We start from the raw sequence: 49,216 nt of genomic DNA, 5'->3' as shown, positions 1-49,216 counted from the left end.
CTCCCGCGGGGGGCGGGGCTCAAACGCACCGGACAGAACGGGCAACTGGGCTGATAAGCCGCAGCGCCTCAACCTTTGTAGCCGCCGGCTCCCCACCCGCACAAGACCCCCCTGCTACGACCACCGGCCGTAGCAGGGGCACCGGGAATACCGCCCCCACCCGCCTGACCACACCCCGGCCGCGCCCCGCGCCCACACCCCCGGGGCCTCCCGCTGACCGGCCCGGGCCAGCGTTCTCCTACTCCACCTCGTAGGGCACCGCACCCCGGTGACGTTCCTCACGGTGACCACTCGAAAAACCCTCAGGGGCATCGACACGGGACCTCCCGCCACCACTCGACGACCCGCCACCGAACCCACACAGCACACACCCCCCGCATCCGAACGGATGCGGGGGGTGTGCGGACGCTCGGGGGCGTCGAGCCCTGGGGAACAGGGAGCGGCGCGGGCTGTCAGAGCTTCCTGGTGTCCCGGGGCTCGGCGTACGGCTCCTCACCCGGTGGGTGGCCGCCCTGGATGGCGCGGCCGCGCTCCAGCTCCGCGTTGAACTCCAGGCCGAGCAGGATGGCGAGGTTGGAGATCCACAACCAGACCAGGAAGATGATGATCCCGGCGAGGCTGCCGTAGGTCTTGTTGTAGTTGCCGAAGAACGCCACGTACAGCGCGAAGGCCACGGACGCGACGATCCAGATGAGGACGGCGAGGAGGCCGCCCGGGGAGACCCAGCGGAACCCGCGTTTGACGTTCGGGGACGCCCAGTACAGCAGTGAGATCACGAAGCTGAACAGGATGACCATCACCGGCCACTTGGCGTAGTTCCACACCATGACCGCGGTGTCACCCACGCCGAGCACGTCGCCGGCCTTGCGGGCGAGGCTGCCGGTGAACACCACTCCGATCGCCATCAGGGCCAGCAGTACGACCACCACCGCGGTGATGCCGAGACGGGTGGGCAGCGTCTTCCACGCGGGCCGGCCCTCGCGGATGTCGTAGACGGCGTTCGAGGCGCGCATGAACGCCGCGACGTAGCCGGAGGCCGACCACAGGGCCAGCACGATGCCGACGACCAGCCCGGCGCTCGCGGGCCCCTGCTTGTTCTTCAACTGCTCGAGCGCGCTGGTGAGGATGTCGCGGGCGGCGCCCGGAGCCAGACTGCTGACGTTGTCGATCAGGGAGTCGATGTCGGAGGCGCCCAGCAGCCCCACGATCGACGTCAGGGCCAGCAGGGCGGGGAAGATCGACAGGATTCCGTAGTAGGTCAGGGCGGCGGCCCAGTCGGACAGGTTGTCCTCCCTGTACTCCTTCACCGTGCGCTTGAGTACGGCGACCCAGGACTCCCGGGGCATGTCCGTCGGCGCCCCGGGCGGCGTCGGCGGGCCCTGTGCGGGGCGGCCTCCCTGGTCACCGCTGTTACTACCAGCCACGGTGTGACACCACCTCTCGCCGTCGCTGTTCGGTGGGGACCGCGACCGCGGTGCCCAGTGGTGCGGTGGTCACCGGGCAACGGGTAGCTCTGCCCGTGTCGCGCCGGCGACCACCAGGGCTCGGGTAGCCAATGAGTTGATGGGTCAAACGGGGAGCGCGAAGGCATCACGGGGCGGCCACCGGATGCGGGCGCGCGCTCGCCCTGAGTGATCGGGCCGTGGGTGGGCGAGACGCCCGAGAGGTACGCGGCGGCGGGGCGCCCCGTCCACCGGTGGGCTGGTCACCCCGATCCGTCCGGTCAGAGCTGGTTACGGCCACCTGGCCGGAGTGATGCTCTTTTCGGCGTCGAGGGTTCCCCCTCACCCTGCCACCAGGAGCGGTACGGCAACGCGGCAGGACGGAGGGGAAGCCGCGATGGTGGAGCCGATCTACGTACCTGTCCTGCCGACGACGTCGTCCGCCTGCTCCGCGTTCCGGGACCTGGACCCGTGGATCGGTCGGCGGATCGCTCCGCTGTGGACCGTGGTCCCGCGCGTCGGGCCCCAGCGCGTCCGCGGGGTGTGCCCGCCGGACGACCCCGAGACCAGTGAGAAAGCGTTGCAGGAGTGGCTCACCAAGCGCGTGGACGGCGTCGTCAGGGCCATGGGGGGTCGCGGCGGCTGGCTGGACGCCACCCACGTCGAGCGGGTCGAGCGGGGGGCCGCCACCAGCCTGTGGAGGGTGGCGACGCGCAGCGGACTCCGCCTGGTGACCGGCCCGGAACGGGACCCTCGGCACCAGCGCCACATCGCCGACCTCGCCCTCGCCGGCCAGCGCGGCCTCGGCATCCGCGTCCTGCTGGACCAGGCGCCCGACGAGGCCCGTGCGGCGGAGCTCGACGACATGGTCCGGCGGCTGTGCCTCGTCGGGTCCCAGACCGACCTCCTCCTGGACCTGGGCCCCGTCACGGACCCGCAGGAGGCGCAGAAAACGGCGCTGACCGCCCTCGACCTGCTCGGCACCCTGTTCCCCTGGCGGAGAGTGGTCCTCACCTCCGGGGCGTTCCCCCTGACCTGGGGTGGCCGCGACGCCTGGCCCGTCCGGCTGACCCCGCGACTGGACTGGTCGCTGCACCAGGCGGTGGCCGCGGCACGCCCCCTGTACCCGAGGAGGGTGGTGTACGGCGACTACTCGGTGGAGCACGCGCTGAGGGCCAACACCGCCGACACCGGCAGGTCCTCCCGGGTCCTGGTCCGGTACACCACGCCGGACGACTTCGCCACGGCCTGGGCACCCCTGGACGGGGTGGCCCGCGCGGAACGCGCCCGTCGCGGCAGGGCCACGGTCCGCTCGGTGGTGGACGCCGCGTTCTTCCGCGGCGGCGGCGACCACGGGGACAGTGAGGCGGAGCGCTGGATGTACCGGTGCGCGCACGGCGAGGGCCCGCAGGGCTCGGGCAACGCCCACGGGCGGGTGTGGGCGGGCCACGTCCAGCACCTGACGTTCGTGGTGAACCAGCTCACCGGGCGGCGGTGACCCGAGCCCCGGGACCCCCGACCCCCGTGCCCCGACCCCCGACCCCCGTGCCCCGACCCCCGAGCTCCGGGACTCCCGACCCCCGACCCCCGTGCCCACCGTCGGGCCGCACGTGCTCCGGACCGACCCGTACATATCGAGCCCCGTTCGGGGAACCCAGGTGACCGGCGACACAGCGCCCGCTGGTCGCCGGCCCGCAAGCAGGAGGACCGGACAACGACAGGCGCGACGCCTGGCCCACGGGAGCCGACGCATGGACACCAACCCCGGCGGTGCGGACGACCGCGAATCGCTCCTCGATTCCCCGGCCGTCCTGGTGGTGGACGCCAGGGGCGTGGTCACCGGCTGGTCCGCCGGAGCCGTCCGGCTCCTGGCGGGCACCGTCGAAGAGGCTGGGGGACGCCCCTTCTCGGAGCTCGTCCAGGGGACGCCCTCCGAGCGGCCGGAAGGCGTCCCGGCGTCGGGTCGGGTGCGCCTGCGCCGCGGAGCGGGCGACACCATCGACGTCGAGCTGCACGTGGTGCCCATCGGAGCCACAGGAACCCACCTGGTGCTGATCGCCCCCGCCGACAGCGCGGAGGAACAGGCGCAGGGCGTTTCGCTGATGAGAGCCCTCTTCGCCCAGAGGCACCTGGCGCTGGCCATCTTCGACACGGACCTCAGGCTGCTCCGGATCAACATCACCGAGGAGACGTTCGGTCTCAGACCCCCGCCGGTCGGCAGCAGGATCAGCGACGTCATGTACGCGCGGGACGCGGAGGCCATCGAGGGCGTGCTGCGCCGGGTGCTGGACACCGGGGTGTCGATCACCGAGAGCCTGCATCCGGTGCGCAGTCCGAGGTTCCCGGGGCGGACCTGGGTCTTCTCCCTGTCCGCGTTCCCGCTCCAGGACGGACGCGGGAGACCGAGCGGGGTGGCTGTGGTCTTCGACGACGTCACCGAACGGGAGAAGGTCCGCCGTCACCGGGACATCCTCCAGCACGCCGCCGCACGGATCGGGTTCTCCCTCGACATCACCGAGACCGCGCAGGCCCTGGCCGACGTCGTCGCACCCGACCTGGCCGACCTGGCGTCGGTGGACCTCGCAGAACCCGTCCTGGAGGGCGACGAACCCCTGCCGCCGCACGGCCGGGGGGTGAGGGACCTGGCCCGGGTGGCCACGGCGTCGGCTTCGGGAGAGTGGCCAGCAGGGATGCTCCAGGCGGGAGAGACGTACCCCCAGCCCCTGCCGGAGGAGCACGTCGTGCAGAACATGGAGTCAGGGCGGGCCGTCATCACCGACCGGGCAGCCGCCGTCAGGGAACTCGGTGGTGCGGAGTCCCTGGTCGATCTCTTCCTGCCCGATGGGGCGCATTCCTTTCTTGCCGCACCGCTGTACGCGCGCGGTCTCCTCCTGGGCACCGTCACGGCCTACCGGACCGAGCAGTCCGACGTCTTCGAGCAGGACGACGCCGACCTGCTCAGTGAGATCGCCTCCCGGGCGGCGCTCGGCATCGACAGCGCCCGCCGCTTCGTCAGCGCCCAGCGGGCGGCGGTCGCCCTGCAGGAGCGGCTGCTGCCCTCCGCCGTGACGAGCACGTCGGGGGCGGAGACCGCCGCGGTGTACCGACCCGCCGCGGGCCCGGCGGGTATCGGCGGTGACTGGTACGACGTGATTCCCCTGCCGTCCATGCGTCTGGCGTTCGTGATCGGTGATGTCATCGGCCGGGGCCTTCCGGCGACCGCGGCCATGGGGCGTCTGCGTACGGCGATCCAGGCGTACGTGGATCTGGAGTTGCCGCCCGAAGAAGTGCTCACCCACGTCGAGGACCTGGTGCAGCGCCTCGCCGCGGAGGCGCCCGAGGAACACCGCGACACCATGGGCGCGACCTGCCTGTGCGCCGTGTACGACCCGACGACCGGCCGGTGCACCTTCGCCAGTGCGGGCCAGCCGCCGCCCGTCCTCGTGGGTCCGGACGGCACGACCTGCCTCGTTGACGTCTCCCCCGGCCCGCCCCTGGGCGTCGGCGGCGTGCCGTTCGAGCCGGTCACCGTGGACCTGGAGCCGGGCAGTGTGCTCGCCCTCTACACCGACGGCGTGAGTCGGGCGGTGGACGGCGACATCGATCACGGGATACGCCACCTCCAGGAAGGGCTCGCGGAGGCGGTGCGGTCCGGTGCGCCCCTGCAGGAGGTCCCCCACAGGGTCCTGGTGACTCCCCGCCCCTCCCTGCCGCAGGACGACATGGCGTTGCTGTTGGTGCGCACGAAGGTCGTGAGCGCCCAGGACGTGGCCTGCTGGCAGTTCGCCGCGGAGCCGGACTCCGTCGCCGGGGCCAGAGCCATGGTGGCCGAGCAACTCGGAGCCTGGGACCTGGAGCAGCTCACGTACACCACCGAACTCGTGGTCAGCGAGCTGATGACCAACGCGATCCGGTACGCCGGCGGCCCCGTGACGCTCCGGCTGCTCCGCGAGCGGGTGCTCATCTGCGAGGTCAGCGATCCGAGCAACACCCAACCCCGCCTGCTCAGGGCCAGGGAAACCGACGAGGGAGGGCGTGGGCTGTTCATCGTCGCGCAGTGCACCACCCGGTGGGGGAGCCGCTACGGCCACAAGGGCAAGACGATCTGGACCGAGCAGCCCCTCAACGGAATGGCCGAGCAGTTCGCCACGGCCCTCCCCGGGACGTGGTGAGCACGGCCGGTGTCCCGGCGCGTCAGGCGGTGGCCGTCTGCCTGGGGCCGCAGCGCAGGGCGTTGCGGAACTCCACGCAGGCCCGGAACGAGAAGGTCCTGCCCTCGCGGTAGTTCCTCCTGACCACGGCCTGGGTCCCGGAGCCACCCCGGTGGTACTTGGTCCAGCCGAAGCTGGTCTTGACGGCCACCGCGTGGCCGTCCGCACACCGGTCCTTGACGTACCAGGAGTCACCGTCGGACGCGAAGCCGACACTGGCCCGGATGCCCGTCCGGCAACCGTCGCTCTGGTAGTGCGCCCAGTACCACCGCTGTTTGGCCGTGCTCGTCTGGGGCGGCACAGCCAGTACCGTCGCTGCGGCCAGGCCGACCGCCAGGATTCCTCGTGCAGACCGCAACCCGCGCAACGTCTTGCTCCGTCCTCCCCCTTCGGCCCCCGTCCTTGCGGACGCCGCCGGACCGACGGTGGGTTGGTCCAACCAGGATGTGAGACCGGTCACTCCGATGTTCGCGGTCTCGGGACCGCGTGGCCGTTCGGGCCGCGCGCCGGGACGCGGGCGCCTGATCCGGGTGGAAACGTCCGCGCCGTCCGAGAGGTATGACGTCCACGGTCCCGTTCCGGATCCACGCGGCGGGCCAGGTCGTCCCGCCGCGCGGGCGTCGTTCAGCGCCGCAGGTCCACCTGGAGCAGACGTTCGGACACGGCGAATCCCCGTCGGCGGTACGTCGGCACCGCGACGAGGCAGCGGTGAGAGGGTGCGTTCTCCCGCGCCCACTCCACGAGGTGCCGCACGAACTCGTCGCGGGGCGTTCCGGGTTCCCCGTGCACCTCCCCCCCACCGCCGGCGCAACTCGGCGACGGCGGGGAGGTCATCGGGACGGGCGGTGCGGATCGTGATGGGAGGCACGCGGAACATGGTGACGACGGAGCACGCCCCGCGGACCGCTACTCGCCGCCGTCCTCGAAGCAGGCGTCCAGGACGGTGTCGAGTTCCCTCTCCCACTCCTTGAGGAGCTTCCTCGCGGGCGCCTCGACGTCGTTCTCGTACCAGCGACGGTTGGTGGTGTAGACGGTGACGGAGAACCGGCGGCCGAACCGCGGGGTGTCGATCTCCACCGCGCCGACCTCGTCCCAGGAGAACTCGGCCTCCTCGCCGTCGAGCCGGAGCCTGATGCCGCGGCGGTCGGCCGTGATCGAGGCGCGGCGGTCGGAGACCTTGAAGACCGGGCCCTCCACCGCCTCGTCCGACGGCTTCTCCTCCGGCTCCGGGCCCTGGTCAGAGCCCGACGCGGACGCGTCCTCGCCCTGCTCCTCCGGCTCGTCCCGGTCGTCGTCCTCGACGGCCGCATCGTCCGGTCGGTCCGCCGACTGGTCCGCGGTCGCCTCCTCCGGTTCGCCGGGCGGTGGGGGAGTGATGCCCGGGACATGGGCCGGGTCAACGCCGGCCGCGGGTATGGGTCGGATGACGGGATCTGTGCGCTGCTCCACGGCGCGCAGTATCGCTCATCAACGAGCCAGGGCAAACAGGCAGTTCTGTTCCGCCACTGTTGATCAAGGGTTCCCGCGGCGAACGGGCAGCGAACGGTGGCCCGTTGGCCCGGGGTGCCCTTGCGCCGGCCGCGGGGGTGCTGTTCAGATGATCATTCGCCCGTCGAGGGGGCGGCGCGCAGGGGAACGGTGTCGGAGGTGGAGGATGAGTGGCTTACGGGTCACCGCCTGGAAGCGGTACGGGCACGACCGGTTGTACGTGAACCTGCCCGACGGGAGCAAGGTCGCCTGGCTGGACCGGGCGTCCGGGGAACTGCACCTGCTCGCAGAGGAGCACCGGGGCGCGGTGCTCGACGTGCTCGCCCCCCACCTGCCCCACCTGCCCGACCTGACCGAGCCCCGGACCGACCCGGTGCCGCCTCCGGCCGTCCCGGCCGGAACCCCGGTTCCCGCTGGAACCCCGGTTCCCGGGCCGCCCGCCGGGCCGCCGCCGCGGGCGGAGGACGACCTCGCGGCGAACCGGCCGGGTGAGGCGCTGCGGGCGAAGGTGGACGAGGTCACGCCCGGTTTCTGGCGCGCGCTGCTGGCGAGGCTGCTCCGCCGGCGGACGGAGGCGGACAGTTGGCGCAGGGGGCTGGCCGGGGAACGGAAGGTCGGCGCCGAGCTCGAGCGCCTGACCTCGCGCGGCTGGCGGGTGCTGCACTCGGTTCCGCTGCCGCGCAAAGTGGACATCGACCACCTGCTGATCGGCCCCGGCGGGGTCTTCTGCGTCAACACCAAGTGCCACCCCGGGGCACGGGTGTGGGTCGGCGACGAGGCGGTGAAGATCGGCGGGCAGGCGTACCCGTACGTGCGCAAGAGCCGCGCCGAGGCGGAACGGGCGTCGAGGGCACTGACCCGGGGGTGCGGGTTCCCGGTGCCGGTGACGCCGGTGCTGGCGTTCGTCGGTGTGGACGGGTTGACCACGGTGCCGTCCCTGCACGACGTGCGGGTGTTCCGGGAGCGGGAGGTGGCCGCGCTCGGACCCCTCGCCGGGGTGTGGGCGCCCGGCGAGGTCGAGGCGATCCACCGGGTGGCGCGCGACGCCAGGACCTGGGCGGACGCCTGACAACTACTCCCTGGGCGAGCGGGCTGACGTGTGGGCGGGTGGCTGGGCGGCCGGTGGTCCGGTCCGGGGTCGTCGGACCTCGGGACCGCCGGCAGCCCACGGGTGGGACCGCCGGCGGGGGAACGGGGTTCGCCGAGGGCAGAACCCCACCCCCTTCCCGCCGGGGACGACGCTTCTACCCTGAAGGGGTGAGTAGCCGCGCACCCCACCAGAGCCGTGTCGTTCCGCTGCGTCCGGGTGTCGTGCCACCGGGGCGGGGAGCCAGGGAGCCGCTGTTGCGGGACGTCATCGGTGACGTGCTGCGTCGTCGGCGTCTCGGCCAGGAGCGCACCCTCCGGGAGGTCGCCGAGGCCGCGCGGATCTCGATGCCCTACCTGTCCGAGTTGGAACGCGGCCGCAAGGAGGGCTCGTCGGAGGTGCTCGCGGCCGTCGCCCGCGCGCTGGGTCTTGGGCTGGCCGACCTGCTCGCCCTCGCCCAGCGGGAGCTCGCCCGCACCGCCCCGGCCCGGCGCCGTCCCGCCCCGGTCGCGCCTCCCGCGCAGGCCCCGATCGCCCCGGACACCCCGCGGCGTGACGCCCCCACCGAGCGCCCGGTCGCCGTTGGGCAGGACGCCGCCGCCGAGCAGGCCGTGGTGGAGACGGTCGCCGTCACCTCGGTCACCGCCCTGAGCACCCGGTACGGCGGGGCCCTGGCGGCCGGTCGCCAGGGCGAGGTCCGGCTCGCCGCCTGACCGGTGCGGGTCCGGTGCCCTGTCGGACCCGGGCCCGGTCCTGACCGGAACCCGCACCGACCCCCGGCGGGGTTCCCGGCCCGGGGGTCCGGCGCGTCACCCGAGCCGGAACGGAGGCCGGGCGGAACGGAGGCCGGGCGGAACGGCTCAGACCGGCAGGGCCCTTCGACTGAGCACCCCGTCGGCGAGCCCGTAGGCCACCGCCTCCTCCGCGGTGAAGACCTTGTCGCGGTCCATGTCCGCGCGGAGCGTGGCGATGTCGTGGTGGGTGTGCAGGGACAGCACCTCCTCGACCTGGGAGCGGATGCGGAGGATCTCGTGGGCCTGGACGCTGAGGTCGGAGACGGTCCCGCGTTGCCCTCCGCTCACCGGCTGCCCGAGCAACACCCGCGCGTGCTTCAGCACGAACCGCCGTCCGGGGTCACCGCCCGCCAGCAGCACCGCGGCGGTGGACGCCGCCTGCCCGACGCAGAACGTCGAGATGGGGGCGTTGACGAAGGTCATGGTGTCGTAGATGGCCATCAAGGAGGTGAAGGAGCCACCCGGGGAGTTGATGTAGAGGGAGATCTCGGTCTCCGGGCTCGACGACTCCAGGTGCAGCAACTGGGCGATGACCACGTTGGCGACACCGTCGTCGATCTCGGTGCCGAGGAAGATCACGCGCTCGGACAGCAGCCGGCTGTAGATGTCGAACGCCCGCTCGCCGTTGGGGGTGCGCTCGATGACCGTGGGGATCGTGTACTGGCCCATGTCAGAGTCCGATCCTGCGTCGGGGCCCGGCCGGGCGGACGTCCTCGAGCGACTCCACGACGTGGTCAACCATGCCGTACTCCTTCGCCTGCTCCGCGGTGAACCAGCGGTCGCGGCTCCCGTCGCGGGAGATGGTCTCCTCGCTCTGGCCGGTGTGCTCCGCGGTGATCTGCTCGATGGCCTTCTTGATGAACTCCAGGTTCTCCGCCTGGATCGCGATGTCGGCGGCGGTGCCACCGATGCCCCCCGACGGCTGGTGCATCATGATCCGCGCGTTGGGCAGCGCGTAGCGCTTCCCGGGCGTGCCGACGGTGAGCAGGAACTGGCCCATGCTCGCGGCGAACCCCATGACGAGCGTGGAGACGTCGTTGGGGATCAGCCGCATGGTGTCGTAGATGGCCAGTCCGGCCGTCACCGACCCACCCGGGCTGTTGATGTACAGGCCGATGTCCGTGCGCGGGTCCTCCGCCGACAGCAGCAGCAACTGGGCGCACACGCGGTTCGCCGAGACCTCGTCAACCTGGGTGCCGAGGAAGATGATGCGCTGGTTGAGGAGTTGCGCGGCGAGGTGGTCGTCGAAGCGTGAGGGGGGTGTGTCCCCTTCTTCGGCTCGTGGGGCCGGGGCCCGGCCGGTGGGGCGTGTCGCCATGGGGTCCTCCCGTCGTGCCGCGGCGGCTGTCACCGCGGTTCTCCCACTGTGGGCGCGCGGCCAGGGCTGCGGCGGGGATGTCGGCCCGTGGCAGATTCGCTGAGGGCAGAGCCGGACGGGGAGGAGCCGTTGACGAGGGGAGGGCGGCCCGGCCGGTGACCGGTCGGGCCGCGGGGCGGGGTTCGGGTGAGGTAGCGGCCAGCGTTCCCCTGACGGTTCCGCGGGTGGTCGGCGTCGTGCCTCCTGGCCGCCGCTCCCCGGTTTGGGCGGCGGCCAGAGGGCACGCTGTCGTTCCCCGACGGTGCGCCCGCTCACCTACTGTTCGGTGCGCGGGCGAGGTGCGGTTGTCACGGACGTGAGTACTCCGTTGAGCTACTCGCGTAGATTGGGGCGAAATGCTGCGGTCTTCGATTTCTGTGCTGTTGCTCCCTGTTGCGTAGTTCCAGATCGTTGGCGAACTGCAGCCACTGTTCCGCGCAGACCCTGGCGGCCTGCACGACGTCGGCGGCACGGTGTGCCGGGACTCCGTCGAGGAGACTCTTGCGCTGTTCCGGTGTCAGCAGGTGGACGCCGAGCAGGTGCAGGAGGGTCCTGCCCATCTGGGTCATGCGCAGGGAGGGGTCCCTGCGCATGCTCGACAGCACGCGTTCGGGGATGACCGGCGAGGGCGTCGGCACCGACGACGTGGCGTCGAGGGGGGCGGAGGTGTCCACGGGCGTGACGGAGTCGGTGGGTGGTCGGGGGTCGAGGGACTGGCTCACCCGGGCGGGCTGGTGCGTCTTCGCCGGACACGTCCCCCGGTTCCTCTCGGCCAGCCGCAGCTTCGGCGGCACGGGGTCCTGGCCGAGACGCATCCGCTCGCGCACGTCGCGCGCGGTGGCGAGGGCGATCCCGGCCCTGCTCGCGATCTCCCGGAGGGAGGCGTTCGGGGCCTCGGCTATCACCCTGCTCGCCGCGATGCGACCGGCCGCGCCGTTCACCGGGCGGCTCCGACCGTCCCGGCCCGTGCGCGGCCCCAGCCCGGTGACGTCGTCGGACGCGCTGGTGCGCAGGGACGCCACGGTGCCCGGGGAGAGCCCGGTGATCGCGGCGATCCTGCGGTCGGACCAGTGCGGGTGGCTCCCGACGATGCGCAGCGTCGCGGCGACCCGGTCCTTGCGCGACAAGGGCATGCCGTGTTCCGCATTGAGCTTGACCGCGAGGACGAAAGCGTCGTCCGGGCTGCCGTCGACGAATCGCACGGCGACGTGCGTCTCGCCCCGCAGTACGGCTGCGTGCAACCGGTGCATTCCGTCGACGATTCGCATCGTGGGACGGTGCACGACGATGGGCGGCAATGGGGCCTGGGACTCGGCCAGTGTTCTGATGTGCTCTTCGATCTCTCCTGCTAATCTTGGGGAGTCGGAAGGCAACAACGAGCTGATGGCGGTCAGCTCGGTCTGGTAAGCTGCGAGTTGCACGTCAAGGTGGAACTGTGACTCATCACCAACTCGTGAATCGGACACGGGGCCTTCCTCTGTGACTCTTCACTGGGTGTCGTCGGCCTGGTCGTTCCCGGCGATCTGGGCAGCAGGTTCTCTCGGCTCCGCTCCATGTCCCCGCGGGGTGGGGCTCATGGAAGAGCCGATGTGCGATTGGTCATAATCCTGTTTGTGTAACGAACAGAATCACTAGCGAACAAACCAAGTCAACCGCTGCTCGTTAAAGCTCTGGCTAACTGCTTGTGAATCGTTCGGTTGTGTGCGAGTTGTGCGATGCTGTCGATCCGGGCCGGATTCGCGGTACTGTGGTGCTCCGACAACTGCTCAAGGTGAACGGCGGCACGGTTGGTGGGCCGGCCGGTCGTGGGTGACGAGGGGTGACGAGGGGTGGCGGGTCACAAAGGTGTCTTCCAGATTGACTGTCCATGGTTCGCAGCTCCCTCGGGTATGAAGTCGGCATGAATCGGCATGTCGCCGAGTGATGGGTGCGTCGGCGCCGTTGCCGCTCTTCGATGTAGATCCCAAGTTGTCGGTCTTGCGTTCGGGGTGCTGAGAGCGCGTGCCTCCGGCATCCTCGTCGCTGCACGATATCAGCCACCCCTCAGGGCATCTAGGGTCGTGCGCAATAGAAGCGAAGAGGCGTTCGCCGGTGCTTCGGCAGTTCTCAACAAGACCGATGCGGACAAACCTGTCGAGCCGACTCGCGGCATATGACGAAAAGCAGGCAGTGGCTGACCGGCAAGTGACTAATTCTTGCCGTTCACTGAAAGCCTGTTCGATTAGGAGCTAAACGTTCCTCGACTCATTCTCCGTCGATACGCGACCGTCGCTCCGATGTGCGGTCTGGACCACTGACACCTTAGCGTTCAGATACCGGAACAAGTGGACAGCACTGCTTCCCGGACATCTATTCGTCGCAGTACGTTCGGTTTCCCCGGAGTGAGAGGAGTTCATCAGATGGCCGACCCCTTCTCGGACCCGAACGCCGACTATCTCGTGCTCGTCAACGCGGAGGGGCAGCACTCGCTGTGGCCCGCCTCCGCGCAGGTGCCGGCGGGGTGGGAGGTGACCCACGGACCGACCGGCCGCCAGGACTGCCTGGAGTTCGTGGAGGGTTCCTGGCGCGACATGCGCCCCGCGACGCTGATCGCCTCCGCGGGGGAGGGCTGACCCGGCCGGAACCCCGGCCGGGTGCTCGATGTCGGTCACACCACGCTGCGGGGACCGGTGCGGAACCGGTTGATCGACGCCTCGTGCCTGGCGCGCAGCTCGGTGTTCCGCACCCCCAGGCCCTCCCGTGGAGCGAGACACAGCACGCCGACCTTGCCCTGGTGCCGGTTGTGGTGCACGTCGTACACCGCCTGGCCGGTCTCCTCCAGCGGACGCACCTCGGAGAGCGTGGGATGGATCCGCCCCATCTCGATCAGGCGGTTGGCCTCCCACGCCTCCCGGTAGTTCGCGAAGTGCGTTCCCACGATGCGCTTCAGACTCATCCACAGGTAGCGGTTGTCATAGGTGTGCGCGTAGCCGGTGGTGGAGGCGCAACTGACGATGACGCCGCCGCGCCGCGCGACGAAGACGCTGGCCCCGAAGGTCTCCCGGCCCGGGTGCTCGAAGACGATGTCGGGGTCCCGGCCGCCGGTCAGCTCCCGTATCCGGGAGCCGAACCGCTTCCACTCCCGGGGGTCCTGGGTGTGCTCGTCCTTCCAGAAGCGGTAGCCCTCCGCGGCCCGGTCGATGACCAGCTCCGCCCCCATGCGGCGGCACGCCTCCACCTTGTCCGGGCTGGACACCACGCAGACCGGCACCGCCCCGCCGTTCAGGGCGAGCTGGGTGGCGTACGAGCCGAGCCCGCCGGACGCGCCCCAGATCAGGACGACGTCGCCCTGCTTGAGGTTGGCGCCGTTGGTCGTGACGAGCTGCCGGTACGCGGTGGAGTTGACCAGGCCGGAGGCGGCGGCCTCCTCCCAGGTGAGGTGGTCGGGCTTGGGCATCAACTGGTTGGCCTTGACCAGTGCCAGCTCGGCGAGGCCGCCGAAGTTGGTCTCGAAGCCCCAGATGCGCTGTTCCGGGTCGAGCATCGTGTCACTGTGGCCGTCCGGGTGGTGCAGCTCCACCGAGAGGCAGTGCGCGACGACCTCGTCCCCCGGTCGCCAGGGCACCACGCCCTCGCCGGTGCGCAGCACCACGCCGGCCAGGTCGGAGCCGAGCACGTGGTAGGGCAGGTCGTGCCGCGCGGCCTGCGGCGAGGTCTTGCCGTACCGGGACAGGAAGCTGAAGGTCGGCAGCGGCTCGAAGATCGAGGACCAGACGGTGTTGTGGTTGATCCCGCTGGCCATCACCGCGACCAGCACCTCACCGGGGCCGGGTTGGGGCGTGGGCACCTCGTCGAGGTGGAGCGACGCCCGCGGGTCCTTCTCCCTGCCGGACAGCCCCTCGAACATCATGACCTCGTCGGCGTGCAGCGTGACGCCCCGGTACGAGTCGGGGACGGGGATGCTTCCGAGGGCGTTCAGCTCGTCCGCAAGGATCGCGTCGAGGATCTTGTCCATGTCATCGGGCCCTTTCCAGCCTTGTCTGGGGCCGCCCGTGCCGTGTGGTGGCAGGGCGAAGCGGAGCGGTGGTCCGCCGGGTCGGGGCGCGCTGTGGATGCCGACGAGTGTCCGGCGGTCTCCTCGGCGACGGCCGATCCGGTCGCGGCCGGGACGAGGACACCGTGTGCCGCGCGGCGACGCGCCGGCGGCCGGTGGCCAGCCGACGTGCGGCGTGCGCGGTGGATCGAGTGGGGGCTGCACGGTGTCGCCGGTCGGGCGGGCCGTACCGCGTCGCCTTCGCCCACGGTGCAGAGGTAGTGGGCCGCCTCATCGTGACACCGGGTGAACGCGGCCGTCCAGCGAACGCCGACCGGTCCCGAGCCCACCCCGGTGTTCAACTGTCCGCGCCGGACAGTTGAACACCCTTCCGGTGGTGCGCGCCGTGCCTCGGCGGGGCTGATCGGCATCGACGGGTGGTGCGTTCGCAGGGAAAGGGCTATCCCTGATAACTGTTTGACGGTCGGACGGGGGGTTCCACAGCAGCCGCGGGAAAAGGCCGCTGCGGGGTCATGTGGCGTGCCTGCGACCCGTGCCGCGTTATGCCTCGCATGCCGGGGCGGTAAGTGCCCGGGTTCATCGGTGATCGCGCCGCTCCAGATGGTCCCGAATGCGCTGTGACTTACTCTCGGAAGGGGCCAGCATGATCAGTTCTGTGGTAATCGTCGGCGGTGGAACCGCTGGCTGGATGACCGCGACCTACCTGAAAGCGGCTTTCGGGGACCGAATTCAGGTGACTCTCGTGGAGTCGGAACAGGTCACACGGATCGGTGTGGGCGAGGCGACCTTCAGTACCGTCCGGCACTTCTTCGACTTCCTCGGTCTCGACGAGGCCGACTGGCTCCCGAAGTGCGCCGGCGGGTACAAGCTCGGGATTCGTTTCCAGAACTGGAGCAAGCCGGGCGAGCACTTCTACCACCCGTTCGAACGACTCCGGGTCGTGGACGGCTTCAGCCTCGCTGACTGGTGGCTCGAGCTCGGGGACCGCAGCCAGCCGTTCGACCGGCAGTGCTTCATCACCACGGCGCTGTGCGACGCCAAGCGCTCGCCGCGGATGCTGGGCGGCTCGCTGTTCGCCAGCGGCCTCGACGGCTCCCTGGGCAGGTCCACCCTCCAGGAGCAGCGCGACCAGTTCCCGTACGCCTACCACTTCGACGCCGACGCCGTGGCGCAGTACCTGGCCGAGTACGGCGTCAAGCGCGGGGTGCGGCACGTGGTGGACGACGTGCTCGCGGTGGAGCAGGACGAACGCGGCTGGATCGACCACGTGCGGACCCGCGGCCACGGTGACCTCAGGGGCGACCTGTTCATCGACTGCACGGGCTTCCGCGGCATGCTGATCAACCAGACCCTGGGCGTGGAGTTCGAGTCCTTCGCCGACGTGCTGCCGAACAACCGGGCGGTGGCGCTGCGGGTGCCCCGCGAGGAAGCCACCGAGATGGACCCGTACACCAGCGCCACGGCGATGAGTTCGGGATGGATGTGGACGATCCCGCTGTTCCGTCGCAACGGCACCGGCTACGTCTACTCCGACGAGTACATCAGCGCCGACGAGGCGGAGGCCGAGCTGCGTGCCGCCGTGGGGCCGGGCGCGGAGGACGCCGAGGCCAACCACATCCGGATGCGCATCGGCCGCAACAAGCAGGGCTGGTCAGGCAACTGCGTCGCCATCGGCCTCGCCTACGCCTTCGTCGAGCCGCTGGAGTCCACCGGGATCTTCTTCATCCAGTACGCGATCGAGCAGTTGGTCCGGCACTTCCCCGACGAGAACTGGGACCCCCAGCTCCGGCTGGACTACAACGAGCGCATGCACCGGGTGGTCGAGGGGGTCCGGGAGTTCCTGGTCCTGCACTACAAGGCGGCCCGCCGGGAGGACACGCCGTACTGGAAGGAGGCCAAGGCCCGCAAGGCGCCCGACTCCCTGCTCCAGCGGCTGGAGATGGCGTCGTCGCACCTGCTCGACGACGAGACGATCTTCCCCTTCTACCACGGCTTCGAGAACTACTCGTGGAACGCGATGAACCTCGGACTCGGCATCATCCCGCCGACGTCCAGGCCGGCGATCAGGCACATCGCGCCGGACAACGCCAAGCGGGAGTTCGCCAGGCTCAAGGCGGAGGCGGACGAGCTGGTGGCCGCCCTGCCCAGTTGCTACGAGTACCTGGCCAGCATCAACGACTGAGCGCCCGGCGCCCCGGGGCCCGGCCGGCCGGGCCCCGGAGCCGCCCCGTCCCGTCCCATGTGAGCGATTACTCCAAGGTGAATAGCGGAAAGCCGTCGCGGGGTGGTGCCACGCGAACTTGTCGAGCCTTGACGGGGCCTACCGGCTCGTAGATGCTGACTCCTGTGCAGGGCGCGCTGTGCGGAAATCTTGAATGTGAACGGATCTCCTGACGTTTCGTCCGCCGGTACGGAGAAGCGTTCACATCCATTCGGTCACCGGATTCGGTGCCGTCTTCCAGAGTGCTCGGCGAGGCTTTCAAGGAAAACGCTGAACTTCTCGCGAAGACTCTTTCGTTAGCCTCTAGCAGGGGAGGGCGACCTGATGTCGGGCCGCGAATCCGGAACGCTTGTCGATCATTTCCGTTCAGTATTCGGCGAGCAGCCTGAGAAACAGTTGTACCGGTTTCTCGACGATGGCGAGGGCGAGCCGATCGGCATGTCCAACGCCGAACTCGACCTACGCGCCCGCGCCATAGCGGTGCTGCTGAGGGAACGTTTCCCGGCTGGCTCGCGGGCCTTGATCCTGTGCCAGGTCGGTCTCGACTACGTCGCGTCGTTCTACGCCTGCCTCTACGCGGGTGTGCTCGCCGTGCCGGTGTACCCGCCGGACCCCGTCAACCTGCACCGCACCCTGCCCCGGCTGATCGGCGTGATCGAGGACGCCGAGCCGGTGGTGATCCTGGCGCCGCGCGCCACGGTCGCCATGGCCGACCAGCTCGCCGAGCGCGCCCCCGCCCTGCGGGACATCACCTGGCTGGCCGTGGACGACGTCGACCTGGGCGCGGCCGGTGACTGGCGCCACCCCGGCACCTCCCCGGAGGACATCGCCTTCCTCCAGTACACCTCGGGCTCCACCAGCCGGCCCAAGGGCGTGATGGTCGGCCACGACAACCTGCTGCACAACATGTGGGCCATGCACCGAAAGGTCATGCGCGAGGAGCCTGACCACCACATGGTCAACTGGATGCCCCCGTTCCACGACTTCGGGCTCATCTACGGGCTGCTGACCCCGGTGTACGCGGCGTTCCCGGTGACGTTCATGTCGCCGTTCTCCTTCCTCAAGCGCCCGTTCCGCTGGCTCAAGGCGATATCGGACCACCGCGCCACGGTCAGCGGCGCGCCCAACTTCGCGTTCGAGCTGTGCGTCCGGAAGATCTCCGCGGAGGAGCGGGACACGCTCGACCTCAGTACCTGGCAGACGGTGCTCAACGGCGCCGAACCGATCCGCCGGGTCACCCTGGAGAGCTTCGCCGAGAAGTTCGGCCCCTGCGGCTTCCGGAACGCCACCTCCCGGCCGGCGTACGGGCTGGCCGAGGGGACGTTGCTGGTCTCCGCGGAGGAGCGGGGTACCGAGCCGGTGGTGCGGGAGCTGCGGGCGTCGGCGCTCGCCGCGGACGAGGCGGTGGACGCGGAGCCCGGCGAGGACGCCAGGTCACTCGTCGGGTGCGGCTCGCCGATCAGCGACGAGTACGTGGCCATCGTCGACCCGCAGACACTCACCCGCCTCCCCGACGGCCGCGTCGGCGAGGTGTGGGTGTCGGGGCCGAGCGTCACCAAGGGCTACTGGCGGCGGCCCCAGGAGACCGAGGAAACGTTCCACGCGTACCTCGCCGACACCGGTGAGGGGCCCTTCCTGCGCACCGGCGACCTCGGGTTCGCCGACGGCACCCAGCTCTACATCACCGGCCGGAGCAAGGACCTGATCATCATCGCGGGGAAGAACCACTACCCGCAGGACATCGAGCGCACCGCCGAGAGCGTCGATCCCACCCTGCGCCGCGGGTGCGGGGTGGCCGGCTCCAGGGACGTCGACGACGAGGAACGGCTGATCGTCATCCAGGAGGTCTCCGACCACGGAACCCCGGCCGACCACCAGCGGATCTTCACCGCGATCCGGGCCAGGGTGGCCGAGGAACACGGACTCGAGGTCCACGGGATGGCCCTGGTGCCGCGCGGCACCGTGCCGAAGACCTCCAGCGGCAAGCTCCAGCGGGCCGCCTGCCTCAACGCCTTCATGGACGACACCCTCACCAGCGTGGCCGTGTGGCGCCAGGGCCGGGACCCGCTGCCGGTCGCCCCCGCGAGCGCCCCCGTGCCGTCGGCCCCCGCCCCGCGGCAGCCCGCGGTGGACCGGGCCGAGATCGAGCGCTGGCTGCGGCAGGCGCTCGCCACGATGACCCGCACCCAGCCGGAGGCGATCGACCCGGCGTTGCCCTTCGCCGGGTACGGGCTGCGCTCGGTGGAGCTGGTCACCATGGTCGGTGACCTGGAACGCCTGCTCGGACGCTCGCTGTCGGCGACCGTGGTCTGGGAGTACCCGACCGCGGAGAAGCTGGCCGACTTCCTGAGCGCCGGGGCCCGGGGAACGACGACGTCGGCCGGGCCCGCCGCCGAGCCGGCCGCACCGGTCGCCGGCCAGCCGGAGCCCGTCGCCGTCGTCGGCATCGGCTGCCGCTTCCCCGGCGGGGTGGACGGCCCCGACAGCTTCTGGCGGCTGCTGTGCGAGGGCCGGGACGCGGTGACCGAGGTGCCCGCCGACCGCTGGAAGATCGCCGACTTCACCGACGAGGACCCGTCGGTGCCGGGCCGCACCAACAGCCGCTGGGGCGGGTTCGTTGACGGCGTGGACCGCTTCGACCCGGGGTTCTTCGGCATCCCGCGGCAGGAGGCGGCCCGCATGGACCCGCAGCAGCGGCTGCTGGCCGAGGTCGCCCACGAGGCGCTGGAGGACGCCGGTGTCCCGGCCGACCGGCTGGCCGGCTCGCCGACCGGCGTCTTCGTCGGGATCTCGTCCTTCGACTACGGCACCCGCCAACTCCAGGACCTCGACGGGATCGACGCCTACGTCGGCACCGGCAGCGCCTTGAGCATCGCCGCCAACCGGCTGTCGTACCTGCTGGACCTGCGCGGACCGAGCATGGCCGTGGACACGGCCTGCTCCTCGTCCCTGGTCGCGGTCCTGCAGGCCTGCGCCAGCCTGGCCCAGGGCGACTGCGACCTGGCCATCGCCGGCGGGGTGAACCTGGTGCTCTCCCCGGCGTTCGCCATCAACTTCAGCAAGGCCGGGGTGCTCTCCGCCGACGGGCGCTGCAAGTCGTTCGACGCCGGCGCCGACGGCTACGTGCGCTCCGAGGGGGCCGGCGTCGTCGTCCTCAAGCCGCTGAGCCGGGCGCTGGCGGACCGGGACCCGATCTACGGGGTGATCCGGGGCGGCGCGATCAACCAGGACGGCGCGAGCAACGGCATGATGGCGCCCAACCCGCGGGCCCAGGAGGCGGTGCTGCGCGCCGCCTACGCCAAGGCCGGGGTGCGCCCGCAGCAGGTGCGCTACGTCGAGGCGCACGGCTCGGGGACGGTGCTCGGCGACCCCATCGAGGCCAAGGCGCTCGGGGCGGTGCTCGCCGAGGGCCGGGACCCGTCCGAGCCGTGCCTGATCGGTTCGGTGAAGACCAACCTCGGGCACATGGAGGCCGCCGCCGGCATCGGCGGGCTGATCAAGACCGTGCTGATGGTGCGGCACCGCACCGTGCCGCCGAGCCTGCACTACGACAAGCCCAACCCGCACATCCCGTTCGACGAGCTCGCGCTGCGCGTCGCCGACCGCCTCCAGCCCTGGCCGACCAGCGAACCGGCGCTCGCCGGGGTGAGCTCCTTCGGGTTCGGCGGAACCAACGCCCACCTGGTGCTCGAGGAGCCCCCCAGGCCCGCGGCGCCCGACGGCGACCCCGGCGGCGCGGTGGCGCTGACCGTCTCCGCACGGGACCCACAGGCCCTGCGGCAGCTCGCCGCCCGGTACCGGGACCTGCTCGCGGAACCGGAGCCGGGGCTGACCCCGGCGGTGTTCGCCGCCGCCGCCACGGTCCGCCGCACCCACCACGAGCACCGGCTGGCCTGCGTCGGCGACTCCCTGGCCGAACTGCGCGACGCCCTGGACGCCTTCGGCCGCGGCGAGGAGGCGGCGGGGCTCTCCTCGGGGGTGCGCCGCGTCGGCTGGCGCCCCCGCCCGGTGTTCGTCTTCTCCGGGCAGGGCCCCAGGTGGTGGCCGCTCGCCAACGACCTGCTGGACACCGAGCCGGTGTTCCGGGGGGTCCTGGAGCGGTGCGACGCCCTGCTGCGCCAGCACGTGGACTGGTCGCTGCTCGAGCAACTGACGGCGGACCAGGCGGAGTCCCGCCTGCTGGACACCGCCGTCGGCCAACCCGCCCTGTGCGCCGTCCAGGTGGCCCTCGCCGCGCTGTGGCGCTCCTGGGGCGTCGAACCCGGGGCGGTGGTCGGCCACAGCGTCGGCGAGATCGCCGCCGCCTACGTCTCCGGGGCGCTGTCGTTGAGCGACGCCCTGGTGGTGGCCCTGCACCGGGGGCGGGCCCTGCACGCGGCGACCGGCAAGGGCCGGATGGCGGTGGTGGGCGTCACCGAGGAACGCGCCAGGGAGATCCTCGCCGAGCGCCGACCCGGCCAGGTGTGGGTGGCGGCGAGCAACAGCCCGGGCTCCACGGTGCTGTCCGGGGAGGACGCGTCGCTGCGGGCGCTGGCCGCGGCGCTCGAGGCCGAGGGCGTGTACTGCCGGGTCCTGGAGTCGGTGGAGTTCGCCTCGCACTGCCCGCTGATGGAGCCGGTCGCCGACGAGCTGTGGCGGCTGCTCAACGGCCTCGCCCCGCGCGTCGGGACCGTCCCGATGGTCTCCACCGTCACCGGGGAGGTCATCGAGGGCGACCGGCTCGACGCGGAGTACTGGGCGCGGAACCTGAGCCAGCCGGTGCGGTTCGACCACGTGGTGGCGGGGCTCGCCGCCTCGGGCCACGACGTGTTCGTCGAGCTCTCCCCGCACCCGATGCTCGTGGACGCCGTCACCGAGCGGCTGAGCCGGCAGGCCGGCGACGAGGCCGGGAGCCAGGGGGCGGACCGGGACGAGCCGGACACCACGGGGTTCGTGGGCGTCGTGGTGTCCTCGCTGCGCCGCGACGAGTCGGGCCGCCGCTCACTCCTCGGCGAACTCGGCCGTCTGTACAGCGCCGGCTTCCCGGTCGAGTGGGCCCGCGTGCACGGCCCGGTGGTGCCCATGACCGCCCTGCCGTCCTACCCGTGGCAGCGGGAGCGCTGCTGGTTCGGGGAGGACTCCGCGACGCGGCGCCCGGCGCACCACGGCCACCCGGTGCTGCACACGTTCCTGCGGTCCGCGGTGGAGCCCGGGGCCCACCACTGGTCGGTCCCCGCGGGCCTCGACGGCTTCGGGTACCTGCGTGACCACCAGGTCGGCGGCACCCCGGTGCTCCCGGCGAGCCTGGTGCTCGACGCGGCGCTCGCCGCGACCCGCGAGGTCCTCGACGTTCCGGGGACGGTCGTCGAGGACGTCCACCTCACCCGGATGACCGCGGTGCCCGAGACGGCCGACGAGCCGACGCTGCAACTGGTGCTCGTCCCCGGCGCCGCGGACACCGGCGCGTTCCGGCTGTACAGCAGGGCCGGCCAGGACGACGAGTGGACCGAGGCCGCGCACGGCACCTACCGCGGCGCCGGGCCCGACGCCGGTGACGCCGAGCCGGCGGGCGACCCCCTGGACGAGGTCCGGGAACGCTGCCGCGACGCCGTGGAGGCCGCCGAGCACTACGCCGCGCTGGACGGCGCGGGGCTGGGCTACGGGCCCGCGTTCCAGGGCGTCGAACAGCTCTGGCGGGGATCGGGTGAGGCCCTGGCCCGGCTCCGTGACCGGACGGAACTGACCACCGACCGGGGCGCGTACCTGGTCCACCCCGCGGTTCTCGACAGCGCCCTGCAGGTGCTCGCGGCGGCGCTGGCCACCGACGACGCCTGGTCCGACGCGACCTGGCTGCCCGTCAGGACCGGTCGTTTCGCGCTGAACAGCGGGCGCCTGGCGCCGCGCTGGGCACACGCCGTGGTCGGCTCCGGCACCGACCCCGACGCCGAGGAGATCACCGGCGCCAGGGTGGTGCTGTACGACGAGTCCGGCTCCGCGGTCGGCGAGGTCGACGGGATCGCCCTGCGGCGCCTCGACGGCGCGGGCGCCACGGACCCGATCTCCCGGACGCTGCTCGACGTCGAATGGCGGGAGGCGTCCGAGGAGGCGTCCGGGGAGGCGTCCGCGCCCGGGGAACCGGGCCGGTGGCTGGTCTTCGCCGGCAGCGACGGGGTCTGCGCCGACCTGGCCTCCGCCGTCCGGGACCGGGCGGGTGACGCGGTCACCGTCACCCCGGGCGCCGGTTACCGCAAGCTGGACCCGTCGCGGTACGAGATCGACCCCGCGCGCGGCGAGGACCTCGCGGAGCTCCTCGCCGACCTGCGCTCGTCCGGCACGTTCCCGGAGGGCGTGGTGCACGGCTGGGCCCTGGACGCCGGGCTGACCGAGGACGACGGGCCGGACGCGTGGTGGACCGCGCAGGACCGCGCCTGCCTGCCGGTGCTGCGGCTGGTGCAGGAGCTCGCGCGGGACACCGACGGCGCGGCGCCCCGCCTGGTGCTGCTCACCCGGGGCGCCCAGGTGGTGGACGCGGGGGAGACCCCGTCGGTGGGCCAGTCGTCGCTGTGGGGCCTGGCCCGGGTGGTCACGCTCGAGCACGGTGAACTGCGGCCGACGATCGTCGACCTGGACCCGGGCCGCCCCGCCGGGGAGGCCGCGGCGCTGCTGGCGGAGCTGACCAGGCCAGGCGACGACGACCAGGTGGCGCTGCGGGACGGCCGTCGCCTCGTCCCGGCGCTCCGGCCGCTCCCGCCGGAGCCGGCCGAGGCCGCGCCGGTCCGGCGGCGATGGACCTTCGACCCGGAGCGGGACGGCAACCACCGGGTCCTGGCCACCCGGCCGGGAAGCCTGGACAGCCTCACGGCCACGCTCTTCGAACGGAACCCGCCGGGACCGGGGGAGGTGCAGATCGAGGTCGGCGCCGCCGGTGTCAACTTCAGCGACGTGCTGAAGGCGATGGGCGCCTACCCGGGAGCGCCGTCCGGCCCCGTCCCGCTCGGCGCGGAGTGCGCCGGCCGGGTGAGCGCCGTCGGCGCGGGCGTGGACCGGTACCGGGTGGGTGACCCGGTGATGGCGGCGGCCCCCTCCGGGATGTCGGCGTTCGTCACCGTCGCCGCCGACCTGGTGGCGCCGCGCCCCGCCGACCTGAGCGACGAGCAGGCCGCCGCCCTCCCCATCGCGTTCCTGACCGCCGTGTACGGCCTGGAGCACCTGGGGCGGCTGCGCAAGGGCGACACGGTGCTCATCCACTCCGCGACCGGCGGCGTCGGCCTGGCCGCGCTCCAGGTCGCCCGGCGGAACGGCGCCCGGGTGTTCGCCACGGCCGGCACCGAGGAGAAGCGGGAGCTGCTGCGCGGCCTCGGCGTGGAACACGTGCTGGACTCCCGGACGCTGGCGTTCGCCGACGAGGTCAGGGAACTCACCGCCGGCCGGGGCGTGGACGTGGTGCTCAACTCGACCGTCGGCGAGGCGCTGCGGCGCAGCCTGCTGCTGCTCGCCCCCGGCGGCCGGTTCGTGGAGCTCGGCAAGCGGGACATCTACGGGGACAGCCCGATCGGCCTGGGGTACTTCAAGGAGAACCGCTCGTTCCTCGCCGTTGACCTGGACCGGCAGATCCACCAGCGGCCCGACCTGGTCGCCGAGCTGTTCCAGGACGTCGTGGAGGGCTTCGAGCGCGGGGAGTTCGAGGCCCTGCCGGTGACGAGCTACCCGTACGACGAGGCCACCGCCGCGTTCACCCGGATGGCCATGGCGCGGCACACCGGGAAGCTGGTGCTGCGGCCCGGCGAACACCAGGAGGTCTCGGTCGCCCCCGACCGGTCCCCGGTCCGGCCGGGGGCGACCTACCTGGTCACCGGCGGGCTCGGGGCCCTGGGCCTGGAGACCGCCCGCCACCTGGTCGAGCAGGGCGCCCGCCACCTGGTGCTGGTGGGACGCTCCGGACCGTCGGCCGACGCGGAACGGGCCGTCGCGGACCTGCGGGACCGGGCGGAGATCGCGGTGGTCAGCGCCGACGTGTCGCGGGCGGAGGGCGTGCGGTCGGTGCTGTCACGGATCGACGGCTCGATGCCGCCGCTGGCCGGTGTGGTGCACGCCGCCGGCATCCTCGACGACGGGCTGCTCGGCGGGCTCGACGCGGCGAGGTTCCGTTCGGTCGCGGAACCCAAGGTCGCCGGCGCCTGGCAGCTCCACCTGGCCACCCTCGACCGGGACCTGGACTTCTTCGTCCTGTACTCCTCGGCCGCCGCGGTGCTCGGCTCGGCGAGCCAGGGCAACTACGCAGCGGCCAACGCCTTCCTCGACGCGCTGGCGCACCACCGTCGTGCCAGGGGACTGCCCGCGCTGAGCATCGACTGGGGACCCTGGTCCGAGATCGGTCTCGCCGCGCGGCCCGACCGCGGCGGCGCGCTGTCGGCCCGCGGCGTGCTGAGCATCGACCCGCGGGAGGGCATCGCCACCCTCGACCGGCTGCTGCGCGGCGGGGCGACGCAGGTCTGCGTGCTTCCGCTGGACCGGGAGAAGCTGCGTGACGAGGCGGGCGGCCCGCCGCGCGGACTGCTCGGCACCCTGGTGGACGCCGGGGCGGGTCCGCGCCGGGACGACCGCGGGCCGCAGGGCGAGGTGCGCAGGAAGATGCTCGCGGTGGAGCCGGGCCGCCGCCGTAGGGCGGTCCTGGTGGAGCACACCCGGGCGCAGGCGGCGCGGGTGATCGGCCTGGACGTGTCGCGGGTCGATCCGACGGCGCCGATGTCCAGCCTGGGCTTCGACTCGCTGCTCTCCCTGGAACTGCGCAAGTCGCTCGAGGCCACGCTCCAGGTGGAGCTGCCCTCCACCATCACCTGGCGGTTCCCCACGATCGAGTTGCTGGTGCCGTTCCTCGCCGAGCGCATGGGGATTCCCCTCGAGGCCGACCGGACGGCCGACGGGCAGCCCCACGACACCGCCGCCGACCCGCGGCCCGCCGACCCGGTCCCGCACGCGCCGCGCCCGCCGGCCCCGGACCAGGTGGAGCCGCCGGACCTCGACGCGATGTCCGCGAGCGAACTCGAGGCGCTGCTGCTGGCCAAGACGAAGCAGATCGACGAAGGGGCCGAGCGATGACGTCACCGGAACAGGCGCTGGCATCGGCAGCCACGCTGAAGCAGGCGTACCTGACGATGGAGCGCTTGCAGCGCAAGGTCGAGGAGTACGAGCGCGCCAGGACCGAGCCCATCGCCGTCGTCGGCCTCGGCTGCCGCTTCCCCGGCGGGGTGGTGGACGGCGACAGCTACTGGCGCCTGCTCACCGACGGCACCGACGCGGTCGGCGAGATACCCGCGGACCGGTGGGACAACGACGCCTACTACGACGAGGAGCCCGGCCGACCCGGGAAGATCAACACCAGGGCGGGCGGCTTCCTCGACCGGATCGACCGGTTCGACCACGACTTCTTCGGGATATCCAAGCGCGAGGCCCTGGCCATGGACCCGCACCAGCGCCTCGCCCTGGAGGTGTCGTGGGAGGCGCTGGAGAACGCCGGACTGTCCCCCGCCGGACTGGCCGGCAGCCGCACCGGCGTGTTCATGGGCGCGTGCAGCCTCGACTACGTGATGGCGCAGGGCAACGACCCGGCCGACGTGTCCGCCTACACCAGCTCCGGCTCCGCCCTCAGCTTCATCCCCGCCCGCATCGCCTACCTGCTGGACCTGCGGGGGCCCAACCTGTCGGTGGACACCGCCTGTTCGTCCTCCCTGGTGGCGGTCCACCAGGCGTGCCAGAGCCTGCGGGCCGGGGAGTGCGACCTGGCGCTGGGCGGCGGGGTCAACGTGGTGCTCTCGCCGCTGCTGCTGATCTCCATGTCGCAGTTCGGCTCCGTGTCGCGGCAGGGGCGCGCCAAGACGTTCTCCGACGCCGCCGACGGCTACGTGCGCGGCGAGGGCTGCGGTGTCGTGGTGCTCAAGCGGCTGTCCGACGCGGTCAGGGACGGGGACCGGGTGCTGGCGGTGCTGCGCGGCGGCGCCGTCAACCAGGACGGGCGCAGCGCCGGGATCACCGCCCCCAACGGCGCCGCCCAGCGCGACGTGTTCCGCGGCGCCCTGCGGGCCAGCGGGGTGGAGGCGCACCAGGTCTCGTACATCGAGGCGCACGGCACCGGCACCCGGCTCGGCGACCCCATCGAGGTGGAGGCGCTGGCCGACGTCTACGGCAGGGAAGAGGGTGGGCCCGTCTACCTGGGCGCGGTGAAGACCAACATCGGCCACCTGGAGGCGGCGGCCGGGATCGCCGGTCTGATCAAGGTCGTGCTGTGCCTCGAACGGGAGGCCATCCCGCCCAACCTGCACTTCGAGCGGCTGAACGCGAACATCTCCTTCGAGGGCACCACCTTCCGGGTGCCCACCGAGCAGGCCGCGTGGCCCAGGGGCGAGGCGCCGCGCACCGCGGGGGTGAGCAGCTTCGGCCTCAGCGGCACCAACGCGCACCTGATCCTCCAGGAGGCGCCGCAGCGGTCCGCGCCCGTCCCCGACGAGCGCCGCCCCCGCTCGGTGCTGGCCCTCTCCGCGAAGAGCGAGACGGCGCTGCTCAAACTCGCCCGGCGCTACCAGGACCGGCTGACCGCGGGTGACGACTCCCTGGCCGACGTCTGCTTCTCCGCCAACACCGGCCGGTCGCACTTCCGGCACCGGGTCGCGGCGGTGGGGGCGACCCGGCAGGAGGTCGCGTCGCGGCTCGCCGACTTCGTGCGGGGCGAGGACTGCGACGGCCTGGCCCAGGGCGAGGCCACCAACTCAGAGGTGGTGTTCCTGTTCACCGGCCAGGGCGCGCAGCGCGTCGGCATGGCCGGGGGGCTGTACCGCACCCAGCCGACGTTCCGGGCGGCCGTGGACCGGTGCGCGGAGGTCCTGGAACCCCTGCTGGACCGGCCGTTGCTGTCGGTGCTGTACCCGAAGGACCCGCGGGACCCCGACCACGGACTGATCAACGACACCGCCTACGCCCAGCCCGCGACGTTCGCGGTGGAGTACGCCATGGCGGAGCTGTGGCGGTCCTGGGGGGTGGAGCCGGCGGCGGTCATCGGCCACAGCTTCGGCGAGTGCGTCGCGGCGTGCGTCGCCGGGGCGATGTCCCTCGAGGACGGCCTGACGTTCGCCGTGCACCGGGCCAGGCTCATCCAGGAGTTCTCCAAGCCGGGTGCGATGGCCGCGGTGTTCGCGCCGGAGGCCGAGGTGGCCGCGGAGATCGCCGGCCAGGAGGGCCTGATCTCCATCGCGGCGGTCAACGGTCCTGCCAACACCACCGTCTCTGGCGAGCGCCACCTGGTGGAGGCGGTCTGCGAGACCTTCACCGCCCGCGGCGTCCTGGCGAAGACGCTGCACATCGCCTCGCCGGGCCACTCCCCGCTGATGGAACCGGTCCTCGACCCGCTGCGCCGGGCCGCCGGGCAGATCAGGTTCTCCGCGCCGCGCATCCCCCTGGTGTCCAACGTCACCGGGGAGCTGTGGCCGTGGGACCAGGCCCCCGACGCCGACTACTGGTGCCGGCACACCCGCCAGCCGGTGCTGTTCGCCGCGGGCGTGCGGACGCTGCGCGACCTGGGGTACCGCACGTTCCTCGAGGTCGGTCCCGCGCCCACCCTTTCCGGCCTGGTCAGCGACGCGCTGCCGCCGGACCACGACGACCTGCTGCTGCCCAGCCTGCGCCCCAAGCACGACGACTGGGAGGTGCTGCTGTCCACGGTCTCCGAGCTGTACGCCCGGGGGCTCGACCTGGACTGGGCCGGCTTCGACCGCGACTACACCCGTTCCAGGGTGCCGTTGCCCACCTACCCGTTCGACCCCACCCGCTGCTGGCGGGCGCCCCGGCACTTCACCGGCGGCCCGGGGGCCGCGGCGGCCGACACCGAGCAGGTCGCGGAGGACGCCGCGGGACCGCCCGCGGACGGCGAGCGCGCCGGGCGGCGCCGGGGCCGCTCCGCCCGGGGCAAGGGCAGGACCAGCACCATCCCCACGGCCGAGGCGCTGCTGGCGCTGCCGGCGGCGGACCGGCGACCCACGCTGGCCGCGCAGTTCGTGCTGAGCGTGCGGGCGGTGCTCGGCTCGGCGTCCACCTCGGTGGACCAGCACGAGCCGCTCACCGGCCTGGGCCTGGACTCCCTGATGGCCGTGGAGCTCAGGAACGAACTGCGCAGCCAGCTCGGCCTGACCGTGCCCATCGCCGACTTCCTGGGGAACGCCACCATCCACAGCGTCGCCGAACGGATCGTCGAGCGGCTCGAGGGCGGCGAGGCGGCCGGCGCCGCGCAGGGAGCGCCCGCCGACGCCGGGGACCCCGGTCAGGGCGCCGCGCAGGGCCGCCCCGGGGACGCCGACGGGTCCACCGCCATCCGGCGGGTGCAGCGCGTCGAGGACATCGCGGCCGAACTGCTCGCGGAGATCGGCGAGCTGCCGGACGACGCCGGGGGGACCGGCGCCGACCAGCCCGACACCCACCGTTCGAAGGAGCAGGCGCGTCCCCTGACGGACCGAGAGGGTTAGCATGTCCGACCTTGACGCACGCCTGGCCGCTCTCCCACCGGAGAAACGGGCGTTGTTCGAACGGCTCCTGGCGGAGCGGGGCCGTACCGAGAACGCCTTCCCGCTCTCCGTGCTGCAACGGGGCATGTGGTTCCTCGAGCAGCTCAGGCCGAACAACCCCGCGTACCTCGTGCCCGGCGCGGTCGAGGTGCGGGGACGGCTGGACACCGGGGTGCTGCGCGCCGCCGTCAACGAGGTGGTGCGGCGGCACGAGGCGCTGCGGACCACGTTCCAGCTCCGCGACGGCACGCCCACGCAGATCGTCGCCGGGCGGCTGACCGTGGACGTGCCGGAGATCGACCTGCGGGGGGCGGGCGACGAGGCACTGCGGCAGCGGCTCGCCGAGGAGCTCGCCGAGCCCCTCGACCTGGTCGCCGGGCCGTTGCTGCGGGTCAAGCTGCTGGTCACCGGGGACGACACGTCGGTGCTCACGGTGTCGATGCACCACTTGATCTCCGACCGGTGGTCCATGGGCGTGTTCCTGACCGAACTGTCGGAGCTGTACGAGGCGTTCTCGGCCGGCCAGCCCTCCCCGCTGCCCGACCTGGACATCCAGTACGGGGACTTCGCCGCCTGGCAGCAGCAGCGCCTCGACCAGGGCGGCTGGGCGGCGGACCTGGAGTACTGGCGGGACCACCTGGCGGGTGCGCCGGCCGTGCTCGCGCTGCCCACCGACCGGCCCCGGCCGGCCGTCCAGGGGTTCAACGGCGGTTCGGTCCCGGTGGAGCTGCCCGAGGCGTTGATGCGTGACCTGGGGGCGTTGGCCCACCGGCACGGCGCCACCACCTACATGGCGCTGCTCGCGGTCTTCCAGGTGCTGCTGCACCGCTACAGCGACCAGGACGACGTGGTGGTGGGCGTGCCCACCGCCGTCCGGGACCGTGCCGAACTCGAAGCGGTCATCGGGTACTTCGTCAACACCCTGCCGATCCGGGTGGACCTGGGCGGCAACCCCCGCTTCGTGGAGGTCCTGGAACGGGTCCGGGACTCCTGCCTCGGCGCCTACGCCCACCAGGAGGTGCCGTTCGAGCTGGTCGTGGCGGACCTGAACACCGAGCGGGACCTCAGCCGGCCCCCGGTCTACCAGGTGAGCTTCTCCTACGGGCGCGAGCCGGTCCCGACCTTCGCGATGGGCGGGGCCGAGCTGCGGCGGATGCCCGTGCGCAGCGAGGGCTCCAGGTTCGACCTGGAGCTCCAGGCGTTCGACTCCGGCGGCGGGCTCAGCGGCTGGTTTGAGTACGACCGGGACCTCTTCGAGCAGACCACCGTGGAACGCCTGGCCGGCCACTTCCGCCGCCTGGTGGAACAGGTGACGGCCGGTCCTGAGACCCCGGTGGACGAACTGGAGCTGCTGGACGGGGCCGAGCGGCGCCGCGTCCTGACGGACTTCAACGCCACCGACAGGGAGTGGCCGGACGAGGGCTGGCTGCACGAGTGCTTCGAGGAGTGGGCGGCGAGGACCCCGGACGCCGAGGCGGTCAGGTTCGAGGGCCGGGCCCTGACCTACGCCGAGCTGAACCAGCGGGCGAACCGGCTGGCCCGGCTGCTGCGGCGCCGCGGGGTGGGCCGTGACGTGCTGGTCGGGGTGGCCCTCGAGCGCTCCTTCGAGCTGGTGGTGGGCCTGCTGGCGGTGCTCAAGGCCGGCGGGGCGTACGTGCCGCTCGACCCGGACCTGCCCGCCGACCGGCTGGAGTTCATGCTGCGCGACGCCGACGCGGCGGTGCTGCTGACCCGGCACGACCTCCTGCGCCGACTGCCCGCGCCGACCGCCGCCCCCGACGCACCGCCGGTGGCCGTGCTCGACGTGGACGACCTGGCCGGGGAGCTCGCCGCCGAGTCCCCCGACGACCTGCGGGTGCCGGTGGACGGGGAGGACCTGGCGTACGTCATCTACACGTCCGGCTCCACCGGCCGGCCCAAGGGCGTGATGAACGTGCACGCCGCGATCCGCAACCGCCTGCTGTGGATGCGGGACGCCTACCACGTGGACGCCACCGACCGGGTGCTGCAGAAGACGCCGTTCTCGTTCGACGTGTCGGTGTGGGAGTTCTTCCTGCCGCTGATGGTCGGCGCCACGCTGGTCGTCGCCCGCCCGCACGGACACCGGGACGGCGGCTACCTGGCCGGGACGATCCAGGCGGAGGACGTGACCACGGTCCACTTCGTGCCCTCGATGCTCCAGGTCTTCCTCCAGGAGCAGGTGGAGGACTGCACCAGCCTGCGGCGGGTGTTCTGCAGCGGCGAGGAGCTGCCGCGGACCCTCCAGGACCGCTTCCTCGCCCGTTCCCGGGCCGAGCTGCACAACCTGTACGGCCCGACCGAGGCCGCCATCGACGTCACCGCCTGGGCCTGCCGCGACGACGGCGACCAGCGCCCGGTGCCCATCGGGTTCCCCATCGCCAACACCCGCGTGCACGTCCTGGACCGGCTGCTGCGGCCGGTCCCCGTCGGCGTGCCCGGCGAACTGCACATCGGGGGGCGGAACCTCGCCCGGGGCTACCTCAACCGGCCCGAGCTCACCGCCGAACGGTTCGTCGAGGACCCGTTCGCCCCCGGCACCGGGGCCCGCCTGTACCGGACCGGGGACCTCGCCCGGTTCCGCGACGACGGCGCGGTGGAGTTCCTCGGCCGCCTCGACCACCAGGTGAAGCTGCGCGGTTTCCGCGTGGAACTCGGCGAGATCGAGGCGGCGCTGGCCCGGCACGACCGGGTGCGGGAGGCGGTGGTGGTCGCCAGGGAGCACTCCCCCGGTGACGTCCGGCTCGCCGCCTACCTGACCCCCGAGGGGGCCGGGGCCCCCGGTTCCGCCGAGCTGACGGCGCACCTGCGGCAGTGGCTGCCGGAGTACATGGTGCCGTCCTCGTTCACGGTCCTGCCCGGGTTCCCGCTCACCTCGAGCGGCAAGGTCGACCGCAAGGCCCTGCCGGAGCCGCAGGTGGTCCGCTCGGAGCGCACCAGGTTCGTGGCGCCCAGCGACGGCCTGGAACACGCGCTCGCCGAGCTCTGGCGGGACCTGCTCGGGGTGGAACGGGTGGGCGCCCGGGACAACTTCTTCGACCTGGGTGGCCACTCGCTGCTGATGGCCGAGTTCCGGGCCCGCCTCGCGGCCGGTCTGGGCCACGAGCTGTCCATGGTCGAGCTGTTCCAGCACCCCACGGTCGGCTCGCTGGCCACCTACCTGAACCGGTCGGAGGACTCCCCGGCCGGCCCGTCCAACGGGGCGCGGGAACGCGCCGAGAACCGTCGTCAGTCCCGGAACCGGCGTCAACAGGCGGCCGACCGTCGGGCGCTCTCCCGCGGAAAGAGGTGATCACATGGCAGAGTCAGAGCAGGACTTCGGCCAGGTGGCGATCATAGGCATGGCCGGCCGCTTCCCCGGCGCCCCCGACGTTGACGCCTTCTGGGAGAACCTCGCCGCGGGGCGCGAGGGCATCACGTCGTTCTCCGTCGAGGAACTCCGCGAGGCGGGCGTCCCCGAGGCGCTGCTGCAACGCGACGACTTCGTCAGGTCCAAGGGCGTGCTCGACGACGCCGACCGCTTCGACGAGGGATTCTTCGGCTACAGCCCCCGCGAGGCGGAGATCCTCGACCCCCAGCACCGGGTGTTCCTCGAGTGCGCCTGGGAAGCCCTGGAGACGGCCGGGATCGACCCCAGGACGTTCCAGGGCCGGATCGGGGTCTTCGCCGGCGCGGGACCCAACTCGTACCTGCTGTTCCAGGTGATGAACAACCAGCGGGTCATCGACTCCGTCGGCATGCACCAGATCCTGCTCGCCGGCGACAAGGACTTCCTGGCCACCAGGGTCTCCTACAAGCTCGACCTGACGGGGCCCAGCATCACCGTCCAGACGGCCTGCTCCACCTCGCTGACCGCGGTGCACCTCGCCTGCCAGAGCCTGCTCGGCGGCGAGTGCGACATCGCCATCGCCGGCGGGGTCTCGGTCACCGCCCCGCTGCGCAACGGCTACCTGTACGAGCCCGGCGGCATCCTGTCGCCCACCGGGCAGTGCCGGGCGTTCGCCGCGGACGCCTCCGGGACCGTCGCCGGCAACGGGGTCGGCGCCGTGGTGCTGCGCAGGCTCGCCGACGCCCGCACCGGCGGCGACGTGGTGGACGCGGTGATCCGCGGCACCGCCATCAACAACGACGGCGCCCTGAAGGCCGGCTACACCGCGCCCAGCGTGGACGGCCAGGCCGAGGTCATCGCCGAGGCGCTCGCCGTGGCGGACGTGGACCCGGCCACCGTCGGCTACGTCGAGACGCACGGCACCGGGACCCCGCTCGGCGACCCCATCGAGGTGGCGGCGCTGACCCGCGCGTTCCGCGAGCACACCGAGGACCGGGGTTTCTGCGCGATCGGCTCGGTCAAGAGCGGCGTCGGACACCTGGACGCCGCGGCCGGCGTCACCGGTCTGATCAAGGCGGTGCTCGCGCTCAAGCACGAGGCGATACCGGCGACCCTGCACTGCGACGAGCCGAACCCGGCGCTGGAACTGGACACCAGCCCGTTCTTCGTCGCCACCGAGACCCGGCCCTGGCCCCGGCGGGACACCCCCCGCCGGGCCGGGGTGAGCTCCTTCGGCATCGGCGGCACCAACGTGCACGTCGTCCTGGAGGAAGCCCCGGCCGACCACCCGGCGGGCGGGGCCCAGGACGCCCCCGCCCGCCGGGTGCGGCTGCTGCCGCTGTCGGCGAAGGGGACGCCGGCCCTCGCCGACGGCGCCCGCCGGCTCGCCGACCACCTCGAGCACCACCCCGAACTGGACCTCGACGACGTCGCCCACACCCTGGCCGCACGCCGCAGGGCCTTCGACCACCGGGCCGCGGTGGTGTGCCGGGACCACGACGAGGCCGTCGCGGCGCTGCGCCGGCTCGCCGACGACCCGGCGGCCACCGTGGCCGCGGACCGCGCGTCGGTCGCCTTCCTCTTCCCCGGGCAGGGCGCCCAGTACCCCGGCATGGCCCGGGACCTGTACCGCCAGGAGCCGCGGTTCGCCCGGGAGTTCGACCGGTGCGCTGACCTGTTCGCCCCGCACCTCGGCGAGGACCTGCGGTCCCTGGTGGTCACCCCGGACCGGGACGACGACGCGGCGGCGGACCGGCTCCGGCAGACGGCCCTCGCCCAGCCGGCCCTGTTCGCGGTCGAGTACGCCCTCGCCCAACTGTGGCTGTCCTGGGGGGTCCGGCCGACCGCGATGGCCGGCCACAGCATCGGCGAGTTCGTCGCGGCCTGCCTCGCCGGCGTGCTGTCCCTGGAGGACGCCGCGCGCCTGGTGGCCGCCAGGGGACGGCTGGTCCAGGCGATGCCCGCGGGCGCCATGCTCACCGTGTTCCTGCCCGGGTCCGAGACCGCGGCCTGGCTCGGCGACGACCTCGCCCTCGCCGCCGTCAACTCCACCTCGCTCAGCGTGGTCTCCGGACCCGCCGGCGCCGTGGAGGACCTCCAGCGCCGGCTGAAGGCCGCCGGTGTGCCCTGCCGCGCCCTGCACACCTCGCACGCCTTCCACTCGCCCGCCATGGACGGCGCCGTGGAACCGTTCGTCGCGGAGGTCCGCGAGGTGGCGCTGCACCCGCCGCAGACCCCGTTCGTCTCCAACGTCACCGGCACCTGGATCACCGCGGAGGAGGCCACGAGCCCCGAGTACTGGGGGCGGCACCTGCGGGCGACGGTGCGGTTCGCCGACGCCCTGGACGTGCTCCTCGCCGACCCCACGCTGGTGCCGCTCGAGGTGGGCCCCGGCACCACCCTCGGCAACTTCGCCCGCCGGCACCGGATGTGGACCGACAGCCGGGTCGCCGCCGGGTCGCTGCCGCACCCCGACGAGCGGGTCGACGACGACGCGTACCTGCTCAAGGGCCTCGGCGCGGTGTGGGGCGCCGGCGTCGAGGTGGACTGGTCAGCCGTGGCCGGGGCGGACCGCCGGCCGCTGCGCCTGCCCACCTACGCCTTCCAGCGGCGGCGGTACTGGGTGACCGCCGACGACGCCCGGGACCGCCAGGACCAACCGGAGCCGGCCCGCACCCTCGACGACTGGTTCTACGTCCCCGGGTGGCGGCGCCTGCCGCCGTCGGCGGGGCCGGCCGCGAAGACCACCGACGCGCTGTGGGTGGTCCTCGGCGACGACGTCGCCCTCGGCGCGGAGCTGGCCCGGCACCTGGAGGACGACGGCGCCAGCGTGGTGCGGGTCAGCGCCGGCACCGACCTGCTGGCCGGCGGCGAAGGCCCCTGGCAGCTCGACCCGGCGGACCGGGACCACATGGCCGCCCTGGTCAAGTCCCTGGAGGCACTGGCCCCCGAGGCGATCCGGGTGGTGCACCTGTGGAGCGCCGCGGACGGGACGGACCCCGGGGAGCTGACCGGGCGGCGCCTGGACGCCGCCCGGCGCCTGGGCTTCGACAGCCTGCTCGCCCTCGCGCAGGGCATCGCCGAGGTACGGCCGTCCGTCCCGGTCGCCATCGACGTGGTGTGCCGGGGCGTCCACGCGGTGACCGGTGAGGAGCCGCTGCGACCGGAGAACGCCACCCTGCTCGGCGCCTGCACGGTGATCCCGCAGGAGATCCCGGACACCACCTGCCGCGCCCTGGACGTCACCGGCACCGACCCCTCCGCCCCGCGCCAGGACACGCTGCGGGCCCTGCTCGCGGTCCTCACCCGGCCCACCGAGGAACCCCAGCTCGCGCTGCGCGGCCGGCACTGGTGGTACCGCGACTTCGACCCGGTGCCGCACACCGAGCGGCCCGCGGACGGCGTCGGAGCCGAAGGCACGACCCGACTGCGGGACGGCGGCACCTACCTCATCACCGGTGGCCTCGGCGGCATCGGCCTCGCGCTGGCCGAGCACATCGCCGAACGCGTCCAGGGGCCCACCCTGGGCCTGCTCGGCCGGTCCGCGTTCCCCGCCGAGGACACCTGGGACGACTGGCTGGAGAACCACGACGAGCAGGACCCGACCAGCATCCGCATCGGCCGGCTGCGCCGGCTGGTGGACATCGGCGCCCGCCCGGTGCTGCTCAGCGCCGACGTGACCGACCAGGACCAGGTGGAACGGGCGGTGGGCCGGCTCCGCGAGGTCGGCGGCGCCCTGCACGGCGTCATCCACGCCGCCGGGCTGCCCTCCCGCGGCATGATCCCCACCAAGTCCCCCGCCGACGCCGCCGAGGTCCTCGCCGCCAAGACCCGCGGCACGCTGGTCGTGGACCGGGTGTGCCGCGGCGACGACCTGGACTTCCTGCTGCTGTGCTCGTCGGTGACGGGGGTGCTCGGCGGACCGGGCCAGAGCGACTACTGCGCGGCCAACGCGTTCCTCGACGCCTACGCCCAGGCCAGGCGGCAGCGTGACGGCGCGCCGGTCACCGCGGTCGCCTGGGACACCTGGCGCGAGGTGGGCATGGCGGCGGGCCTGCTGTCCCGGCTCGGCGGCGGGGAACCCGACGGGGAACCCACGGGGCACCCGCTGCCCACCAGGCTGGTCCGGGCCACCGAGGAGTCCCGCACCTACGCCACCACCTTCAGCACCGCCGAACACTGGGTGGTGGACGACCACCGCATCCAGGGCCACGGCCTGATCCCGGGCACCACCTACCTGGAACTGGTCCGGGCCGCCGTCGCGGAACAGGCCGGCGACCGGGTCGTGGAGATCCGCGACGTGCAGTACCTGACGCCGGTCATCGTCCCCGACGGACAGACCCGCGAGGTGTACACCACCGTGGAGCTCCGCGACGGGCAGTGGCGGTTCGCGGTGCAGAGCCGGACCGGCGGCACCGGCTCCGCCGCCTGGCAGGACCACGCCCGCGGCGCGGTGGCCTTCCCCGACCGGGAGCCGGACACCGTGCGGGACCTGGCCGCGCTGGTCGCCGGGTGCGAGGTCACCGAGGTCCTGGAGACCGACGCGGAGATCAGCCGCGGTCTCGGTCTCGAACGGTTCCAACGCGGCGGCCCCATCGAGTTCTCCTTCGGCCCGCGCTGGAAGTGCATGCGGCAGATCCAGGTCGGCGCCGACCGGGTCTTCGCCACGCTCCGGCTGGACGAGGCGCACCACGGCGACCTCGACGGGTTCGCCCTGCACCCGGCCCTGTTCGACGCCGCGGGCGGCATCGCCCGGGTCCACGCCAAGGACACCTACTACCTGCCGTTCAGCTACCGCAGCGTCCGCATCGCGCACGGCCTGACCAGCACCATCCACTGCTACGTCGAACTGAAGGGGTTCACCGACGCCTCCGGGGAGACGATGGCGTGCGACATCGACATCCTGGACGCGGACGGCCGGACGCTGGTGCGGGTCACCGACTTCACCATCAAGCGGATCAACGACGTCGGGGCGCTGCGCGAGCAGATCGACCGCGCCGCCGTGCCGCCGCCGGAGCAGGACCAGGGGGACGGCCCGGCCCCGGCCGCCGGGGTGCTGCGCACCCTCAGCGAGGGCATCAGCGAGCAGGACGGGCAGCGGGTGTTCGACCGGCTGCTCGCCGCTCCGGAACTCCCGGACCACCTGGTCGTGTCCCACCTGGACTTCACCGCGACCCGCCGCCTCGCCCGGTCCCTCACCCCCGCGCTGCTGGCCCGGGAGATGGAGCAGTTGGCTCCGCCCGGCGGCAGCCACCCGCGCCCCGACCTGCCCACCCCCTACGTCGCGCCGCACAGCGACGAGGAACGGGCCGTCGCCGCGGTCTGGCAGGACGTGCTGGGCGTCGACGGGGTCGGCGTCAACGACGACTTCTTCGCCCTCGGCGGGCACTCACTGGCCGCGGTGCAGATCGGCACCCAGATCCGGGACCGGTTCGGGGTGGAACTCGACCTGCGCAGGTTCTTCGAGGCGCCCACCGTCGCGCACACCGTCACCCTGCTGGCCGCCGGCGGCGGGGACGACGCCCGGGCCGACGCGATCGAGGTGCTGAGCCGGGAGGAACCCGAGGAGGGCGACGAGGACGGGCTCGCCGGGCTGACCGACGAGGAAGTGGAGGCACAGCTCCGCGAGTTGCTCGCGGCGGAGGCCGACGACCAGGCGGGGTTCGGCGAACAGGAGGACAGGGCGTGAGCGAGATCGACCTCAGCAGCCTGACGGCCGCCGAGAAACGGGCGCTGCTGGCGAAGCGGCTGCGGGGCGACGGTGGGGCGAAGCGCCCCCGTCCGCGCCGGCGGCGGTTCGCGACCTCGTTCTCCCAGGCCCGGCTGTGGTTCCTCGACCAGCTCAACCCCGGCAGCGCCGCCTACAACGTGCCCGGCGCGCTGCGCGTGCACGGCCCGCTCGACCTGGAGGTCTGGCGGCGCTGCGTCAACGAGATCGCCCGCAGGCACGAGGCGCTGCGCACCACGTTCCAGGAGGAGGAGGGGGAGCCGGTCCAGGTCGTCGTGGACGAGCTGGAACCGGAGTTCCGCGTCGTGGAGTGCGGGCACCTGCACGGCCCGGATGGGGAGCCGGGCATCCGCGCGCTGGCCCGCGAGGAGTTCGCCCGGCCCTTCGACCTGCGTCACGGGCCGCTGCTGCGGATGGTCTTCCTGCGGCTCGCCCCGGACGAGCACGTGCTGCTGCTCAACATGCACCACATCGTGGCCGACCTGTGGTCCACCTCGGTGCTGTTCGCCGAGTTGGTCGCGCTGTACGACGCGTTCGCCTCCGGCGCGGACTCCCCGCTGCCCGACCTGCCGATCCAGTACGCCGACTACGCCGCCTGGCACCGGAAGCGGCTCGAGGGCGAGGCGTCGGCGGACGACCTGGAGTACTGGCGCGGGACCCTGGACGGCGCCCCGCCGATGCTCCAGTTGCCCACCGACCGGCCCCGCCCGCCGGTGCAGAGCACCAACGGCGGCTCGGTCCCGTTCCGGCTCCCGGCGCCGCTGTTGGAGCGGGTGCGCGAGCTGAGCCGGGACGAGGGCGTCACCCCGTTCATGACCATGCTGGCGGCGTTCGTGGTGCTGCTGCACCGCTACAGCAAGGAGGAGGACGTCGTCGTCGGCGTCCCCGTCGCCAACCGCGGCCGGCCCGAGATCGAGCGGCTCATCGGGTACTTCGTCAACATCCTCGCCCTGCGCACCGACCTGTCCGGCACCCCGTCGTTCCGGGAGCTGCTGGCCCGGGTCCGGCAGACCTGCCTCGGCGGCTTCGCCCACCAGGAACTGCCCTTCGAACGCCTGGTGGAGGAGCTCCAGCCGCCCCGGGACCTGTCCCGGGCACCGGTGTTCCAGGTCTCCTTCGTGTTCCAGAACATCCCCCTGCCGTCCTTCGACGCCGGGGGGCTGAGCCTGGAGCTGATGGAGGTGGAGAGCTCCACCGCCCGCTTCGACCTGGAACTCCAGGTCTTCGAGTGGCCCGACGGCCTCAGCGGCTGGTTCGAGTACAACAGCGACCTGTTCGACGAGGCCACCATCGAGCGGATGGGTGACCACCTGCGGCTCCTGGTGGAGAACCTGGTCGCGGACCCCGGCCGGTCGATCGCCGACGTGCCGATGCTCACCGCCGACGAGGAACGGCGGCTGCGGGACTCCGGCGGCACCACCCACCGGGAGTGGCCCGGGCCGGTCCTCGCCCACCGCCGGTTCGCGCGGCAGGCCGCGGGCACCCCCGACGCCGAGGCGCTGCGCTGCGGCGACGACGCCCTGACCTACCGCGAACTCGACGAGCGCTCCAACCAGTTGGCGCACCGGCTGCGGCGGCTCGGGGTCACCCGGGACACCCTGGTGGGGATCTGCCTGCCCCGCTCCACGGACATGGTGGTGGCGCTGCTCGCCGTGCTGAAGGCCGGTGGGGCGTTCGTGCCGCTCGACCCGGGTTTCCCGTCGGACCGGATCGCGTTCATGCTCGAGGACTCCCGCCTGCCGGTGCTGCTGACCCGGCGCGAGGTGCTGGACGGGCTGTCCGCCCCGCGGGCCGAGGCGCTGTGCCTGGACGAGATCCGCGACGAGCTGGCCGCCGAGTCCACCGAGGGCCCCGACGTGCCGGTCGACGAGGAGGACCTCGCCTACGTCATCTACACCTCCGGCTCCACCGGGCGCCCCAAGGGCGTGCGGATACCCCACCGGGCGCTGGGCAACTTCCTGCGGTCCATGAGGGAACGCCCCGGGATCGACGCCGGTGACACCCTGCTCGCCGTCACCACGCTCTCGTTCGACATCTCCCTGCTCGAACTGCTGCTCCCGCTGGTCGAGGGCGCCCGGGTGGTGCTCGCCGACCGGGAGACCGCCACCGACGGCAGGCGCCTGGGCGACGCGCTCGCCCGTTCCGGCGCCACGATGATGCAGGCCACCCCCTCGACCTGGCGGATGCTGCTGGAGGCGGGCTGGCAGGGCGACCCGGGACTGCGGGCGCTGGCCGGCGGCGAGGCGCTCCCCGCGGACCTCGCCCGGAAGCTGCTGGCCAAGGGCGTGACCCTGTGGAACATGTACGGACCCACGGAGACCACCATCTGGTCCGCGGTGGGGCGGGTCGGCGAGGGGCCGGTCACCCTCGGCGAGCCGATCGCCAACACCGAGCTGCACGTCCTGGACGAAGCCGGCCGGCTCGTCCCGCTCGGGGTCCCCGGCGAGCTGTGCATCGGCGGCGCCGGCCTGGCCCGGGACTACCTGGACCGGCCCGAGCTCACCGCGGAACGGTTCGTGCCGCACCCGTTCGGGGCGGACCCCGGCAGCCGGCTCTACCGCACCGGTGACCTGGTCCGGCGCCGGGCGGACGGCAGGATCGAGTTCCTGGGCCGCCTGGACCACCAGGTGAAGCTGCGGGGCTACCGGATCGAACTCGGTGAGATCGAGGCGGTGCTGGCCCAGCAGCCCGACGTCCTCCAGGCCGTGGCGGTCGTCCGCGAGGACGTCCCCGGGGACCAGCGGCTCGTCGCCTACCTGGTGACCGGGACGGACCGGGCGGCCACCGACGACCGGCCGGCCCGGCTGCGGGCCGCGCTCGGCGAGAAGCTGCCCGACTACATGGTGCCGACCGCCTTCGTCTTCCTCGACGCGCTGCCGGTGACACCCAACGGCAAGACAGACCGCAGGGCGCTGCCCGTGCCGGACGGCACCCACACCGGGCCGCGCACCGCGTACGTCGCGCCCCGCACCCCGGCGGAGGAGACGCTGTGCCAGCTCTTCGCCCAAGTCCTGGGCGTGGAGCGGGTCGGGGCCGAGGACAGCTTCTTCGAGCTCGGCGGGCACTCGCTGCTCGCCACCCGGCTGATCTCCCAGATCCGGGCCGCGCGCGGAGTGGAACTCGAGGTCCGCGCGCTGTTCCAGGCCCCGACCCCGGCGGCGCTCGCCCTCCAGATGCGGCACGCCGCACCGGCGCGCCCCGCCCTGCTGCCGGCCACCCGGCCGTCGGAACTGCCGCTGTCCTTCGCCCAGCGGCGCCTGTGGTTCCTGCACCACCTCGAGGGGCCGAACCCCACCTACAACGTCCCGGTGGCGCTGCGGCTCGCCGGCCCGCTGGACGCCTCCGCGCTGCGGGCGGCGCTCGCCGACGTGATGGAACGCCACGAGGCGCTGCGCACCGTCTTCCCGGACCGCGAGGGGATTCCCCACCAGCGCATCCTGTCCGTTGACGAGGCACGCCCCCAACTGCCGGTGGTCCGGGTCGCCGAGGCCGAACTCGCCGAGGCCGTCACCGGCGCCGTCCGGCACGCCTTCGAGCTGACCACCGAACCGCCGCTGCACGCCGAGCTGTTCGCGGTCGGCCCCGAGGACCACGTGCTGGTGGTCGTGGTCCACCACATCGCCGCGGACGGCTGGTCCCTGGCACCGCTCGGGCAGGACCTGGCCACCGCCTACGCCGCCCGCCGCGCCGGCCACGCCCCCGGGTGGCAGCCCCTCCCGGTGCAGTACGCCGACTACACCCTGTGGCAGCAGCGGCTGCTCGGCGACCGCAAGGACCCCGAGTCCCTGCTGGCCAGGCAACTCGACTACTGGGAGCGGACCCTGAAGGGGCTGCCGGAGGCCATCCCGCTGCCCACCGACCGCCCGCACCCGCAGGAGCCGTCCCGCCGGGGCGGGATGGTCTCCTTCACCTGGGACGCCGACCTCCACCGGGACCTCGCCCAACTGGCCCGCTCCTGCGACGTCAGCATGGCCATGGTGCTGCACGCCGCCCTCGCCGCCGTGCTCAGCGGGCTCGGCGCCGGCGAGGACGTGCCCATCGGCGCGCCGATCGCCGGGCGCACCGACCAGGCCGCCGAGGGACTGGTCGGCTTCTTCGCCAACACCCTGGTGGTGCGGGTGGACACCTCGGGACGCCCCACCTTCCGGGAGCTGCTGGCCAGGGTCAGGGAACGGAGCCTGGACGCCTACGCCAACCAGGACGTCCCGTTCGAACACGTCGTGGACGCCCTGAGCCCGACCCGCTCACTGACCCGCCACCCGCTCATCCAGACCATCCTGGCCTGGCAGAACACCCCCGAGGCCGTCCCCGAACTGCCCGGCCTCGCGGTGTCCGTGGTGCCCGTCGCCACCGGCACCACCCGGATGGACCTGTCCGTCGCCCTGTTCGAGCGTCCCGCCGCCGACGGCGGGCCCGGCGGGATCGACGGCACCGTGGAGTACAACGCCGACGTCTTCGACCCGTCGTCCGTCCAGGCCCTCCACCAGCGGCTGCGGCAGGTGCTGCACGCCGTCGCCGCGGACCCCGACCAGCGGGTGGACACCCTGGACGTGCTCCTCGACGCCGAACGGCAGCTCCTGCTGACCGAGTGGAACGGCGTGCGGCGGGAACTGCCGCACGGCGCGCTGCCCGAGCTGTTCCGCGAGCAGGCCCGGCGCACCCCGGACGCCACCGCCGTGGCGTGGGAGGACACCGGGCTCAGCTACGCCGAGCTGGACGCGCGGGCCGACCGCCTGGCGCGGCGGCTGCGCGGGTGCGGCGTCGGCCGGGAAACCCCGGTGGGCGTCTTCATGGACCGCTCGCCGGAGCTGGTGGTCACCCTGCTCGCGGTGGTGCGGGCGGGCGGCGCCTACGTCCCGCTGCACCACGCCTGGCCCGCGGAACGGGCGGCGTGGGTGCTGGCGGACACCGGGGCCCCGGTGCTGGTGGTGGACGACCCGGAGAAGGCCGGCAGGTTCGACCACGACGCCCGGGTCGTCGTCGTGGGCCCGCACGACGGCACCGGCGACGACGACGGCGACGGGGCGGCGGCCGCCCCCCTGGAGTCCGCGCACCCCGAGCAGTTGGCCTACGTGCTGTACACCTCCGGCTCCACCGGCCGGCCCAAGGGCGTGGCCGTCCGCCACCGCGACGTCGTCGGCCTCGTCCACGACCGGCGCCGGCGCAGCGACGGGCCGTTCCGGGTGCTGCTGCACCACCCGTACTCGTTCGACCCGTCCACGTTCGAGCTGTGGGTGCCGCTGCTGACCGGCGGCACCGTCGCCGTCGCCCCCGACGAGACCCTCGACGCCGACCAGATCAAACAGCTCGTGGACCGGCACCAGCTCACCGCGATGCTGGTCACCGCCACCATGTTCAACCTCGTCGTCGAGCAGAACCCGGCCTGCTTCTCCGGCATGCGGGACGTGTTCACCGGGGGCGAGGCCGCCGCGCCCGGCGTCATCCGGCGGGTCCTTGAGCACAACCCGGGCCTGCGGGTGCGCCACGGCTACGGGCCGACCGAGGCGACGACCTACGCCACCATCCACCCGGTGGACTCCGCGGACGGCGTGGAGGACGTGCCGCCCATCGGCCGGCCCAAGGACAACGTCCGGGCGTACGTGCTGGACGGCGGGCTGCGGCTGGTGCCGCCCGGGGTGGTCGGCGAGCTGTACCTGTCCGGCACCGGCGTCGCCCGCGGCTACCTGGGCCGTCCCGGGCTGACCGCGGAACGGTTCGTGGCCTGCCCGTTCGAGGCCGGGGAGCGGATGTACCGGACCGGTGACCTGGTGCGGTGGCGGCCCGACGGGCTGCTGGAGTTCGTCGGCCGCACCGACGACCAGGTCAAGGTGCGGGGCTTCCGCATCGAACTCGGCGAGGTGGAGGCCGCCCTGGTGGCCCACCCCGCGGTCGCCCAGGCCGTGGTGGTCGCCCGCACCGACCGACCCGGCGGCACCGACCTCGTCGGCTACGTCGTTCCCGCTGAGGACCAGGCGCCCGACCCCGCCGCGGTACGGGCGTTCGCCGCGGAACGGCTCCCCCAGTACATGGTCCCCGCCGCGGTGCTCGTCCTGGACGCCGTGCCGCTGACACCCAACGGGAAACTGGACCGCGCCGCCCTGCCCGCGCCCGACTTCGGCTCCACCGCCCGCTCCCGCGCCCCGCGCACCCCCGCCGAGGAGGCGCTGTGCGAGGTGCTCGCCGGGGTGCTCGGCCTGCCCGAGATCGGCGCCGAGGACAACTTCTTCGAACGGGGCGGGGACAGCATCCAGGCCATCCAGGCGGTCGCCCAGGCCAGGTCCGCGGGGTACTCGATCAGCGCCCGGGACCTGTTCGCCCACCAGACCGCCGCCGGCCTGGCCACCGTGGCCACCCGGCTCGACGACGGGGCCGCGCCCGCCGTCCACGACGACGGCACCGGCGAGATCCCCCCGGTGCCGATCGTGGAGTGGCTGCGGAACCTGGGCGGGGAGACGACCGGCTTCAGCCAGGCGACGGTCGTCGCCACACCACCGGGAGCCGACCTGGAGTCGCTGACCGCCGCGTTCCAGGCCGTCCTCGACCACCACGACGCGCTGCGTTCCCGGCTGGCCGTCCGGCCCGACGGGAGCTGGTCCCTGCACGCCGCGCCGCCCGGCGCGGTGCCCGCCGCCGACAAGCTGCGGCGCGTGGACGCCGCCGCGCTCACCGGCACCGCCCTGTCGGCGCTGGTCGCGGACGAGTTCACCGCGGCCAAGTCGCGCCTGGACCCGCAGGCCGGGGAGATGTGCCAGCTCGTGTGGTGCGACGCCGGGCCCGACCGCGCCGGCCGGCTGCTGCTCGTCCTGCACCACCTCGTCGTGGACGGCGTGTCCTGGCGCGTCCTGCTGCCCGACCTGGAGGCCGCCTGGGAGGCGGTCACCGCCGGCCGGGACGCCGCCCTGGCGCCGGTCCCCACGTCCCTGCGGCGCTGGGCGGAACTGCTGACCGCGCAGGCCGGCACCGCGGAACGGACCGCGGAACTGCCGCGGTGGACCGAGATCCTGGACCGGCCGGGCACCCTGGTGACCGGCGAACTCGACCCCGTCCGCGACGTGCACGGCACCGCCGGCAACCTGGCCCTCACCCTGCCGGCACAGGACACCGGGCCGCTGCTGGGACAGGTCCCCGCCGCGTTCCGCGCCGGCGTCCAGGACGTGCTGCTCGCGGCCCTCGGCGTCGCCCTCACCACGTGGCGGCACCGCCCGGAGGAGCGGCACGACGCGGTGACCGTGGACGTGGAGAGCCACGGCCGGCACGAGCGGCCCGGCGACGGCATCGACCTCAGCCGCACCGTGGGCTGGCTCACCAGCTCCTACCCGGTCCGGATCGACACCGGCCCGCTGACGCGAGAGCAGGCGAAGGAGGCCGGGGCCGACCTCGCCGCCGCCGTCACCCGGGTCACCGAACAGCTCCGCGCCGTCCCCGGCGAGGGCCTCGGCTACGGCCTGCTGCGCTACCTCAACCCCGACACCGCCCCCGCCCTGGCCGACCTGCCCGCGCCACAGGTCGGGTTCAACTACCTGGGCCGGCTGACCGCCCCCGAGGGCGAGGCGCCCTGGATGCCGGTGACCGACGACTCGGCACGGGCCACCGGCGGCGCGGACCAGGCGATGCCGCTGGCGCACCCCCTGGAGGTCAACGCGGTCACCCAGGACGGCCCCGAAGGACCCCGCCTGGTCGCCCACTGGACCTGGGCGGGCGCCCTGGTGGACGACGACGCGGCACGCGAACTCGCCGAGGGCTGGTTCGCCGCCCTGAAGGCGATCACCGCCTGCGCCGCCGCCCTCGGCACCCCGGACACCGGGGCCGCCCCGGCCGGGCAGCACGCCGCCGGCCGGACCCCGCTGACCGCGATCGAACGGGTGAGCAGGGACGAGCCCATCCCGGTCTCGTTCGCCCACCTCGACATCCTCCACCAGCCCGTTGACCTCAACGACCCGCACCACAACGTCATCACCGCGCTGTCGGTGGACGGAGACCTCAACGAGCCGGCGCTGCGCCGCGCGTTGGACGACGTGGTGCGGCGCCACGAGGCGCTGCGCACCCGGGTGATCGGCCACGACCCGGCCACCTGGAGGCAGGTGGTGGACGCCGAAGGCGGGTGGCCGCTGACGTCCGTGGACCTGCGGTCCCACGACGACGAGGCCACCCGGACGGCCAGGCTGCGGGAGGTCGTCCAGCAGGAGGTGGACAAGCCCTTCGACGTCGCCACCGAGGTCCCCATCCGGGGCGTGCTGGTGGCGATGGCCGAGCGACGGCACGTCCTGCTGCTCACCACCCACCACATCGTCGTGGACCAGTGGGCGTACGGGGTGCTCTACCAGGACCTGACCGAGCTGTACGGGGCGCACCTCGCCGGCCGGCGGCCCGAGCTGCCCGAACTGCGCTTCCACTACCCCGACTACGCGGCGTGGCAGCAGCGGCAGCTCGCCGAGGGCGGCTTCGACGCGCACGTGGAGTACTGGCGCGGGCAACTGGACCCGCTGCCGGCCAGGCTGGACTTCGACGCGCCCGCCCACCAGTCGGCGCCCGCACCGGACGGCTACACCCACGGCTTCGTCCTCGACCCGCGCCTCACCGAGGCGCTGCGGGACGCCGCCCAGCGGCAGGGCGTGACCCTGTTCATGCTGCTCATGGCGGCGTTCGAGCTGCTGCTCCACGCCTACTCCGACAGCGACGACATCACCGCCGCCTGCCCGCTGGCCGGCCGGGAACGGCCCGAAGTCGCCTCGATGATCGGGTTCTTCATCAGCCCGGCCCTCATCCGCGTGGACCTGTCGGACGACCCCACGTTCGACGGGATGCTCAGCCAGGTCTGCGACAACCTGCTGGCCGCCTACGCCCACCAGGACGTGCCGCTGCGGCACCTCATCCACCAGGACACCCGCGGCGGCAACGACCCGTTCCGGGTCGGGTTCAACCTGCTCAACGCCCCGGAGTCCGCGCTGAGCATGCCCGGGCTGACCGTGTCCCCGCTCGACACCGGCGTCGGCGACGACGACGTGCTGCCCGAGCTGATCACCGTCATGCGGCCCAAGGTGATGGACCTGTACCTGGTCATGCGGGAGAACGGCGGCCGGCTCGGCGGCCTGTGGCTGTACAACCCGGACCGCATCGAGGGCCGCGTGATGGGCGTGCTGGTCCACCAGTGGGCGCGGGTCCTGGACCTGGTGGTGACCCATCCGGAGCTGAACGTCCACGAGCTGCGGCGCCGGCTCCGCGAGGAGCCGCTGCCCACCCCGGGCACGGCGGCCAGCGACCCGACCGACGACAGGGAGGCCCGTTGAACGCGACGCACAGCCCGGTGGCACTGGTGGCCGGCGGCTCACGGGGGATCGGCCGAGCCACCGCGCTCCGGCTCGCCCAGGACGGCTACGACGTGGCGGTGTGCTACGCGTCCGACACCACCGCCGCCCGGGAACTGGAGAAGCAGATCGGCGACCTGGGCCGGCGGGTGTACGTCCGGCGGGCCGACGTCGCCGACGCCGCCTCGGTGGAGGACCTGGTGGACGGCGCCGAGGACGCCCTCGGCCCGATCACCGCGGTCGTCACCTCGGCGGCCGTCCTGCGGGACACCCCGATGGCGGTGATGGAGGAGGACGACTGGCACGACGTGCTTCGGGTCAACCTCGACGGCGTCTACAACGTCTGCCGCACGGTCATCCCCGGCATGATCAAACGCAGGCACGGCGCGATCGTCACCCTCTCCTCGATCGCCGGCATCCACGGCAACGCCGGACAGACCAACTACGCCGCGTCCAAGGCGGGCATCATCGGCCTCACCACCTCGCTCGCCGCGGAGGTCGGCCGGTACGGGATCAGGGCCAACGTGGTGGCGCCCGGCTTCGTCGCCACCGACCCGGTGCTCAACCTCCCCGACGACGTCCTGGAACGGTTCCGGCAACGCATCGCGCTGGGCCGCATCGGCCGTCCCCAAGAGGTCGCCGACCTCGTCTCGTTCCTGCTCTCCGAACGGGCCACGTACCTCACCGGGGCCGTGTTCCGCATCGACGGCGGACTGTCCGCCGGCTGAGCCGCACCACGCCGTTCCCCACGGCGCCACCAACCCAGAAGACGACCACGAAGGGCACGTAATGACGGACATGGTCTGCCCCATCACCAACGGCCTGCCCACGCACCGCGAGCAGCCGCTCGACCCGCCGGAGGTGCTCGGACAGCTCCGCTCCGAACAGCCCATCGCCCCGATGACCTTCCCCGACGGCCACCGCGGCTGGCTGGTGACCAGGCACGACCAGGTCAAGGCGATCCTGGCCGACCCGCGGTTCAGCTCCCGGGCGTCCGCCAAGCACCTGGCGTTCCCGTCCGACCGCGCCGCCCTCGACCTCGAGGGGGACATGCCGCCCGGCCAGTTCGAGCACATGGACCCGCCGGAGCACACCAAGTACCGCAAACTGCTCGCCGGCCAGTTCACCCTGCGCCGGATGAAGCAGCTCACCCCGCGGATCGAGAAGATCGCCGCCGACCACGTCGCCGCGATCCGCCGCCAGGGCCCGCCCGCGGACCTCGTGAAGGACTTCGCGGTCCCGATGTCCGCCCAGGTCATCTGCGAGCTCCTCGGCATCCCCGTCGAGGACCGGGAACGGTTCGAGGCCGCCTCGTCCAGCCTGCTCAGCCTCGACATCTCCCCCGAAGAGGCGATGGGCGCCATGGGCAACCTCCTCGGCCTGCTCGGCGAGCTCGTCCAACGCAAGGCCGTGGAACCCACCGACGACCTGCTCAGCGGCCTGGTCAGCAGCGGCGAACTCAACCCGGCCGAACTGGTCGGCGCCACCCTGCTGCTGCTCGTCGCCGGCCACGAGACCACCGCGAACCAGCTCGCGCTCGGCACCTACACCCTGCTGCGCGAACCCGAGCAGATGGCCAAGCTGCGCGCCGACGAGTCCCTGATCGAGGGCGCCGTCGAGGAGCTCCTGCGCTACCTGACCATCGTCCACATCGGCGTGCAGCGCACCCCGCTGGAA

The 49,216-nt window shown here is 73.0% G+C and carries 20 protein-coding genes and 1 pseudogene (1 of these 21 running past the window's edge); 13 read left to right on the top strand and 8 right to left on the bottom strand.

The features are described 5' to 3' along the window. Positions 1 to 452: 452 nt before the first annotated feature. Positions 453 to 1,424: a YihY/virulence factor BrkB family protein gene (locus tag A3IG_RS0123060; protein ID WP_407701039.1), complete on the bottom strand. Its 972-nt coding sequence runs from the start codon at positions 1,422 to 1,424 to the stop codon at positions 453 to 455. Positions 1,425 to 1,839: 415 nt separating this feature from the next. Here A3IG_RS0123060 and A3IG_RS0123055 point away from each other — a divergent pair, with 415 nt between their 5' ends. Further along, entirely contained in the window at positions 1,840 to 2,940 is a 1,101-nt protein-coding gene (locus A3IG_RS0123055; RefSeq protein ID WP_018385961.1) for a beta family protein, read from the top strand. Positions 2,941 to 3,193: 253 nt separating this feature from the next. Next, positions 3,194 to 5,614: a SpoIIE family protein phosphatase gene (locus tag A3IG_RS0123050; protein ID WP_018385960.1), complete on the top strand. Its 2,421-nt coding sequence runs from the start codon at positions 3,194 to 3,196 to the stop codon at positions 5,612 to 5,614. Positions 5,615 to 5,636: 22 nt separating this feature from the next. On the opposite strand, the gene A3IG_RS0123045 is transcribed toward A3IG_RS0123050, so the two are convergent. From A3IG_RS0123045 to A3IG_RS0123035, 3 genes are all read right to left on the bottom strand, one after another. After that, the gene (locus A3IG_RS0123045) at positions 5,637 to 5,954 is read right to left on the bottom strand and encodes a hypothetical protein (RefSeq protein ID WP_018385959.1); all 318 of its coding nucleotides are present in this window, start codon (positions 5,952 to 5,954) and stop codon (positions 5,637 to 5,639) included. 323 nt (positions 5,955 to 6,277) lie between these two features. Then, positions 6,278 to 6,442, bottom strand: coding sequence for a hypothetical protein (locus tag A3IG_RS33885; RefSeq protein ID WP_018385958.1), 165 nt, complete (start codon positions 6,440 to 6,442; stop codon positions 6,278 to 6,280). Positions 6,443 to 6,559: 117 nt separating this feature from the next. After that, complete coding sequence (locus A3IG_RS0123035) at positions 6,560 to 7,102, bottom strand: hypothetical protein (protein ID WP_018385957.1); 543 nt, start codon at positions 7,100 to 7,102, stop codon at positions 6,560 to 6,562. Positions 7,103 to 7,307: 205 nt separating this feature from the next. Here A3IG_RS0123035 and A3IG_RS0123030 point away from each other — a divergent pair, with 205 nt between their 5' ends. Continuing rightward, the gene (locus A3IG_RS0123030; RefSeq protein ID WP_018385956.1) at positions 7,308 to 8,210 is read left to right on the top strand and encodes a nuclease-related domain-containing protein; all 903 of its coding nucleotides are present in this window, start codon (positions 7,308 to 7,310) and stop codon (positions 8,208 to 8,210) included. A 188-nt stretch (positions 8,211 to 8,398) separates the two neighbouring features. Then, a pseudogene (locus tag A3IG_RS33410) lies at positions 8,399 to 8,743 on the top strand (helix-turn-helix domain-containing protein); the annotation flags it as partial. A 345-nt stretch (positions 8,744 to 9,088) separates the two neighbouring features. Here the strand turns inward: A3IG_RS33410 and A3IG_RS0123020 are convergent. From A3IG_RS0123020 to A3IG_RS30940, 3 genes are all read right to left on the bottom strand, one after another. After that, complete coding sequence (locus tag A3IG_RS0123020) at positions 9,089 to 9,691, bottom strand: ClpP family protease (protein WP_018385954.1); 603 nt, start codon at positions 9,689 to 9,691, stop codon at positions 9,089 to 9,091. Position 9,692: 1 nt separating this feature from the next. Next, positions 9,693 to 10,340, bottom strand: coding sequence for an ATP-dependent Clp protease proteolytic subunit (locus A3IG_RS0123015; protein WP_018385953.1), 648 nt, complete (start codon positions 10,338 to 10,340; stop codon positions 9,693 to 9,695). 347 nt (positions 10,341 to 10,687) lie between these two features. Beyond that, positions 10,688 to 11,800 (bottom strand): ParB/RepB/Spo0J family partition protein, encoded by a 1,113-nt coding sequence (locus tag A3IG_RS30940; protein ID WP_236719139.1) that lies wholly within the window; start codon positions 11,798 to 11,800, stop codon positions 10,688 to 10,690. 978 nt (positions 11,801 to 12,778) lie between these two features. Between A3IG_RS30940 and A3IG_RS0123005 the strand changes: the two genes are divergently transcribed. Then, positions 12,779 to 12,991 (top strand): MbtH family protein, encoded by a 213-nt coding sequence (locus A3IG_RS0123005; RefSeq protein ID WP_018385951.1) that lies wholly within the window; start codon positions 12,779 to 12,781, stop codon positions 12,989 to 12,991. 35 nt (positions 12,992 to 13,026) lie between these two features. On the opposite strand, the gene ccrA is transcribed toward A3IG_RS0123005, so the two are convergent. Continuing rightward, the gene (ccrA, locus tag A3IG_RS0123000) at positions 13,027 to 14,373 is read right to left on the bottom strand and encodes a crotonyl-CoA carboxylase/reductase (RefSeq protein WP_018385950.1); all 1,347 of its coding nucleotides are present in this window, start codon (positions 14,371 to 14,373) and stop codon (positions 13,027 to 13,029) included. A 682-nt stretch (positions 14,374 to 15,055) separates the two neighbouring features. Here ccrA and A3IG_RS0122995 point away from each other — a divergent pair. The 8 genes from A3IG_RS0122995 to A3IG_RS0122960 all read left to right on the top strand — a co-directional run. Further along, on the top strand, positions 15,056 to 16,594 hold the full coding sequence (locus A3IG_RS0122995; RefSeq protein ID WP_026220575.1) for a tryptophan halogenase family protein: 1,539 nt from the start codon (positions 15,056 to 15,058) through the stop codon (positions 16,592 to 16,594). Positions 16,595 to 17,029: 435 nt separating this feature from the next. Next, a complete protein-coding gene (locus A3IG_RS0122990) occupies positions 17,030 to 25,711 on the top strand; it encodes a type I polyketide synthase (RefSeq protein ID WP_018385948.1) in 8,682 nt (2,893 codons plus the stop codon). Beyond that, positions 25,708 to 29,121 carry a type I polyketide synthase gene (locus A3IG_RS0122985; protein ID WP_018385947.1) on the top strand — a complete coding sequence of 1,138 codons (3,414 nt, stop codon included), beginning with the start codon at positions 25,708 to 25,710 and terminating at the stop codon, positions 29,119 to 29,121. Before A3IG_RS0122990 ends, A3IG_RS0122985 begins: the two co-directional genes overlap by 4 nt. Position 29,122: 1 nt before the next feature. After that, positions 29,123 to 32,470 carry a non-ribosomal peptide synthetase gene (locus tag A3IG_RS0122980; RefSeq protein WP_018385946.1) on the top strand — a complete coding sequence of 1,116 codons (3,348 nt, stop codon included), beginning with the start codon at positions 29,123 to 29,125 and terminating at the stop codon, positions 32,468 to 32,470. A 4-nt stretch (positions 32,471 to 32,474) separates the two neighbouring features. Continuing rightward, positions 32,475 to 38,195 (top strand): type I polyketide synthase, encoded by a 5,721-nt coding sequence (locus tag A3IG_RS0122975; RefSeq protein WP_018385945.1) that lies wholly within the window; start codon positions 32,475 to 32,477, stop codon positions 38,193 to 38,195. Next, the gene (locus tag A3IG_RS0122970) at positions 38,192 to 47,521 is read left to right on the top strand and encodes an amino acid adenylation domain-containing protein (protein ID WP_018385944.1); all 9,330 of its coding nucleotides are present in this window, start codon (positions 38,192 to 38,194) and stop codon (positions 47,519 to 47,521) included. The genes A3IG_RS0122975 and A3IG_RS0122970 overlap by 4 nt, the downstream gene beginning before the upstream one ends. After that, on the top strand, positions 47,518 to 48,267 hold the full coding sequence (gene fabG / locus A3IG_RS0122965; RefSeq protein WP_018385943.1) for a 3-oxoacyl-ACP reductase FabG: 750 nt from the start codon (positions 47,518 to 47,520) through the stop codon (positions 48,265 to 48,267). Before A3IG_RS0122970 ends, fabG begins: the two co-directional genes overlap by 4 nt. 61 nt (positions 48,268 to 48,328) lie before the next feature. Beyond that, a protein-coding gene (locus A3IG_RS0122960) for a cytochrome P450 (RefSeq protein WP_018385942.1) crosses the window boundary here: on the top strand, positions 48,329 to 49,216 show its 5' portion. It continues 318 nt past the right edge of the window; 888 of the gene's 1,206 nt are visible here — the first part of the coding sequence; it begins with the start codon at positions 48,329 to 48,331; its stop codon lies beyond the right edge, outside the window.

Source organism: Wenjunlia vitaminophila DSM 41686 (assembly GCF_000380165.1).
Classification (GTDB): domain Bacteria; phylum Actinomycetota; class Actinomycetes; order Streptomycetales; family Streptomycetaceae; genus Wenjunlia; species Wenjunlia vitaminophila.
This window is presented reverse-complemented; position numbering and strand designations above follow the sequence as displayed.

Bases quoted from the DNA above. Each gene is read 5' to 3' on its own strand.
- A3IG_RS0123015 (WP_018385953.1), bottom strand. From the start codon at position 10,340: ATGGCGACACGCCCCACCGGCCGGGCCCCGGCCCCACGAGCCGAAGAA.
- A3IG_RS0123005 (WP_018385951.1), top strand. From the start codon at position 12,779: ATGGCCGACCCCTTCTCGGACCCGAACGCCGACTATCTCGTGCTCGTC.
- A3IG_RS0123030 (WP_018385956.1), top strand. From the start codon at position 7,308: ATGAGTGGCTTACGGGTCACCGCCTGGAAGCGGTACGGGCACGACCGG.
- A3IG_RS0122995 (WP_026220575.1), top strand. From the start codon at position 15,056: ATGATCAGTTCTGTGGTAATCGTCGGCGGTGGAACCGCTGGCTGGATG.
- A3IG_RS0123055 (WP_018385961.1), top strand. From the start codon at position 1,840: ATGGTGGAGCCGATCTACGTACCTGTCCTGCCGACGACGTCGTCCGCC.
- A3IG_RS0122975 (WP_018385945.1), top strand. From the start codon at position 32,475: ATGGCAGAGTCAGAGCAGGACTTCGGCCAGGTGGCGATCATAGGCATG.
- A3IG_RS0122985 (WP_018385947.1), top strand. From the start codon at position 25,708: ATGACGTCACCGGAACAGGCGCTGGCATCGGCAGCCACGCTGAAGCAG.
- A3IG_RS0122980 (WP_018385946.1), top strand. From the start codon at position 29,123: ATGTCCGACCTTGACGCACGCCTGGCCGCTCTCCCACCGGAGAAACGG.
- A3IG_RS0123050 (WP_018385960.1), top strand. From the start codon at position 3,194: ATGGACACCAACCCCGGCGGTGCGGACGACCGCGAATCGCTCCTCGAT.
- ccrA (WP_018385950.1), bottom strand. From the start codon at position 14,373: ATGGACAAGATCCTCGACGCGATCCTTGCGGACGAGCTGAACGCCCTC.
- A3IG_RS0123020 (WP_018385954.1), bottom strand. From the start codon at position 9,691: ATGGGCCAGTACACGATCCCCACGGTCATCGAGCGCACCCCCAACGGC.